The organism is Acinetobacter venetianus RAG-1 = CIP 110063, assembly GCF_000368585.1.
GTDB lineage: Bacteria > Pseudomonadota > Gammaproteobacteria > Pseudomonadales > Moraxellaceae > Acinetobacter > Acinetobacter venetianus.
The window spans coordinates 57,672-115,342 of the sequence record NZ_KB849558.1 but is presented as its reverse complement, the minus strand read 5'-3'; the positions used below and the strand labels follow the sequence as shown (position 1 = coordinate 115,342).

Here is a 57,671-nt window from a genome sequence, read left to right as displayed (position 1 = left end):
GGTTGAGGATAGCCTCGAAACCAAAGATCAGACGAAAGGAGAATAAGGATGGATATTTCTCTCATTTGGGCCATGATCATCGCGCTAGGCGTATTGATCTACGTCATTTTGGATGGCTTCGATCTTGGTATCGGCATCCTGTTCCCATTTATTAAGGGACAACAAGAACGTGATGTGATGATGAATACCGTTGCACCAGTCTGGGATGGTAATGAAACGTGGATGGTACTGGGCGGTGCTGGGCTATTTGCAGCCTTTCCAATTGTCTATGCAACTGTTTTATCTGCGCTATATATGCCGATTACCTTGATGGTAATTGCGCTAATTTTTAGGGGGGTTGCGTTCGAGTTTCGCTTTAAAGCAAATCGTTCAAAAGCATTATGGGATATGGCTTTTATTTGCGGTTCAACCTTAGCAAGTTTTCTACAAGGTGTGATTTTAGGTGCTTACATTCAAGGTTTAGAAACTGAAAATGGGATCTTTGTCGGTGGTAGTTTGGATTGGCTAACACCCTTTTCTCTCTTTACAGGTTTAGGCGTTGTGATCATGTATGCCGCATTGGGTTGCGGATGGTTAATTTTGAAAACTGATGATGGTTTACAAGATCGAATGTATCAATTGATGCCTAAATTAATCTTTGCACTGTTCGTTATTTTCGCAGCCGTCAGTTTATATACTCCTTACAGCCAACCTGCTATTGCTGAAAAATGGTTTGCAATTCCACAACTGATCTATTTCAGTCCTGTTCCTATTTTAGTGGTTATTTTTACGTTCTTGACATGGCAAGCTTGTCTAAAAAGGAGTGAATACAAACCTTTCATTTATACCTTGATGCTGATGTTCTTGGCTTACTCTGGCTTTGTCATTACTCTATGGCCAAACATTATTCCTCCATCTGTTACCATTTGGGAAGCTGCCGCACCGCGAGATAGTCAGGTCTTTGCATTAATTGGTGCATTGATCATGATCCCAATTATTTTGGTATACACCTTTTGGGGATATTGGATTTTTAGAGATAAAGTCCGTGTTGGCGATCAAGGCTACCACTGAGGTGAAATACAATGAAATCATCACAAATCAAATGGTTTATCGGCTTATGGATCTTGGGTTTTGTAGGTTTAGCGATTATTGCTGGCCTATTTAAAGCACTACTGGTTCTAGCCTATCAATAAGCAATAACATTGTCAGATGTTTGGTTAATTTATTAGCCAAACATCTTTTATTTTCAGATAGATAAACAATCCACGTATCTCCATTCTAAAAAGAAATAACCAGTATTATTTGCTATTTTTTTGATATTTAAGCTATGTTGAATCAAAACCAATTAGGTATATATGACATGACAATTTTAGAATTATTAGAAATTAAACATCCTATTTTTCTTGCACCAATGGCTGGTGTTTCTACACCTGAACTTGCTGCTGAAGTTTCTAATCAGGGAGCTTTAGGTTCATTGGGTTTAGGCGCGAATACATCTTCGGCAGCTAAGGAGCTGATTTTAAAAACTCAAGCGCTAACTGAAAAACCATTCCAAGTCAACTTTTTCTGTCATCAATCTGAATCACTCAATCCAGACATCGCACAGCAATGGATTGAATATATTGCGCCACATTTTGAAAAATTTGGCACAACACCACCGACACAACTGAACTGTATTTATCCAAGCTTTTTGGATAGTGATGATTTCTTAAATATTGTTTTAGAAACTCAACCAAAAGCAGTGAGTTTCCATTTTGGGATTCCCCATCCTCATCAAATTAAAGCATTAAAAGATGAAGGTATTATCACAATGGTATCTGCAACTAACTTGATCGAAGCACAGCAAATTGAAGCTGCTGGAATTGATCTGATTATTGCTCAAGGGATTGAAGCAGGTGGGCATCGAGGAATATTTAATCAACATTTTGATGCTGCAATCAAAACCTTAGATCTGGTGCAGCTAATTTCTAAACATTGCACAACACCTGTAATTGCTGCTGGTGGCATCATGAATGGCGAACAGGCAAAGCAGATGTTGAAAGCTGGTGCTTCAGCCGTTCAATTAGGCACAGCCTTTGTTCAATGTAAAAGCTCAAGTGCGAATGCTGCATATCGTAAAGCATTATTTAATCAAAATATTACCCAAATTAGTGCTAGCTTATCAGGTCGCCCTGCACGAGGTCTGATCGGGACTTGGCATACTGAAATTGATCGTCCTAACCGACCAAATGTACCTGCCTACCCATACACATATGATTTAGCCAAACAGTTGATGGCGATTGCCAATCAACAACATGATTTTAGTTATGGTGCATTTTGGGCAGGTAGTAATGTTGCTCAAATTCGGGAACTCGAAGCAGCCGATCTAGTAAACCAATTGGTTTTAGAAATCAAAAGTAACTAAACAGACAATAAAAAACCGATCTCAAATCGATCGGTTTTTGAAAGGTATCTTGTAAAAACGCTTATACAAGATGCCTAATTTTTTAATTACTTAATCGCATCTAACAAAGTCTGTTGAGCGTTATGCGGTTCCTCACCTTCCACAAGTTTAGCGCGTTCCCAAACGCCATCACCTTGCAACAACCACGCTTGTTGATTGTCTTTTAGATAGTTCAATAAACCTAGTTGATAGATACGTTTTTTCAAAACTGGATCTTCAATCGGAAAGCATGCTTCTACACGGTTGAATAAGTTACGATCCATCCAATCTGCACTTGAACCATAAATACGTGGATTACCATTATTACTAAAATAAAACACGCGTGTATGTTCTAGGAAACGTCCCACGATTGAGCGAACACGAATATTTTCAGATAAATTTGGCAAACCCGGGCGTAAACAACAAATCGAACGAATGATCAAATCAATTTGTACACCCGCTTGTGAAGCTTCATACAATTTATTAATGAGCTGAACTTCGGTGAGTGCATTCACCTTCACAATAATCTGTGCAGGTTTACCGGCTTTTACATTGGCAATTTCATCGTCAATGAAGTTAATCAGTTGAGCATGTAAAGTGAATGGTGCATGAAGCAGCTTTTTCGGCTTCGCCATTTTCCCCATACCAGTCAATTCTTGGAAAATACGGTGCACATCTTCGCAGACATCTTTATCTGTCGTCATCAAACCATAATCGGTATAAATACGCGCATTACCCGCATGATAGTTACCTGTTCCCAAATGAACATAGCGTACTAATTTATTATTTTCACGGCGTACCACTAAAATCATTTTGGCGTGAGTCTTATAGCCTACAATGCCATATACAACGACTGCACCTGCTTCTTGCAATACGTTAGCAACCTCGATATTTGACTCTTCATCAAAACGAGCACGCAACTCAATAACTGCGGTCACTTCCTTACCATTACGTGCAGCTTCGGCAAGTACTTGTACAATTTCAGAATCCACACCACTACGATAAAGTGTTTGCTTGATTGCAAGCACTTGTGGATCACGCGCTGCTTCACGTAACAATTGAATGACTGGTGCAAATGATTCAAATGGATGATGCAATAGAATATCTTGCTTTTGCATTGCAGCAAAAATGCTTTCCGATTTTTTGAATGCTTTTGGAATCACAGGTGTATGTGAGTCATAACGTAAATGCGGACGTTTAAAATTTGAAAGTAAACGCGCTAAATTTACCGGCCCATCAACACGATAAAGCTGCTCTTCGTTTAAGTCGAACTCGTCCAATAAATATTCATAAATATGTTTTGGACAATTATGCGTTACTTCTAAACGTACCGCTCGACCAAAACGACGTGAACTCAATTCACCTTTTAGTGCTTTAGCAAGATCTTCAACATCTTCATTCAATGCTAAATCAGCATTACGCGTCACACGGAATTGATAACAACCTGTTGCTGTCATGCCTGGGAATAGATCAGAAACATGCTCGTGAATAATCGCAGAAAGCATGACATGGTGTTCTTTACCATCAGTCAGCTCATCTGGTAAACGAACAACACGAGGCAGTGAACGCGGTGCAGGAACAACGGCTAAATCAATTTGACGACCAAAGGCATCTTTGCCTTCTAAGGTGACAATGAAGTTCAAGCTTTTATTGACTAAGCGAGGAAATGGATGCGCTGGATCAAGGCTGATTGGTGTCAATACTGGCGCAACTTGCTCTTGGAAATACTTCTTAATCCAAGCAGATTGCGCAGGTGTTAACTCGCCACGACGTAAGAAGCAAATATCTTCTTCACGTAACTTCGGTAAGATTTCTTCATTTAAAATACGATATTGGCGTTCGATTGCCGCATGTGCAGTTCTAGAAATTTCATCCAAAACTTGTTTAGGTGTCAAACCATCAGGAGTGCGACTTTCATTGCCTAAAGTCAGTTGCTCCATCATGCCAGCAACACGAATCTCGAAAAACTCGTCTAAATTACGCGAAAAGATGAGTAAGAAATTCATCCGCTCTAACAAGGGATGGAGTGGATCAACCGCCTGTTCTAGTACACGTAAATGGAAATCGAGAATCGAAAGTTCACGATTTATATAACGATCGTTGTAACTATATTCTATGGGCGCTGTTGTCGTCACTGCAGTATTCATACCGAACCTTATCGCTTTAATTTATCAAGTGATCGTTTAAGTATGCTGCAAAATTATGTCATTTTGGTAAAAAAGCCCAAAAATATTAGGCTTTTTTTAAATAAAATGAACTATTGAGGAATTTGTGTACCATTCATATATTTTAAAATGACACGTTTGCGATATTGCAACTTACGATCATTTCTATGGTCTTGGTAATATTTAGGATTCGGTAATAAAGCAGCTAAAAATGCAGCTTGTTCACGCGTTAAACTTTTTGCACTTTTTCCATAATAAAACTGAGTTGCCGCCTCAACGCCATAAATATTTTGTCCAAACTCCACAGAGTTCATATATACCTCTAGGATTCGACGCTTTGACCACATACGCTCCATCATCCAAGTGGCTACGGCTTCCTGACCTTTACGGATGAATGATCGTTGATTGTAGAGAAATAAGTTCTTAGCAAGTTGTTGTGAGATCGTAGAGCCGCCTGCGACCACTTCACCTTTTTCACTATTCCGTTCTAAAGCATGTTGGATACCCGCCCAATCAAAGCCATGATGATGAATAAACTTCGCATCTTCACCAGCTAAGATCGCATGCTTGAAGTTATCACTAATGTCATCGTAATCACGCCATTCTTGCTGAATAGGCTTGAAATCCGACCAATAATCTAGCCGCATGAACATTGTTGTTTGAACAGGATGTGTTCTCCACCACACCAAGCTAGAAAAAATCCATAGCTGGATGAGCAGAATTACCCCAATAATCAACATGCCTGTACGTGCTAAAAAGGCTTTCATTAAAGTGCTTCACTCCTTCGGACATCGGCGTTATGACATATGATCCATGTCTCGTCCCATCAATTCATGCTAAGCTATTTTTCATATTCATGGCTAGCTCAAACATATGACTGAAACGACTCCACCACAAATCAATCAAAAATTGCAAATACAAACATGGTGGTTTACTGCAATTTTAATTGCGGTCAATGTTGGATTATTTGGTTGGCAAATCCTTACAGGTGTGAATATTACCGACCCATCCCCTATGGATGCAATCGCTTGGGGTGCTGATTTTACACCACTCACCTTTTCGGGTGAGCCTGAACGCCTTTTTAGCAGCATGTTTTTCCATTTTGGATTGATCCATTTAATGTTAAATATGTGGGCACTCTATATATTTGGCAGTGTCGCTGAGCAGTTATTTGGTCGTTCCTATTATATCGGTATGTATTTTCTTGCGGGTTTGATGGGAAGTGTACTTTCTAGCTATCTGAGTATTCGTGACGGTTATCAACTCTTACAACATTTTGACCCAAGCTTGCTCCCTCATATCAGTGCAGGTGCATCAGGAGCAGTCATGGGGCTGGGCGCAGCACTGACCGCTGTTTCATTATTTCCAGCATTACCAAGACAACGTTTTTGGTTAGATAAAAAATCTCTAGTTATGGTGATGGCGATCAACCTAATCTTTGGTTTTACGGTTTCAGGAATTAACAATGCAGCCCATATCGGCGGCATGATCATGGGGGCATTGCTTGCAAGTCTTTGGTATTTCGCTCAAAAGACCCAACGTAAAGTTGCTATACAAATGATTGCACTGGTTCTGTGTAGCGTATTACTTGCTGGATTTTATTTTTATTGTACGCAGTTAAGTACAGGTCTCACCCCATTATGGGATGAGATTCTGCGTCAAAATCAACTGACTTTTTAAGATTGATTGATTTCTCTTAAACTTTGTAATGGCGGAATATCGCATAAATAACTCAGACGATATCGTCCAATTAAAGTACATACCAGCATCATAGCTAAAGGTAAAATAAACCAAATTTCTGGATGCAATTGGACTGCCATTTGCATCTTATAACTTGCAATTGCACTGATTACTTCTGCAAATAAACACGCCACAACACCCGCAAGTAAACCAATAAAACCAATCTCTAAGCTGAGCATCCGCTTTAATTTATTTTTAGCGACACCAAATGAACGCAATAATGCAACCTCTTTGCGGCGCTCATCCATTAATACATTTAAGCAGGCAATTAAAACCAACACACCTGACATGCCAACAAGCACAGCCAATACCGTCACGATCTGAACCAATACATTCATCAAGCGTTTAACTTCATCCAATATCCGCCCAACATCAATAAATACCGTATTGGAAAATTGCTGAATGAGCTGTACCATTTTTGGCTGATCGACTGTCGGAACATAAAAACTGCCTAAATAACTTCCTGCATTTTCATCCATGGTTTGAGGAGAGAAAATAAAGAAGAAATTGGGGCTAAAACTTTCCCATTCCACTGAGCGAAGATTAATTACTTTGGCTTCTAATATCCCCTCAGGCAAGCTAAAGCGTAATTGATCACCAATTTTGATGCCTAACTCAGTGGCTAGTTTTTCTTCAACAGAAACTTGCCCTACCGCACTGAAATTTGCTTTGCCTTGTGTAATGACATTGTCCGTCGGATATGCACTCGCTTGCGTCAGATTCAATTCACGTCGAAGTGAATTATTTTGCTTAATCAACTCAGGAGAAAATGCCTGATTATTCTTCGCAATTAATCGCCCTCGAATGTTTGGATATAGTGGTGTTGAAGACCAGTTATTCTGCTCAAGCTGTTGTTTAAATTGAGGCATATCAAATGGAGGTAAACCATATACAAATTGGTTTGGCGTTCCCTCTGGTAATTGTTGCTGCCAACGTTGCAATAAATCTGTTCTTAATACGCTCAGCACTGTAATTAAGCTTAAACCAAGTGCTAATGCCGTGATTTGTAAAGCTGTTTGATGCGGTATACGTACATAAGCTGACAAAGGATGCTTTAATCGTTTAATGGCTTTTAACAGCAACCAGATCATCGCAAAAAGCACAGTACATAGCACAAGAATCGCCACTAAAACCAAAAGGCTTAACTTTAAATTATCGCTTAACACCAAACTAAAAATGATAAGACTAGAAATCCCCACAGCGAACATCGCCACATAGGACTTACGAGAACGTTCTTGTTGACGAATGACTCGAATAGGCGGAGTGTTTAACAGCTCCCAAATACTTGGCAGAATAAAACCGATCAACACCATTACACTGGTAAAAATGGCGATAGGCAAAGCCATGAGTAAATCACTTAGCGCAAAGCTCAGCTGCAATTGAGGAATCAACTGTAGCATTAACTGCAACAATCCATATCCCAATCCAATCCCAATCAAACTACCAAGTGCAATCGAAATCAAACTCACAATCCCAAGCAAAATAATGTAAGCCGATAAAATCTGACTCTTACTCGCGCCTAAACAGCGCATCAGTGCAATATGATCTTGATTTTGTTGTACATAACGCTGGCTCGTTAAAGCAATCGCAATACCACATAGCAGGATCGTCAAAAGATTGGCAAGCTGTAGAAAAGTATCTAAATTCTCTATGGGCTTCATCAATCTTGTATTGGATTGACTTGCATCTCGTAACTTAAGTGATGTTTGTTCGGCTGCTTCTGCTTGTGACTCTACTTTTTGATTATCGGATTCAGGGTCAATTTGTTGCTTAAATATCTTCTTATAAACATCGACAGCATTTGGTTCTCCAGCCATCAATAAGCGATATTCGATACGACTACCAACTTGAATTGCATTAGTTTTAGAAATATCAGCTTGATGAATAATCACGGTTGGAGAAAAACCTGAGAACCCAAGCTCTTGATTTGAATCATGTTCAATGAGACCTGTGACTTTAAACTCGCCATCAGCAATTGCAACATTATCCTCCAATTTAACGCCGAGAAGATCCATCGCACGGGGACTCAGCCACACCTCTCCTTGTTTTATTTGCTGAGCTTTTGGTGCAATCTCAAGCTGCCCACGAAGCGGAAAAGCGCCATCAATGGCTTTGACATTCACCATGACAAATTGATCTTGAGTATGCGCCATTGAACCAAACAGCGTGACCGAAGCCTGTTTTAAATTGAGTTTTTTTGCCTGTTCATGCCAATTTTCTTGAATCGGTTGATTATCAGATAGAACGAGATCCGCACCCAGCATTTCAGCAGCTTGAAGCGTTACTGCATTCTGAACTTGAGTATTACTGAACTTTAAAGCGGTTGTCGCACTAATAGCCAATGACAGTGCAATGATCAGTAAATATAAACCACCTGTGCGAAAGCTTTGTAACAGTAAAGGTTTCAGGATCGAGTTCATATTCTCTCCTCAGCCTTTACAATTTCTTGAATCTGACCATCCACAAGTTTGACATGACGTTGACACAGCGCTGCTAAATTTTGATCATGTGTTACCAGCACTAAAGTCGTGCCCAACTCACGATTTAAATCAAATAATAGTTGTTCAATTTCTTCCGCTGTTTGCCCATCCAAGTTGCCTGTAGGTTCATCTGCAAAAATAATTTTTGGCTCAGCAATCAATGCTCGTGCAATGGCAACGCGTTGTTGCTCACCACCCGATAAGACTTTAGGTGTTTGTTGAGCCTGACGACTTAATCCAACTCGCTCTAACCAAGCCAAAGCCTTTTGCTCAGCTTGTTTAAAATGAAAATTAGGCTGTAGACGCAAAGGTAACATCACATTTTCCAATGCGCTAAGCTGGGGCAACAATTGAAATGATTGGAAAACAAAACCAATATTCTCCAAGCGAACCTGCGCTCGTTGCTCTTCAGTCAACGAATGCACAGCCTTTCCACACACCCATAATTCACCGTCACTCGGACGATCTAGTGTTGCTAAAATACCGAGTAAAGTCGATTTCCCTGAACCTGAACGTCCTGTAATGGCAATTTGCTCACCTGCATAAATCTCTAAATCAATCTCTTTTAAGATGGTTAGATTTTGCTGATTAATTTGAATATTTTGTGTAACTTTTTGGGCAGAAATAATCGCTTGTGGCATGATGTCACGTATCCTTTAGGACAAATTTGAAGTGCTATGCAAATATCTAAAGTTATCTTGTCGGTATCAAAAACGCTTGGAACAATCACTCTATGTTTAGTACCAACACTGGTTTCTGCAAAGACTATTTTAATTTTGGGTGATAGCCTGAGTGCAGGTTATGGTATTGATGCAAAACAAGGTTGGGTTCATTTACTCCAACAACGCTTAAACCAACAGTATCTGAAACAACATAAAGTGGTCAATGCAAGTGTCAGTGGAGAAACAACAAGTGGTGCGCTGGCGAGACTGCCAAAACTACTACAGACCTATAAACCAGAAATTGTTGTGATCGAACTAGGCGGTAATGATGGTTTACGCGGTCAGCCACCGCAAATGATTCAAAAAAACTTGGCACAATTGGTACAACTCAGTCAGAAACAAAAAGCCAAAGTTTTACTGTTTGGTATGAAGATACCACCAAACTATGGAACAGCGTATAGCACTGCCTTTGAAAATAATTATAAAGTTGTAAGTCAGCAATATAAGATCAAGCTCTTACCATTTTTTCTTGAAGGTGTAGCGGGAAATAAAAGTTTGATCCAAAACGATCAAATCCATCCGAATGCGAAAGCTCAACCGATTCTACTCAATCTCGCCTACCCATACATAAAAGGTGCTTTATAAGCACCTTTTATGACGAAATATATGAGTCGTTAGAAATCAAAAAAAATCACTTCACCAGTTTCTAAAGAATACTCAGCACCCACTACAATCAATTTGCCTTTTTCAATCAAGCTTTCAAGCACTGCTGAGCCGTGACGTAATTGATTCACAGATGCAAATACATTTGAACGAACAGCATGTGCAGACAATTTTTTCAAATCATCCTTTAATTCAGTCTGCATTAAAATTTCGACAGAAGGACGCACACGATTGACAATCGACATTAGATTTGACGATGGTGGTTGATCTGGATTTTTTAAGGTATCAATCGTTGCTTGAATCGCACCACAGTGGCTATGACCCAATACAACAACAACGGCGCAATCATAACGCTCAGCTGCGAACTCAACACTTCCGACTTGCGATGGCGCAACAACATTGCCCGCAACACGAATAACGAATAAATCCCCTAACCCTTGGTCAAATACCATTTCAGCTGGTACTCGAGAATCTGAACATCCTAAAACAATTGCAAAGGGATTTTGTTCACTGGCCATTTCGGCGCGCTCTTGGTGAGAGAGTAGTTTCTGTTGGGTTGCTTCCCCTTTCACAAAACGGGCATTACCTGCTTTTAATCGTTCTAGCGTTTCTTGGGCGGTGAGCATGCTTAAATCCATCTATGATTGACATGAAAAAATAGTTTAATGTGGACATGTTCGAAAGTCACTGACAAAAATAAAAACTCTCAAGTTAAAGGCTGTCGTTTTCATCAAGGAAATAGTGGAAATTTACTCATTTCATTGGCAAGAATTTCCAGACCCTTGTAGATTATGCAAATGACTCAGCTGGAAACTTCAACAATAATCAATTGGTTTAAAAATAAATCAAGGATAGAACAATGATGATGAATACTCTATTACCGATACCATTTCGTAAAACATTTACAGCTTTTTTACTCAGTTGTAGCCTTGGGGCGATGGCAATTCAAACCACACAAGCTGCTGAAATTGAAATGAGTTTTCAAAATTTATTACAACAAGAACGTGCTTGGGCAGGCTTACAAACCAAAACTTTAAAAGTTGGTGATATTACGTGGTCATATAGTGAAGGTGGACAAGCTGGTAAGCCAATTGTGATTCTAATTCACGGCTTAGCTGGAAGTCGTGATAACTGGAATCGTGTGGCACATGCTTTAACGGCAAATTATCATGTGATCATTCCTGATCTGCCTGCCAGTGGTGAAACAAAAGTCCCTAAAGAATTTGATTATTCCGTTCCAAACGTCACAGAAAAATTACGTCGTTTTATTGAAGCTGCAAATCTTACAGGCCCAGCTCATATCGCAGGACATTCTTTAGGTGGCTCAATTGCAATGCTCTACGCTGGTCAGTATCCATTCGAAACGAAAAGCCTGTTTTTAATCGATGCCGCAGGTGTTTATAAGTCAGCGACCACACCTTACCTAAAAGATCCAGCTCAAGTGAAAAATATGATCGTGAGCAAGAAAGGTGATTTTAATTACTTAATGCAACAAGCGATGTACTCACCACCATTCATTCCAAAAGAAATTGCGCAAGCACAAGAAAAAATGATGATTGGGCAAGTTGAAGAAACACAAAAGATGGTTGATCAAATTATTGCACTCAATAAGCTCTTTACACCTGACTCTTTTGCTTTACTTGCGAAATCAATTGATGCCCCAACGCTGATTTTATGGGGTAAACAAGATAAAATTATTAATGTTGAAGTAGCACCTGAGTTAAAATCCCTGCTGAAAAATGCACAGACCCCAGTGATTCTGGATAATGTTGGTCACATGCCAATCTTAGAAGCAGATCAATTGGTGGTTCAGCAATATTTACCATTTTTAAGCAAGATTCAGGCTCAAAAACCTGCAACTGCACCATCACCATAATTTAAATCATTATCTGAGCTTTTATGTCTAAACATCCAATGATAGAACAATTGATTGATGCACAACTTGATTTTTTAGATCATGAATTTGCACAAGCGGAAACCATTCAACATGAGTTTAAGCAGTTCTATCATTGGTTACGCTTACAACAACTTCAGCATATTTGGTCATTTGAACAGATTATTGATCTGATCGAAAAACAAATTTTAGCGACACCTGCGAGTTCTTTTTTAATCGAACAGATTTCGGAACATATCCGATTTGCTTTAATTCATCCTTTAAACGATCAAACTACAATCGAAGATGTGATTCCAGTACTGACCATTGATTCAATCGCGCAATACGTTGCGAGTAAAAGTGGTCATCGTCAACGGCTCATTAAAACCATTGTCAATAATCCTGCGTTCTCAGCATTAGTAACTCAACTGATCCAACACTCAATTCAGGATTATTTAGATAACTCTGTTATCTCTAAACGTGTACCTGGTGTGGGTCACTTTATGAAAATGGGAAAATCTGTTTTAGAAACAGTCACTGACTCAAACCTAAATGATACTATCGGGCATTATTTACAAAAGAACATTTTGAAGATTAGCCAAATGAGTGAAAATGTTTTAAATCAACACTTTAATGATGAAAAACTATATCATTTTCAGGCAAATCTTTGGCATAAAATTAAAGTCATGCCATTATCAGTTTTACGTAATTATTTAGAAGTTCAGGATTTACCCAAAACCGTAGGTATGGGACATGAAATTTGGGAGCATATTCGTCAAACACCGTATTTAAAACAGCAAGTCCATGACGGTGTTTATGCATGGTATGCACGCAATCAAGAGCGAAGCTTTGATCTGCTGTTACGTGATCTCAATATTGATGAAGACTTAATTCAAAATGAGCTAAGCAAATTATTAGCACCAGTTTTAAAGCAAGTGATTGAAACAGATTATTTAAGAGAACGAGCACGTTCTTATTTAGAAAAGTTTTATTATTCTGAACAAGTGATGAGTATTTTAAAACAAGAAAGATAAGGCAAATTCACCTTACCTTTCTTGCAATCAACTTAGAAGCTATAAGTCACACCGATATTATAACGACGACCATCTAAAACATAGTTATAGGTATCTTTATCAATCTCTTTGTCAAATAAATTATAAACACCTGCTGCAACTGCGATGTTTTGTGTTGGCTTATAGTTCAATCCAACATCAACCATCGTATAAGCAGGTTTACCTTTTGCCATTGCGGTACGACTCAAATAATCAGATGTTTTACTGCGATAGTTGACACGTCCCCAGCTTGAGAATTGATCATTAATTTCCCAGTCAGCAGTTGTATTGAACATATGCTTTGGCATTTCATTTAAAGGTTTTCCTTTATTGATACCACTTTTTTGCTCTGTATCCGTGAAGGTATAATTTGCAGATACATTTACATTTGGCAGAGCCTGCCAACCAAACGTTACTTCCGCACCACGCATGCTCGCTTTATCAACATTCTCACGTAAGCTGACAAAGTCAAATTTTTCACCTAACCAATCGCACTCTAACGCACCAACATTTTCACCCTGACAAGTTCTAACTTCAGTGATCTTATCTTTAAACTCACTATTAAATAATGTTAGCCCAGCATTTAAGTTATCTAAATTATCCCAATTAAATGACACTTCATAGTTCACACTTTTCTCTGGTTTTAGATCAGGATTACCGACAATAACTCCCTTACTTTGTCCGCCGCCTGTTGCTTGTCCCCATTCAGCAACAGTTGCACGCAATGCTGGTGTTTTATAACCTGTAGATACACCACCTTTGATCACCCAGTTATCATTTAAACCCCAAACGCCATAAACCTTTGGACTCCAATGATCACCAAATTTCTCGTCTTCATCTAGACGTAATGAAGTTGTCAAAGTGAAATCATCCACAATGTTCCATGCATTTTCAGCAAATAGAGCCCAGCTATAACGATCTAAGCTAGAAACAGGTGTAGAACCACCGATGCTTAATTGATTGCCCTTATCTTCTAATTCTTCTTTTAAATACATCCCACCAAAGCTGAGACTGTGACGATCAAAATTAATTTTATTGATTGTATTAAATGTCGTATTAATCGCTTCCATATTACGTGATGGATTTTCATTTTCCTCACGTTGAATATAAGAATGTGTTTCCACTGCACCAAGTGTACCACGGTGTGTCAAACTGTATTCTGTACGGTAATAATCTGTGAGTGAGTTTACTGGTGGATTTCTGCCTGTTTGAATTGGCGAAATACTGTTGCCAACCGTTGCATCACGATTTTGAATTGAACGTTGATATTCCAAATCAAAAGTATGTTGATCATTTGGCGTAAGTGTTAATGCTGCCCCACCTGCACGAATTTTTTGCTCACTATAACCCCCATAAATTTCATCTTCATCACGTTGCGAATATAAACCATTGGCCTTGAAAGATAAAAGATTTGCAATTAAAGGGCCTGCAATATATGCATTGGTTTGATAAATATTTCCTGATTTTGAGTTTTCTTGTAATGTCGTATCTAGCTTAATTGATCCAGTCCATTCATTGGTATTTTTCTTGGTAATAATGTTAATTACCCCGCCCATGGCATCAGAACCATATAAGCCTGACATTGGACCACGAATCACTTCAATTCGCTCAATCGCACCAATATTAGGTAACCATCCCTGTTCAATTCCAGAGTTATCACTATTTGGTCTTACAGAACGCGTGTTTACTTTTTTTCCATCAACCATGATGACTGTGTAAGCACTCCCCATACCACGGATACTAATATCACTTGAACTTCCACCGCCTGTTACCACAACCCCAGGTACATCTTTCAATGCATCAGTGACATCGCGATAAGCTTTTTTATTAATTTCTTCTTGTGTGAGAACTGAAATAGAAGCAGCAGCTTTTTTAATATCTTGCTCAAAGCCACTTGCTGTGATCACAATTTTTTCTAGTTGAGTAACTTCGTTTGTCTGAGTGTCGTTCGCATTTGCGATTGCAATCATATTACCAAGAACAGAAATGGCGAGTAGTGATTGACGAGCTAATTTATTGGACATATTCCCACCTAAACATGACAAATCTTAAGATTTGCTTAAAAAATTTAGGAGAATTCTAACAAAAAATAAATAAAACTCAATACAAATGATAATTATTATTATTTATATATTCATCTTTTTTGTTCTACATCTTGTTATGAAACAAAGAAAAATATTTACTGATGTTTTTCTGACATGAAAAAAGCCCTCGAAAGGGCCTTTTCCAATAGATGATATTTCAAGTTTTTTACTTAAAATATGCGCCTTCTGCTTGGCTATGGTCAGTTTGATCAACGACACGCTGTAACTCAGGAACGTGTTGCTTTAATGTGGTTTCAACACCTTGCTTTAAAGTTACATCAATCGCTGAACAGCCTTGGCAACCACCACCGAATTTTAATACAGCAGTTAGACCGTGTTCTGCATCATCCTGAACTTCAACAAGACTACAGTTACCACCATGCCCTTCTAAGCTCGGGTTAATTTCAGATTGAAGTACATAAGTAATGCGCTCTTCAATTGAAGCATCTGGACCAACACGTGGAACCTTCGAATTAGGTGCACGGAATGTTAATTGTCCACCAAAACGATCTTTATTGTAGTCAATTACAGCATCAAGCAAATATGGAATTGATGGTGCATCTACATAAGCTGGAAAGTCTGGATAATCCTGCTTATAGTCTGTTGGCACAACTTCTTCAGGTGCACTATAAGCCATACAACACTCTGCACGTGGTGTACCCGGATGCTCTACAAAAACACGAACGCCAATTCCTGGAGTATTTTGCTTTGCTAATAAATCACGTAAATACTCTTGTGCAGAGGGAGTAATCAAAAGGTTTGGAATTTCTTCTGCGACAGCAGTGTTGGTGTTCTCAGTCGACATAACAATAATCCTCAAGCTGATGTCGTTATATTAACCGAAGATGGAGGGTAATAAAAAAAAATCAACCATTTTTGTAGGAATTATATGCAAGATCATTGTTTATTAAGTTTTTAATGGCATTATTGCTTAGACACTGATCAATTTAAAACATTTATGTTACATCTACCCTTTAGCCATACTGTGACTCTTATCATTATCACAGTTGCAATTTCTTTATTGGCATTCTCCAATCAGGCTGTGATGAACCGTCTGATTTTTTGGCCTCCTGCAATGCAACGTGGTCAATTTGATCGTTTCATTACCCATGGTTTTGTCCATGCTGATGGTACACATTTACTTTTTAATATGATTACCCTGTTCTTTTTTGGGAATATCATTGAGAGTTTTTATCGTCAGTTTTTCTACGACATGGGCTTTGTGTTGTTTTATCTAGGTGGTTTGATTTTTGCGATACTACCAAGTTATTTGAAACATAAAAATGATGTACGTTGGGCAAGTCTTGGGGCTTCAGGAGCTGTATCTGCTGTTTTATTTGCCTATATTCTGTTTCAACCTTGGAACTTAATTTTTGTATTTTTCATTCCAGTACCCGCAATTATTTTTGCAATTTTATATGTCGCTTATAGCATCTGGTCAGGGAAACGCGGCAATAGCAATATCAATCACAGCGCTCACCTTTGGGGAGCTGCTTATGGTGTCGTCGTGACAATCTTATTAGAGCCTAGAGTCATTCCACACTTCCTTAATCAATTGACTAAATTACCTTTTTAAAATCTGAAAATAAATTCAATTGAAAATAAGCCTCATATTTGAGGCTTTTATATATCGTCATTGATACAAATATCAGTTAAAAATTTCATTTTTGATCTAGTAGAAAATCCAATATACCCTTAAAGTTTCTATGGAATAAACATAAAGATTGGGATGAAATCATGAAAAAAACTTTATTGTGCTTAAGCGCATTATTCTTTGTTGGATTATCAGGTTGTGCTGTACACACACCTCACGGCAGTGTCGTCGTTGATCCAGATCATAATCATGGTGGTTCAGGTAATTTCTGTCCCCCAGGTCAAGCAAAGAAAGGTCGCTGCTAATCAGTTTCTAACCTAAGCTCATTGCAATGGGCTTAGGTATTCTAAACCTTCTACAATAAGCATCTAAATTACGATTTACTCGATCAGATAATTGCAAAAAACATCACTTTTTTTCTTTTCTTGGATTTCATTCCCGCAAAACCCATATACTATATAGGGAAATGTATTTAATTCATTTTTATGGGATTTCTTAGATGAATCTAATCCAGCCCTGTGTCGTTACCGAAATATTGAATAAGGTTCAACATGCAGATGATTGGATTAATTTTCTAGAACAACTTAATTATCATTTTAATGTTCAAGCATCACAGCTTTTAGCCGTTGATCTGGAAGTACAAGCTCTCTCTTTCAGTGTCCATCACGGCGTAAATCTTGATGAGAATCAACTCGAACAAGCCGCTTTAAAACAAATCCGTCTAGCCATAGATGATGACCCTCGCTTAAAAAAAATGTTACTAGCGCCAATGAATGGTTGGATGCATTGTTCACAACATTTTCAAGAACATGAAATCACCCAAACTGAAGTCTATCAACAAGTATTACAACCACTAGATTTAAGATTTTGTTCAGCGATTCAAGTCATATATGATCAAAAAGTTTGTGTTATTTTAGCTTTCCTCAGTAGCCAAGATCGAGGTAGCTTAACTTGTTCAGAATTACAACCGATCTATGAAATTTTGCCAGTTTTACAACAAAAAATTCAGCAATATCGACATCATTTTGAATATTCAACAATGACGCTTCTCGGATCACAATTGATCCAAAAGATGAAGCAGCCGATTGCGATTATTAATCTAAATGGCGATATCTTAGAGATAAATGCTGAGGCAGAACAATTATTTGAAAATAATGAGCTGATTCAAATTAAACAGCGTCGTTTTTGCCTAAATGAACATCATCAGCAGCTGTTTGATCAAAACCTAATAGAATTAGAAAGAAAATATAAAAATCATAGGCAATTTGATTCTAAAGAACAGACGAAAATCATGATGCTCAGCGATGATTTATTTCTAACATTAGACTTACTTAGCCCAGAAAGGACGCATAAAATTTTTGGATTACGTCCCGTTTTACTTGCAACATTTTCTGGGCTTCAACACCGCCCTAAATATCAGAAAGAGCTTTATACACAACTATTTATGTTCACACCTGTAGAACATAAGATATGTGAGCAATTACTAGAAGGCAAAACGACCAAAGAAATTGCGCTCACCCACGAAATCCAGTTAGATACCGTCAAAAAACATCTAAAATCTATTTTTAAGAAGACCAAAACCAATCGGCAAGCTGGATTAATCCAGTTATTAATGCAGTTTCTATAAATAGTTTAAAGATTTTTTACTATGCAATCTCAGCTGGGAATGCAATCACTTGGTCAATTTTCATCTTATTCATTGAGACCATCAACAAACGATCTATTCCCAAGGCAATGCCAGAACATTCGGGCATATTAGGTAAAGCCGCTAATAAGTTCTGATCAGTCGGAATTGTTGGCAAACCTTGCTTTAAACGCTCAGTATTATCGGCTTCAAAACGAGCGGCTAAAACATCTGCATCTAACAATTCATCATATGCATTGGCAAGTTCTAAACCTTCGATATAAACCTCGAAACGCGCTGCAACAAGCTCCCCATCTTCATCTTGTTTTACCTTCGCTAAAGATGCCATTTCAGGAGGGAAATCAGTGAGAAAAACAGGCCCATCAAAACCTAAGCTCGGCTCAACAAAATGGGAAAATAATAAATCCATATAGACCAAACGATCATCACCTAGATCAAGATTCAATCCAACTCTATTTGCTACACTCTTCAACTGCTCTAAGCTTGCTTGTAAAGGATTAATCTCTAAACGATCTTGGAATGCATGCTTATAGCTTAAAAGATAAGGACGAACTTCACCAAAACGGTGTGATAGGCAAAGCTCCAGTAAATCAGCTGTTTCATGCATCAGCCCTTTTAAATCTAAAGCTGGTCGATACCATTCCAGCATAGTAAATTCACTATTGTGCTTACGACCATGTTCATCATCACGAAATACTTTACAGATTTGATAAATTGCCCCACTACCACTGGCCAATAATCGCTTCATTGGAAACTCTGGCGAGGTCTGCAAATATTGCGTGTTTAACTTGCCATAAATATGACGCTGCACTTGTACTGATGCTAAATGAACATCCGTCACGCCTGCCTGTGAGAGAATAGGAGTTTCCACTTCCAAAACACCACGCTCAGCAAAAAACTGACGGATTTTTTGATACATTGCTGCACGTGCTTTGAGTGCATCGATAGAACATGTCGGTTGATAACGATTCATTGCCTCACTCACGCTTTAGGCCCTCCATGTGCAGCCCATTCACGGCGCAATAGATAATTTTTACGTAATAGATCAAACGCTGTTTGTTCAACCTTGCCCGCTTCAACACAAGCACGAAGTTGTCGATCATCTTCAGCAATATTATAAATTTGAGTCAAATGCTGTTTGAGCGCAGTTTTTAAATCATGCTGCTCAAAATACTGGTCCACATGAGGCAATTGGCTTTCAAATCGTTTCGATGCCTTGTAACCAAAGGTATTACAAAATGCATCATAGATCATCTGTGTACCTCTCGCCTTACCTTCCAAGCTATAACCTGCGATATGTGGCGTTGCCAGAGCGAGCTGATCTAGTAATTGCTGTGAAATTTCTGGCTCAAACTCGAACACATCTAATACCACTTGGCGTTTTGTCTTCTCAATATTTTCAATTAATGCAGATTGCTGAATCACAGGTCCACGCGCACTATTAATTAAAATCGTCGAATCTTTCATTTGAGCAAAGGCAGCTTGATTAAATAAATGCTGCGTTGGATATTCACCTGAATTTGTTAACGGTACATGGATTGAAATCGCATCAGCCCTTTTTAAAAGCTGCTCAAAAGCGACATTTTCAATACCATCAAGTTGTACATATGGATCATAACCGATCACATGCCAACCAAGGAGTTGTGCCATTACAGCAAGACGGCTTCCAACATTGCCTAGGCCGACAATCGCTAAAGTAAAGGCTTTATTTTTTTCTAGTAGATCAATATTTAAATGCAATAAAGCAGTAATTACATATTCAGCTACGGCTTGAGCATTACAACCCGCTGCATTACTCCATCGAATATGTTTTTGCTCTAAAGCTTGAATATCTAAATGGTCAGTCCCAATCGTTGCGCTACCCACAAACTTAATTTTTGTTTGATCAATAAGATCACGATTTACTTTTGTGACTGATCGCACTAGCAATGCATCAGCATTTTCAACATCAGCATATGTAAGTGTTCGTCCAGCTTTATGCTGAATTTCTGCAAATTCCGCGAAGAAATAATCGGTAAATGCCAAATTTTCATCTGCGATAATTTTCATGCAGAATTGTCCTATAGAAAATCAGCACTTATTATCCTTAGCATAGGCAAATTTGACAATTCAAATCTGTTTAACTTGCATACAATATTGCAATAAGCACTAAAATTTTGATGCATTGTTGCGATGTATTGCCAATCCCGAATCCTTTTTCTAATTTTATAATAGGCATATCCCCCTTTCTTTCTCCTTTCACTATGTCTCTTTATTCTCCTTATAAAGGCAAAAATGGTCTCAAACGAATCTTTGACGCGACAGGCTATTCACTTGCTGGATTCAAGGCTGCTTTTAGTCATGAGGCCGCATTTAGACAAGTAATTTTGCTGAATCTAATTCTGATTCCATTGAGCTTCTTTGTTCATGTATCGGCGTTAGAACAAGCATTAATGGTTGCTGTTTGCCTATTAGCAATTATCGTTGAGTTATTTAATTCAGCTATCGAAGCTGTTGTAGATCGTATTTCTTTGGAAAAACATGAATTGTCTAAGAATGCGAAAGATATGGGGAGCGCAGCTCAATTTGTTTCTTTAGCCATTATTTTCTTTACTTGGGTAATTATTTTATTTAAATAAAAAGAGGTTGCCTCGTTGCTGGGTAGAGACAACCTTAAAAATGAACTGTTTTAAAAGAAAACCTGAATTTATTTATAAACTCAGGTTTTCTTAAGTATTTTTTACTATCACTTACCGCCAAAAACGTAAGCAACACCTACACGACCACCGAATTCATTACCACCTGCGAAACCCAAAGCCCCGCTAGCAGAAATACGATCAGTAAATGATGTTACTACACCAATAGAACCGGCAGTTTCACCTTCATAATGGCCTACACCACCAAATACAGCAACTTGACCTGGTTGAATACTAGGTACAGCTTGTTGAGCTGCCAATGCAATTGCAATACCACGGTAAGCTGTACGCTCTATATCATCAACTCTAGTATTTAACTGATTAACACGATTGTTTAATTGATTAATACTACGATCAAAAGTAGCTACACGAGTGTCAGTGTAGCCTTTAGCACTGGCCAGAGTTGCTTTATCACCATCAACAATAGCTTTGTTGACACGTGTGCTTTCTACTGCTGCCTCATGGCGCAATGTTGTTGCGGTATTATCCGTATGCATTTTTGCAGATACCAAAGTTGCCGTATCCGCCATATTCATTTGTTTAAGATTTACTGCATCTGAATCTGCCGTAGCGGCAGCTACATGAATAACCTGACGTTCACCACCAACAGAACCAACTGAAACCGTATTATCTCGATCAGATGTGGACGCATTTCCTAACACAACTGCATTGGTTGCATTAGTATTAATATCATTACCCAAAACGAAAGTATTATCTCCATTTACGGTATTGTTATTACCTACAGCATAACTAGCATTGCCACTGACGACGTTTGGATCACCAATTGCCCCCGAATGATTTCCAGTGACTTGATTTCCCACACCTATCGCAATTGACTGCTCACCTTGTGCAACAGCACCAACGCCAATTGCGATAGATTGCATCCCTTCTGCTTTAGCTAACTCATCACCATCATTACTTTGCAGTGCTACAAATGGCGAACCATTTGCGTTTGCATCCGTATATGCTTTCGCCTGTTCTAAAACAGATGAACTGCTTTGGTCTGTATATTGTTTAGCATTGTTTAAGGTTGTGGCTGCTATACTATTTGTATGAGCCTTGGCATCTGCTAATGTTTTTGCGTTGGTATCCTTCACTTCATTGCGAATCGCTGTAGCCATATCTGCCGTCGTTTTATTCGCAGATGCTAATGTTGACGCATTTCCATCTGCAATTGCTTTATCTAAACGTGCGGATTCAGTTGCCGCTTCAGAACGTAATGTTGTTGCTATATTATCTGTATAAGTTTTTGCGTTTGCTAAAGTTGATGTATTTCCATCCACAATTGCTTTATCTAAACGAGCAGACTCTGTTGCAGCTTCAGATCGTAATGTTGTAGCCGTATTATCTGTATATGCTTTTGCATCGGCTAATGTCTGAACATCACCATTTGTCACCTTTGCAATTTCCTGATCTAAACGCTCGGTTTCGGCTGTAACTTCTGCTCTTAATGCCGTCGTCGTATCATCAATATATGTTTTGGCATCAGCTAATGTTTGAGCATCCTGCTCTTTAAGTTGTTTGAAATTGACAGCTTGATCATCTCTTACAGCATCAATAACATGATTAATATTTGTGGAGCCAGCATCAATATTTTTTAAAAAAGCACCTGATGCTGTTAATTTTTCTGTAACAAATAAACTCTTGGTTGTTAGACCATCAGTCGCAATTAAAGTACCAGCTTGAATTTCATCTGCTTTTATATATCCCGTTTGTATATAACCCTCTTTTTCTGTAGTAGAAAAGCGTTTGTTTTTCATCCCAATTTGCGTATATGTCAGACCATCCACTTTGACAGTAAAAGAGGTATCTTCTAAAGCAAAAGCTGTATTACCTGCGATAAATGCTACCAAAGCAACAGTTAATCTATTGAGTTTAAATATAACTCCGAAACTATCAATATTTCTGAAATTTATGATTTTATTAACTTGATTCATAGAATATCCCTACCTTTTCCTTAATTACTCCATTAATAACTTCTGATATATAAATATTAGCAATTATTAAGGGAATGTATTAAACATTGTCAGTAGGTAATACATTACTGAATCATAATTTTGTGATCCATTCCCCAATTGGGGTATAAAAATACTTGATATAAGCTTAAATAAATTTATTTTTTAATTATTTTTACAGGTTAATTTTTCGTAACATTCAGCATATATCTAACATATTGTTAAATATATGCAGATATAAAAATGATCTAAAATGCGAAACCAATCCCTACTACAGGACCTTTCTGCTCAGTATCCCATTTAAAACTACCACTTTTATAATCCTGAGATACGTAACGATATCCAACTCTAAAGTTGATAGGTGCTGAGAATATTTTCTGGCGATATCCTACATATGCTTGAGCAATTTGTGTTTGTTCAGTGCCATAAGTATATTGAGCAGCAATGTTCCAAGGAGAGTCAGTGTTGTAACGAAAACGCGCACCACCAAAGTATTCAAACCAATCTTTCTCTACTGCAACCACTTTCCCCAAAGCGCCTAAATTCCCCTCTAGATCCGTATAGATAAATCCCAAAGTAGGTTCAATCACCAAACCTTTTCCCTGCGGATACTGCTCATAGGCTCGATAATAAATTCCAAAATTACTTAAATTTACTTTTGTTGATAATGCTATCGGATATGAATAAACCTGTTTTTCTTCTTCAGTCTTCACGTATTGAATATCTGAATAAACGCCCCATTTACCTTTAGCAACTTCAAAATGTCCCATTAATGCTTTATCTAATGAATCTAGCGTATCTTTGAATGATTGATCTAAATGATAATTCATTCCCTGATAACCAATTTTTCCATCAATATCAGCAGCAAATCCATAAATATTTACAAACGCTTTGGTATCACCAATGAAAGAGTCTTTGAGACTTTCTGCTTGCGCATGGTGAATGAATAATCCACAACTCAGAATATACAGGCAATATTTATACATTTATTTCTCCAAAAACCGTTTATAAAAATTTAAGTATGATTCATGTATTTTTAATATGAATTAATTTATTAGTAACGTTTTCTCAAAATATTTTCTATGTTAGAAACGTAAAAAATCCCTGCATTTGCAGGGATTTTTTACGACTTAGACGATGATGTGATTACATCATGCCGCCCATACCACCCATACCGCCCATATCTGGAGCAGCTGGTTTATCTTCTGGAATGTCAGTAATCATACATTCTGTAGTCAACATTAAACCAGCAACAGAAGCTGCATGTTCAAGTGCAGAACGCGTTACTTTAGCAGGGTCAAGAATACCCATTTCTAACATATCGCCATATTCACCAGTTGCAGCATTATAACCGAAGTTACCTTCACCCGCTTTAACTGCATTGATTACAACTGAAGGCTCATCACCTGCATTTGAAACGATTTGACGAAGTGGCGCTTCGATTGCACGACGTAAAATGTTGATACCAGCTGTTTGATCTTCGTTAGCACCTTTTAGGCCATCTAACACATTTACAGCGCGTACTAATGCAACACCACCACCAGCAACAACACCTTCTTCTACCGCTGCACGAGTAGCGTGAAGCGCATCATCTACACGGTCTTTCTTCTCTTTCATTTCAACTTCAGTTGCTGCGCCGATTTTGATCACTGCAACACCGCCAGCTAATTTAGCCACACGTTCCTGAAGTTTTTCTTTGTCGTATTCAGAAGTAGACTCTTCGATTTGAGCGCGGATTTGCTGTACACGCTCAGCGATTTGCTCAGCATTACCAGCACCATCAACGATTACAGTATTTTCTTTAGATACAGTAATTTTGTGTGCAGTACCTAGATCTTGTAGAGAAGCTTGCTCTAAAGACATGCCCACTTCTTCAGAAATTACAGTCGCACCAGTCAAAATCGCGATATCTTGAAGCATTGCTTTACGACGGTCACCAAAACCAGGTGCTTTAACCGCACATACTTTGATAATACCGCGCATGTTGTTTACAACAAGTGTAGCAAGCGCTTCACCTTCAACATCTTCAGCGATGATAAGAAGTGGTTTACCTGTTTTAGCAACAGCTTCTAATACGGTAATCAATTCACGGATATTGCTGATTTTTTTATCAACAAGAAGAATGAATGGGTTTTCAAGTTCAGCAGTTAAAGTATCTTGCTTGTTCGCGAAGTATGGAGAGATATAACCACGATCAAACTGCATACCTTCCACAACGTCTAAAGCGTCTTCGAAGCCAGAACCTTCTTCTACAGTGATAACACCTTCTTTACCAACTTTTTCCATTGCTTGCGCAATAAGTTTACCAACAGTTGTGTCAGAGTTTGCAGAGATTGAACCCACTTGTTCAATTGCTTTGAAGTCATCAGCTGGTTTAGCGTTAGTACGGATATTTTCAACAACAGTTTTTACTGCGATATCGATACCACGTTTCAAATCCATTGGGTTCATACCAGCAGTTACTGATTTGATCCCTTCATTTAAGATTGCTTGTGCAAGTACAGTTGCAGTTGTTGTACCGTCACCTGCGATGTCATTTGTTTTAGAAGAAACTTCACGAACAAGTTGAGCACCCATATTTTCAAACTTGTCTTTTAAAGAAATTTCTTTAGCAACAGTTACACCATCTTTAGTGATGTGTGGTGCACCGAAAGAACGATCAATAACAACGTTACGACCTTTCGGGCCTAAAGTTACTTTTACTGCATCTGCAAGTACGTTTACGCCTGCAATCATTTTTGAGCGAGCTGAATCACCAAATTTTACGTCTTTAGCTGACATATTAAACTCCGAATCTTTTAAATACTGTATCTGATAATTTTTGAGTTATGCGTCGATTAGCCTTCAAGCACAGCTAAGATGTCTGACTCTTTCATGATTAAGAGTTCTTCACCGCTTACTTTAACCGTTGTACCCGCATAAGTACCAAACAATACTTTGTCGCCAACTTTAACGTCTAAAGCACGAACGCCGTTGTCAGTGATCTGACCATTACCTACTGCAATTACTTCACCTTGAGAAGGTTTTTCAGCAGCAGAACCTGGAAGTAAAATACCACCAGCCGTTTTAGTTTCTTCTTCTACGCGACGAATCACAACACGATCATGTAATGGGCGGATGTTGCTCATAATTAACTCCATCAGACTTAGTCTTATTGATTAATGTGCATTGCCAGTTCATGGCAACGCATAAAATTTTGATATGCCACTTTTTTGGGGATGAAAAAAAAGGCTTCAAGGGGAAAAGTGAAAAAAAATCTATTTTTTGATGCTTTTTCAAACACTGATTTCAATCACATTGCATTTAGCTGGAAATCAGTGCTTTTCGAAGCTGTTTTTATCCTCATCAAACCAATAATGTTCAATCACACCATTATCCAATATCACGTTAAAACTATTAGAAAATCCAAAACGTAATCGATTTGATGTTGCCGTCCCAGCATGGATATCACAAATAGGATATTCAAAACCCAATTGAAAAATTTGATTTAAATCGTGGACAGCAACTTTATGCAAGTGCCCATGCAATAAACCAAAAAGATGAGTTTTTCCCCACTGCTCTAAAGCCATTTTCCCAAGCACTGGACAATCTTTATCACCATGATCGTTTGGAAATGTATAAAATGGTTGATGAAATACAACTAGTTTTAATTTGTGAGCAGGAGCATGTTTGAGTTTTTCATAAGTTTCATGAATTTGCTCTAAAGAAATATGTCCACGCGTATGGTAACGACGACGAATGCTGTTCATTCCAACAATATAAAAATGCTCTGTTTCCATAGTCGTTTCTAAACGACCAAAAAAAGCTTGATAACGAACAAATGGTGAGAAAAAACGATTCCAGACATGATAGAGCGGAATGTCATGATTACCAGGCACGACTAAATACGGAATCGACAACGAGTCTAAAAACTGTCGACATGCATAAAACTGATTAAATCGAGCACGTTGTGTTAAATCACCACTCACTACAATCGCTTCTGGACGATATTGTTTACAAAACTTTCGTATTGCTTCCAGACAAACATCTCGCTCAGTTCCAAAATGCAAATCAGAGAGGTGTAATAACATTTGGAACCATAACTTTTAAAGATGATTTTTGAACTGAGAAATTTAGTGGTGTCTCCAACTCCATAAGTTCTCCATCAATCGCAACCGTAACTTTGTCTTTTTTGCAGCCAACAGTAATATTTTCTGCACAAAAAGTATAAACATCAGGCGTTTGCTCTATTTTCCCTTGAATTAATTTTAATAACATTTTCAATAAACTAAATCGATCACTTTTGGCTACAACTACACCAGCTAGTTTGCCATTGGCTGCGCATTCAGCAATTCTTAATTTCATATCACACAGTTGCAATTGATTATTTCCAAAGAAAATCAAGGGCGTCGCGACTGGATATTTCTGCCCATCAACATTAATAGACAGTTTCAAAGACTTATGTTCACGCAACAACACATCAAGTCCTGAAGTGTATGCATTTAAGGGAAAACGCCCGAAGTGCTGATTATATAGTTCTCGTTTTTTGATAAATAAAGGATAAAGTCCAAGGCTAGCATTATTTAAATAAATCTGATCATTAATTGTAGCAACATGAACTTCACGAAATTTACCCGTTGCAATCACTTCTGCTGCCGAAAAGACATCAATTGGAATATCTAAAACACGGGCAACATAATTAAAAGTTCCTAATGGAATAACCCCCATCGGAATATTGGTATGCATTAATCTTTTCGCAACTGCGTTTAATGTTCCATCTCCACCCGCAGCTACCACAACACCACGTAAATCAGCCTGTTGATGACGTGAAAGCACAGATTTCATCATCTCGTCAAAATCAACCTTTTGATTTAGCTCAAAAACCTGTATTTCAAAACCATGCTGCGTCCAAAACGTCATTAAGCGTTCATAGACTTCATCTTGTTGCGCAGCATGAAATCCAGATTTTTGATTGTAGATAATCGATAAGGGGCGCAAATTTTGATTCACTCATTTCACCCTTTGAAATTGTGCCTCCATATTTTTGTGCATAAAATCAACAAATAAAAGCCCGTTTATGTAAATTTTGGATGATGATTATTCAATTTATCAATAATAATTCTCAAAAAAATAAAATTAAATAAATAATTGTTTTTAAATAAAATTTTTAATAAAAATAACATGCATAAAAAAAACATATAAGCCTAAAAAAAACTGACAAAAAACTTAAAAACAATAACTTAAGAAAAAATATACAGCTTTTCATTAACCTGCCATATGATCCGATAGTCTTATTTTTTTTATGATTTTGTGCTTTAATACAGCCACTTTTTTTACTTCATCTATTTTCATTGTAAACCAATGAATAGAATTGTACGTCGTACACACTTTAAAAAGGCATGACCATGACCCAAGTGAACGCACCAGAATTCGTTCGTCACCCTAAGCTTATTGCATGGGTGGAAGAAATTGCAAAATTAACCAAACCAGCAAAAATCGAATGGTGTGACGGAAGCGAAGAAGAATATCAACGTCTGATCGACTTGATGATCGCTAACGGCACCATGCAACAACTTAACCAAGAAAAACATCCTGGTTCTTATCTTGCAAATTCTGACCCTTCTGACGTTGCTCGTGTTGAAGATCGCACTTACATCTGCTCTGAAAACCAAGATGATGCTGGCGCAACAAATAACTGGGTTGCTCCTGCTGAAATGCGTACTAAATTAAATGGTTTATTTGATGGTGCAATGGAAGGTCGTACAATGTACGTGGTTCCATTCTCTATGGGTCCTTTAGGTAGCCACATTGCTCACATCGGTATCGAATTAACTGATTCTCCTTACGTTGCTGTTAGCATGACAAAAATGGCACGTATGGGTAAAGCAGTTTATGACGTGTTAGGTACAGATGGTGAGTTTATCCCATGTGTACACACTGTTGCTGCTCCACTTAAAGATGGTCAGAAAGATGTTGCTTGGCCTTGCAACAACGAAAAATACATCGTTCATTACCCAGAAACTCGTGAAATCTGGTCTTACGGTTCTGGTTACGGCGGTAATGCTTTACTTGGTAAAAAATGCTTAGCACTTCGTATTGCATCAGCAATGGGTCGTGAACAAGGTTGGTTAGCTGAGCACATGCTTATTTTAGGCGTGACAAATCCACAAGGCGAAAAACACTACATCGCAGCAGCATTCCCTTCTGCTTGTGGTAAAACAAACTTCGCAATGTTAATTCCACCAGCAGGCTATGAAGGCTGGAAGATTGAAACTGTAGGTGACGATATTGCATGGATCAAACCAGGTGAAGATGGTCGCTTATATGCAATCAACCCAGAAGCTGGTTTCTTCGGTGTAGCACCTGGTACAAATACCAAGACTAACCCAAACTGTATGGCGACACTTCATAAAGATGTAATCTATACAAACGTCGCTGTTACAGACAATGGCGAAATTTGGTGGGAAGGTCTTTCTAAAGAAGTTCCTACTAACTTAACCAACTGGAAAGGTCAACCTCACGTTGATGGTGAAAAAGCTGCACATCCAAACGCACGCTTCACAGTTTCAGCTGGTCAATGCCCTTCTATCGATGCTGACTGGGAAAATCCAGCTGGTGTACCAATTTCTGCGTTCATCTTCGGTGGTCGTCGCGCAGACACAGTACCTTTAGTATCAGAAGCTTTTGACTGGGTTGATGGCGTTTATAAAGCTGCAACGATGGGTTCTGAAACAACTGCTGCTGCTGTTGGTCAACAAGGTATCGTTCGTCGTGACCCATTTGCAATGCTTCCATTTGCTGGTTACAACATGGCTGATTATTTTGGTCACTGGTTACAACTTGGTCAAGAAGTTGGTGCTAAAGCAGAAGCTGCTGGTAATAAATTACCAAAAATCTTCAATGTAAACTGGTTCCGTCGTGATGCAGAAGGCAACTTCGTATGGCCTGGTTTTGGTCAAAACATGCGTGTTCTTGAGTGGATTATTGATCGTTGTGAAGGTCGTGCAGAAGCAACAGAAACTCCAATCGGTTTAGTTCCTACATATGAACAGTTGAACTGGGCTGGTATTGACTTCTCTAAAGAACAGTTTGATACAGTAACTTCTCAAGACAAAGATCAATGGATCAAAGAGATTGAAAGCCACACTGAGCTGTTCACTAAACTTGGTGCTCGCTTACCTCAAGCGCTTAAAGATCGTCAAAATGAATTATTAGCAGCTGTTAAATCTGCTTAATCATAATTGACTTAAAAAGGTCGCTTCGGCGGCCTTTTTTGTCATCTTACATTGCAAAACTATAATAAACTAACAGCCTCAAAAGTAATTTTCATCCATCGAAGATGAACAAATTAAGACGTTAATGTGCCAGCAAAAGTCAGTTAAAAAATATAAAGAGATCCGTATTTTATCGATTTAAACAGGAAAAGTTATGCAACAAGAGATTACAACCGCACAAGATTTTTTAAAATTACTCCCAGACTCAGACACCGTCTTTACAAGCAAGGACGCCTTTCTCGCAAAGCATTTACTCCCCCTCATTTCGATTGACCTTGCCCAGATCAATCCTGAATGGCAAGGCTGGATTCATTTAGTCAATCCAATTGAACCTTATGAGTGTTATATCGGCTCAGAGACTGCTGAGTTCCATAATGAATTTGCGCATGAAAATTGGTTTATTTTACAGCTGGATGAACAGTCACAATACCATTGGCTGGCTGATCAACACTATTTTATTTTAGAGAATAAAAGTCATCCTTCATATGCTGAGGTTTTGATGCATAGCCAAGCAATGCATGAAGATTTTCAACAGGTCAAACAACGCTTCTTAGAACAAAAAAGAGTGATTAGTACATCTGATGTCAATTATCAAAACAATAAACCCACCATTTTACTCAATCAACTGGGTGGTGATGCTGAATATGGCAACTGGTGCTATCCGATTGAAGAACAACTTAAACTGGAAAATATTGAACAAGATGACAACTGTTTTGTACACATCTTTGATCAACAGCAACGACGTTATTATTTCATTGCCTCAGCATCAGGTTGGGAGTATTGCAATCATGGTGCCGACAATATCTTGATGTTTTACCAACCCGAAACTCGACGTGTTCTATTTACATTTGACTGGACATAACTGATCACAGGTCGCTACGGCGGCCTTTTTTAATGCCCAATTTTCGAAAATTCCTATCAATCCTCCACCCCACACTAGGTATTCCCATTAAGCTTTAGAGAAAATAAATTGCAAAATTAACAAATATTAACAATAATGATAATAATAGTATTTCTCATTAATATGGTTGTCGGTATGAGTTCTTCCCCCCTGTTCAAACGCACTCCGCTCTTTGTAGCTGTCTCAACATTAATCAGTATTAGCACATATAGTTATGCACTTGATGATCAGACACAACAACTTCCGACAATTAAAGTTCAAGCTACTCAAAATGATGAAAGTAGTGAAAAAACCAAAGCTTACAACATTAAAAATAGTTCGAGTGCGACTAAACTGAATATTGAAGCCAAAGAAATTCCACAAACGGTGAATGTGGTAACACGTCAACAGATTGATGATTTCGGACTGACTAGCTCAAGAGATATTTTAAACAACACCCCAGGCGTAACCGTTAATTCACTTGAAACCGAACGCTCAGTGTATATGGCACGAGGATTTGAAATCTCCAACATTCTCGTTGATGGCGTAGGCTTCCCTTCAAGTGTATGGAATTATAATGACACCAATCCAGATAGCTTCTTTTATGATCGTATTGAAGTGATTAAAGGAGCAGATGCGCTGACCAATGCTTTCGGTGATCCAAGTGCGACTATTAACTATATTCGTAAGCGCCCAACCAAAGAGTTTCAAGCAAACGCTGGATTGAGCTATGGTTCATGGGATACCCAACGCTATGAAGCCGATGTATCAGGTAGCTTAACATCTAATGGTAATATTCGAGGTCGCCTCAGTGCTTTTGAACAAACAGGCGACTCACATTTAGATCGCTACTCTTCTGAGAAAAATGGTCTTGCAGGGATATTGGAAGCCGATCTTACAGATAGTACGCTATTGACCGTTGGTGCTAGCCAAGAAAAAAATAAGCCCAATGCCAATAACTGGGGTGCTTTACCTCTGATGGATTCTTCAGGCAAACAAATTAGTTATGATCGCTCATACAACCCAAACCCTGACTGGGCTTACTGGGACAATACATCTCGAAATGCATTCATCGAGTTAAAGCAAAAGTTCTTGGAAACTTGGTCTGCTAACCTAAGTTACAACTACAATGAAAAAGAACGCCAAAGCCAGCTACTTTACTACTATGGCTATCCAAATGCGGATGGTTCAAATGTAGATCTTACAGCTTGGGGTGGAAAAGAAAATAACAAGCTACAAACTGCTGATTTTAACCTACAAGGCAAGTTCGATCTTTTAGAGCGTGAGCATGAAGCAATTTTAGGCTATACATTCTCTCAAAGTGAACAAAATGATAAGCAAAAATCTGGGACTATCCTCGATAGTAATGTTGGAACATGTACCCGTGGTATAGCGCCAAATACCTATGAAGCACAATGTACAACAGGCTGGGCAAGCTGGACACCAAACAATGTTTCATGGAGTGCTTTTTCAGATGCAGCAGATTACACGCAACGCAATCAATCTGTTTATGCAGCAACACGCTTACATTTAACGAAAGACCTCAAACTCACATTAGGTGCGAACTATGTTCAGGCCAAAAGTGAAGGGACAAGTTATAGTGCACCAATGAATTATGATGAAAGCAAAGTTTCACCATATGCTGGTATTACCTATAACTTCACGCCTGAGTATACAGGCTATATGAGTTATACCTCTATTTTCCGTCCACAAACCTCAATTGATGAGGCAACTGGTAAAGTAGCGGATCCAATTGAAGGCAAAAGCTATGAAATTGGAGTAAAGAGTGCATGGTTAGACAACAAACTTACAGGTACACTTGCTATCTTTAGAACTGAAGAAAATAATTACCCACTTAGACCAACTGATAGCCATCCGCTTAATCGTACCTCTGCAATTAGTGACTTACGTTCACAAGGTGTAGAAGTTGGTTTAGCAGGACAATTAACTGATCAAGTGAATGTATCTCTGGGTTACACTCAATTTAGTCTCCAAGACTTAAAAAATGGTGGTGCGGCTCGAACCTACAATCCGACCCAAAGTTTCAACTTACTAACAACCTACTCCCCTACCCAATTACCAAAATTAAAAGTTGGTGCAGGCGTAAAATGGCAGAGCAAAATTACACGCTTTGATCCAACTTACTCGACTTATCTTAAACAAAGCGATTATGCCTTGCTGAATTTAATGGCGAGCTATGAGGTTAGTCCGAACTTTACCATTCAAGCTAATGCAGATAATGTCACCGATAAAAAATACCTCAATAGCTTCACTGATGGGCAGGCATTCTACGGAGAACCAGCAAATTATACAGTAGCTCTTAAATTTAAATACTGATAAAAAAAGCCCTCTTATCTAAGAGGGCTTTTTTAGATGCTTAAGCGGCTACTGTGGTATTTGGTTTATTTGCTAGATAAGCTTCTAAACTTTCAACCTCGCTCGGTACAAAATTCAAACCTAACTTAGAACGTCTCCACAAGACATCCTGACTGTTCGTCACCCACTCAAAACGGCATAAATAATCTACTTCACGAGCATACAAACCTTGTCCAAAGTGCTGTCCAAGTTGCTCAACTGAACTTGCCTCGCCCAGAATATTCCAAATGCGTGAACCATAAGCTGAAGCCCAACGTTTAGCAAGCGCTTCTGATGCATCAGTAACCTGAGCACGAATTTCAAGGATTAACTGCTCTACTGACTCCATGTTTTCGCCACCAGGTAAAGCTTCTGTTGCAGTCCAACTTCCTTTCATTTCAGGGAAAAATGCTTTCAACTGCTGCATAGCCGACTCAGCCAGCTTACGATAAGTCGTTAATTTTCCACCAAATACTGAAAGCAATGGCGCTTGATTATCTGACTCTTTTGATAGAGCCAAAGTATAATCACGAGTGATCGCAGATGGATTATCCGACTCATCATCACATAATGGGCGTACACCAGCAAAAGTCGAAATAATATCCGCTTGAGTCAATTGTGTTTTGAAATGCTCATTACTGACCTTAATCAAATAATCCGTTTCTTCCTGCGTAATTTTTACTTGTGCTGGATCACCTTGATACTCACGATCCGTAGTACCGATCATCGTGTATTGGTCTAAATATGGAATTGCGAATACGATCCGACGATCATCATTCTGCATGATAAATGCTTTATCACCTTCATATAGCTTCGGCACAATGATATGACTACCTTGAATTAGACGGATGCCATAAGGTGATTTCAGCTGTAAGTCTTGTTTAATGAATTGTGCAACCCAAGGTCCAGCAGCATTCACTAATGCTTTGGCTTTAATTTGGAATTGACCTTTTTCATTCTCCAAATCAACAACCCAGTATTGACCTTCACGTTGGGCAGATAAACAACGTGTACGCGTCACAACATCAGCGCCTTTTTCATGTGCGTGCATTGCATTTAGCACAACAAGTCTAGAATCATCTACAGCACAGTCTGAATACTCAAAACCACGGGTAATAGCTGCTTTTAATGGACTATCTTCTTTGAAATAAACGTTATTTGAACCTAATAGTTTCTCACGCTTACCTAAATGATCGTAAAAGAACAAACCAGTACGAATCAGCCATGCAGGACGTAAATGAGGACGATGCGGCATGATAAAACGCATTGGGCGAATAATATGAGGCGCTTTTGCCAGTAGCACTTCCCGCTCAGCTAATGCCTCACGCACCAAACGAAATTCTTTATGCTCAAGGTAACGTAAACCACCATGAATGAGCTTACTACTTGCAGATGATGTATGGCTTGCCAAATCGTCTTTTTCACATAAGAACACAGATAAACCACGCCCAGAAGCATCCGCTGCAATACCAACACCATTGATACCACCACCGATAACCGCGAGGTCATAAACTTTGTCATTTGACTGAGGAGAAGTTTGCATAAATCACCGCAAATTTTCATTATTGTTCAATATTGAAAATTAAAACATATCAAATGAAAATAAACAATTAAAATTAGCCAAAAAAATGCCAATTAATAGACATTTTTAGATGAATGGTAAAAAATGAAAATAATTTAATGAAATTATGAAAATTAACTGTATGACTGACTGATAAAGCGTTGTGTTGTATTAATCTATAAAAAAATTGAGCCAAACTTTCGCTGGCTCAATAAAAGTAACAATTTTTCGAAAATGAATATTTATTTGGCGATAATTAACCCGATTCCTAAATCTCGGATGATTTTAGTGTATTGTTCGTTGGGTTGCTGATCAGTAAAAATACAGTCCACTTGCTTAAGCGAACCCAAACGAATCATTGCATTACGGCCAAACTTGGTACTGTCAGCTGCAAGAAAAACTTGTCTCGCACTTGAAACGATTTCCTGAGATACACAGACTTCCTGAAAATCAAAATCTAGTAAAGTCCCATCTTCATCAATGCCACTAATTCCAACCAAAGCATAATCCGCTTTAAATTGTTTGAAGAAATCAGCTGTTGCCTGTCCAATTACACCACCATCAGGACGAACACGACCGCTAGCAATCAAGACTTCAAAGTCTTCTTTGGTACTTAGAATTTTCGCAACATTTAAGTTATTGGTGATGATTTTTAACCCCGTATGATTCAGCAATGCATGAGCAATCGCTTCTGTCGTGGTCCCAATATTAATAAACAGAGAAGCATGATCTGGTACAGCCGCTGCAACAGCTGCTGCAATGATCCTTTTTTCCTCAAGCATGTGACCTACGCGCATAGTATATTCAGTATTTTCAACACTTGAATCATGCGCCGCACCACCATGATAACGACGTAACAAACCTTCATCCGCCAATTGATTAATATCACGGCGGATAGTTTGAGGCGTAACATCGAAATACTGAGCAAGTTCTTCAATACTTATATAGCCACGTTCTCTCACTAATTCGAGGGTTTTTTGTTGGCGTAGTATCAAGCTCATGCTCATTCGTCCTATGTTATTTTACGTCATAAAATTTGGGGTATTTTAACTTAATCCTCTGCCCAATCTCGAGTACGTCCAACTGCTTTTAACCAACCCTTATAGAGTTTTTCAGTTTCAGCTTGTGAACACTCAGGAGTGAAAGTATTTTCGATGGTCATTCTACTCTTTAATTCATTGAGATCCGACCAGAAACCGACAGCCAAACCAGCAAGGAAAGCAGCACCCATGCCTGTTGTTTCTTTCATTGCAGGACGCTCAACAGATGTTCCCATGATATCCGCTTGGAATTGCATCAAGAAATTATTGGCTGTTACACCACCATCTACACGTAAGGTCCGTAACTTCTCACCCGAATCTTGCTGCATCGCATCCAAAACATCACGCGTTTGGTAGGCAATCGATTCTAAAGTCGCACGAATAATATGTTCGATACTAACTCCACGAGTAATACCTAAAATTGCACCGCGCGCTGTTGGATCCCAATAAGGTGCACCTAGACCTGTAAATGCAGGTACCACATAGACGCCATTGCTATCTTTGACTTTAGTTGCATAGTATTCAGAATCATGCGAATCATTGATCGCTTTCAGTTCATCACGCAACCACTGCACGCATGAACCACCATTAAATACTGCACCTTCTAGCGCATAATTCACTTCACCACGTGGGCCACATGCAATCGTTGTTAATAGACCATGCTCTGATTGAACAATACGTTTTCCAGTATTCATCAATAGGAAGCAGCCAGTCCCGTAGGTATTTTTCGCCTGTCCAACTTCAACACACATTTGACCAAATAAAGCAGCTTGTTGATCACCAGCAATACCAGCGATAGGAATACCAACTTCTTGACCGCTAATGGTATGTGTATAACCGTAGACTTCTGAAGAGCTTCGAACTTCAGGCAGCATTGCTTTTGGAATATTTAAGGCTTGAAGTAACTTATCATCCCACTCAAGCGTTTCAATGTTAAACAACATCGTGCGTGAAGCATTGGTATAGTCAGTTACATGAACTTGGCCATTGGTCAATTTCCAAAGCAACCAAGTATCGATCGTACCAAATAAAAGCTCGCCACGTTCTGCACGTTCACGGCTGCCTTCAACGCGATCAAGAATCCACTTAATTTTAGTCGCAGAGAAATATGGATCAAGAACCAAACCCGTTACTTTATGAACGTAATCTTGCCAACCCTCTTGACGAAGTTGATTACAAATCTCATTGCTTTGGCGGCTTTGCCATACAATTGCATTGTAAATAGGTTTACCTGTCTTTTTATCCCAGATGACGGTAGTTTCACGTTGGTTGGTAATACCAATCGCTGCAATTTGGTCACTTGAAATACTCGCTTGCGCTAAGGCTTCAACCCATACTGCGCTTTGAGTTGCCCAGATTTCCATAGGATCGTGCTCAACCCAACCTGGTTGTGGGTAAATTTGCGTGAATTCACGCTGAGCAATACTGATGACATTCGCATCGTGATCCAATACGATCGCACGTGAACTCGTTGTACCTTGATCAAATGCAACCACATATTTTTTTTGACTATCTGTAGAGATCATGACATACCTATCCAGACTTGCTTTCGTATAGTGCAATAAATTAAACGCCCGTTAAAAAACGGGCTCCAATACTGCAAAAAAGCAATGACTTCTGTATTAAATAAAAAACTTGGCAGATTATATGCAAAATTGTTCGAAAACGAAAATTCTTTTCTATAACTTTGAACCTAAATTCGATGAATAGCCTTTGTTTTAAAGAATCCTCACAATTCAAAATCTATTTTATGCGATACTTGAACCAGAAATAACAGGACCATTGATATGAAAAAAACGAATTTATTTTTTATTATGAGCGGAACCCTTTTGATCACGGCATGTCAAAGCAGTCCACACCAATACAACGGCGTGACCGGTTATCAAATTGAAAGTAAAACAGCAACTTCTGCAACACTGGCCTATACTTTGGCTGGTCGAAGCAATCGTGATATTGATGAGAAAAAGCTCCAACATGCCTGCAAACAAGTGCTGGGTGTAGAAAAAAATTATAAACTTTCTGTGCTGAGTGTGAATGAAATTGTGAATCCAACACAAGAAGAGCAATACGGTGTAAAAATTGGAAACAGTCGAGCAACTTTTGGTCTATCCAACTCTCCTGATTTAAACAATAGCGAAGGTTATGCAACTCGTCAGGCACTTGAAGCTCGACCTTCAACGCTGAAAGTCGTTCGTTATACTTGCTCTTAATAAAATAAATTCAATAATAAAGGATGTGTGAGCCGTTCTTGACTCACACATCACATCATTTTTATATTTTTAAAACATCGTGAATTGAAGCGTCTTTATCAAAAACAGATTTCGCAAATGGACATAAAGGAATAACTTTTACTTGACGCTCCCTTACAAAAGCAATCAATTCATCTAAAAGTTGTCGCCCCACGCCTTGACCTCGAAAGCTTTCGTTCACATCTGTATGATCAATGATCAGCATTGAATCACCCGCCCATGTATAAGCCATTTCCCCTGCGACTAAATCACCTTGAATCAGTTTAAATACACCATGCTTCCCATCATCTACTTGCTCAAAACTCATAAATCACCTTTATTCGCTAAATGCGTCATCAAATCAAATTTGATTTCACATTGATGTTTTAGCATGAGGTTGAACGAGCTTGTGTTGAGTTTTTATATCGTAGTTGAAAAATGATTCAGGCAGTAAATTACTATTTCGTGCGATAAAAACTCACATTGCGAAACTCTTTTGCCTCATCTAAATCTGGCCAAGTCGTCGCACTCCGCTCATCTATTTTTAAATATTGAGGATGACTAAAATTTTTAACTCGACTATCTGCAACCCAAACTTCTGGTGCGAATTTTAAAAACTCGTCTAAAAAGAAACGATTACATTGATCATAAAGCACATCAGCAGCAAGCAGTACATCGACTTGTTCTGACTTGTACAAATCATCAAGGTATTCAAGTTCAACATTATTCAATAATGCATTTTCGCGACATGATTCCAAACTGATCGGATCAATATCACAGCAAATTACGCGCTTTGCTCCTGCCATTTTTGCAGCAATCGCAACCACACCTGAGCCAGCCCCAAAATCAAGCACAACTTTATCTTTTACATGATGTGGTTCAGCAAGTAACCATTGCGCCATTGCCAGCCCTGATGCCCAACAAAAGATCCAATACGGTGTTTCATTCCAAATACGGCGAATGACTTCATCATCCAAACGATCTGTAGGAAATACAGGTGGAATCAACCACAATGAAATAGGTGTTTCAGGTAGCTGCTGTGCCAATAAATCAGTGTTTGGAATAACGTCATGCAAAGCTTTAAGCAATTGCTCAGGTGCTTTTGCAAATTGAAAAGTACAACTCATATTTCTTTCATTCTTGAAAAAAGCCCCTCTATTCAGAGGGGCCAAAATATTAACCTAAAGCTTTTTCTGCGGCTTCCACCGTTTGACGAATCAAAGTGGTAATTGTCATTGGGCCAACACCGCCGGGTACAGGTGTATATGCAGAAGCAATTTCTTCAATGCCTACCAGTTGAATATCACCAACACCACCGCCATCACGTGGATGGAAACCAGCATCAACGACAACTGCACCTTGTTTAATCCAATCTTTTTGGATCAATTCTGCTTTACCTACAGCACCCACAATAATATCGGCTTGTTTGACAAACTCAGCAAGGTTCTGTGTACGTGAATGGCAAATCGTTACCGTTGCGTTCGCTTCCAATAACATAGCAGCCATTGGTTTACCTAAAATAGCTGAACGACCAACAACAACAGCATGTTTACCCGCGATTTCGATATTGTTTTCTTTTAAAATCGTCATGATACCTGCTGGTGTAGCAGAACCATAGGCTGCCTCACCCATTGCCATGCGACCATAACCAAGGCAAGTTACACCATCTACATCTTTTTCTAAAGAAATCGCATCGAAACACGCTCTTTCATCAATTTGTTCAGGTACTGGATGTTGAAGCAAAATGCCATGAACATCTGGATTGGCATTTAATTTTTCAATTTCAGCAAGTAATTGTTCAGTTGTGGTTTCTTTTGGAAGTTCTACTTTCAAAGAATCCATGCCCACACGACGGCAAGCATTCCCCTTCATACGCACATAAGTTGCAGATGCGCCATCATCACCAACTAAGATTGTTGCTAAAATTGGGGTACGACCCGATTTTGCTTTTAATGCTTCTACACGTACCAACAAATCCGTTTCAATTTGTTTTGCCAATGCACGACCGTCTAAAACCAATGCCACAGCGCATCTCCAAAGTGGGTATGAATCAATTGTGTAAATAATACATGATAATTTCGCCAATATTCTTTTAGATGTTGTTTTTATGTGCATATTCGCTATAAACACTATTGTTTTTTTTCTAAAGATTGCTAATATGTGCATCACCAAGAGATGGCGGGGTGGCAGAGTGGTCATGCAGCGGACTGCAACTCCGTGTACGCCGGTTCGATTCCGACCTCCGCCTCCATTGGTAAAGCCCGAGTGGTGAAATCGGTAGACACAGGGGATTTAAAATCCCCCGCCCACAAAGCGTGCCAGTTCGAGTCTGGCCTCGGGCACCATCTTTCAACTAATGTTTGATGGTGCAAATAAAAATCCAGCGTAAGCTGGTTTTTTTATGTCTAAAATTTAAAGAAATAAAAAGCCAAGTATTGAAACTTGGCTTTTTGCATTACATAACTAAGCGACTTGCTGTGCTGTATTCACTGGCATAAGATTCGCATCTAGACTAAGTTGATGCTGTCTACTTTCATCAATCATATAAGTTGCTTGCTTAATAGAATCTACAAAATTCCATTGAGATTGTACTTGTGCATTATCAAATTGTACGACCAAGTAACCTCTTTGATTTAAATTACAATAATTTAGTTCATCAATTAATGTTTTAAATGCAAATTCAAACTGCTGCAATTGCGCCAAAGGAATATTGAGGTATTTTTCAAGTCCCGGTGAAGACACCGAACTCGTTGCCAACTCGACACCAACATATGCCCCATCTTTACTATATAAATTTGAAGACCAAGCATTGTGCGTATCTCCTGCCAAAACAACAATTTTCTTTTTCAACTGCGCTAATGTACCGTACAAAATTTCACGTTCAGTGAAATAGCCATCCCAAGCATCTAAATTATAAGGTGCAGTGGTAAGGACTCGTGCTTTTTCTTGTTCTGTAAGTGTTGGATCATTATTTTGCAAACGAACTTTTAGTGTTACCAGCTCAGTAATTTGCGTATTCATTTTTGCAAGTGTGTCAGCACTTGGATTACCAGATGTAATTTCAGCCAAAGAAAGCAATAATTCAGCAGGAATAAACATTTTCGCCATTAAAATCTGCTGACCTAGCACATTCCATGTTGCAGTTGACTGTTGTAATTTTCCAAGCAACCAATCACGTTGTTCGAACCCCATTAAAGTACGCGCTGGGTTGGTGAGATCCGCTTGGAATTTAGTAACATCTAAGCCTGTAGCTGTTAAATAATTTGCATAATCCAACTGTTCATCACGTGCAATAATACGTGTATCCAACATAGTAAGTTGAACAAGATTACCGAAATCGAATTGGCGATAGATTTTTACATGTTGATCATCAACAGGACGAATTGGCATCCACTCAAAATAGGCTTGTAGAGCTGCTAGTTTACGATCCAAGAAAGAACCTTCATTTTCTTGATGATTCTCCGCCCCATCTTTCCACGTATCATTCGCTAACTCATGGTCATCCCAAATCACAATAAATGGATGACGTTGATGAGCAGCTTGTAAGTCTTTATCTTTACGATACAGTGCATAACGTTTGCGGTAGTCATCTAATTTAATAATTTCTTTATTGTTATCCACTGGCAAAGTACGACCAAGTTTTTCGGCGTCTTCAGTTGCATAACCATCAGCGCCATATTCATATATGTAGTCACCCAAATGAATAACCACATCTACATTTTGCTTTGCCATTTCACGATAAACGTAAAAATAACCCGCAGGATAATTGGAACATGAGCAAACAGCAAAACTCACTTTAGTTGTTGTTGTTGGCAAAGTTTTAGTCTGTCCTACTGGAGAAATCTTATCTCCAAAAATAAAACGGTAAAAATAACTTTGATCAGGAATAAGGCCTGTTGCATCCACCTTTACGGTAAAATCTTGTGATGCTGATGTTGTCACTTTATCTGTTTTAATGATTTGTTTAAATTCTTGATCTTTTGCGATTTGCCATGTCACTTGCAAACGTGCACTCGCCTCATTCGGGGTTAAACGAGTCCATAAAATTACGCGATCTTGCAGTGGATCACCACTTGCTACTCCATGTTCAAAATTCACCTGTAATGTCGATGATTCCTTGTCAGAACTATCATTACATCCTGTAATCCCAACCGATAAAGATAATGCCCCAAAGCCAAATAAGCTGTTTTGAATGAGTGCCCGTCTCGAAATTTTTGCTGTCATTTGATAGCTACCTTCGTTTTATAACTATAAATGATTGAAATTACGCTGCTTAGATGAACTTTTGATCTCAGTTTGATGAAAGAATCATGAAAACACCCTCATATCGTTCACTTTTCATCAGATAAATGCATGAATTGATTGAAAAGAAAGCAAATAACAAGTTTAACTCTTGCCAAGTTTTAAAGTGTCCTCTATTATTGCGCACATGCCCGAGTGGTGAAATCGGTAGACACAGGGGATTTAAAATCCCCCGCCCACAAAGCGTGCCAGTTCGAGTCTGGCCTCGGGCACCATCTTTCAACTAATGTTTGATGGTGCAAATAAAAATCCAGCGTAAGCTGGTTTTTTTTATGCCTAAAATTCAAGAGAATAAAAAACACCTTAATTCAAAATAAACTAAGGTGCTGTATATTTATCAATAGACTACATCATTCAATACCAATAATTTTACCATTCGCATCATGATGAATGACTGTTACCTTCTGTTGGCGACCACTCTGAATCTGTTGCTCTGGCATTTCAAAATAACGTGCGTAATCGGCCAGTCCTTTTTGAACGACATGCGTTTTATGAACACGCTTGGCTGGTAAAAAGCCCCACAACAGCAATGCTACTGCACATGCAAATAAAGCAGTTGCACCATGCTCTACACCATTACTAAAAGCTACCATTAGACGCTGCGCCAAATGCGTTTTCTGAAACTCAACTAACAACCAAATTAAAATAAATGGGCGCCATAATAATAACCATCCACCCCACATCATTGCAGTCGTCGTGGTAGAAGCATAACGCTTATGCCAAGGAAGCTGACGACGTAAATCAATAATCAAACTATTTGCTTTCATTGCTCTTTACTCAGCAAAATAAGTCTTTCGACTCAACGAATTCCACGATCTGGGCTAATCCAACGCGCTCGCTTCTCTTCACCACGTACTAACACCTTAGGAAAGGCGACAATCGTTGCCGTTATCGTAATTAACCAAAATACAAAGGGATACCAGATCATCCAATAGTAGTTTTTCCCCAAGTTCGGTTCATAACGACTATCCATCCATTTGCTTAAGGCAAACTGAATTAAACAGGTCGCCCCTAACAAAATGCCGCTACCGTATGGTAAAAAAGGTGAACTCACAACAGCTAATTCAGGTATTGCCAATACAAAATGCAGCATCCAAATTACAGCCATAATAAGCATCAAATATGACCAAATGAGTGTCAAACAAAGTTCAAACATCAAAGGCCATAAAAAATTTAATTTAGGAATAAAAAATACATCAATGTTTTTAACGAGGACTTGTGCTCCCCCCATTGCCCAGCGTAGACGCTGTTTCCATAAGCCATTTAAGGTTTCTGGCATGAGTATCCAAACTAATGCATTCGGTTCAAATCGTACGTCCCAGCCTGCACGCTGTAATTTCCATGTGATATCAATATCTTCCGTCAACATATTGGGAGACCAATAATCGACTTGATGTACTGCACTTTTACGGAATGCTGTTATCACACCTGATACCGTAAATAAACGCCCAAAAGTTCGTTGTGCACGCTTAATCATACCGACAATCGAAGAAAACTCCCCAACCTGAATCCGTCCTAATAAAGTTGATCGGGTACGTATACGTGGATTACCAGTGACTGCAGCAACCGTTGGATCTTCTAAGAAATGACGGATCATCCATTTAGCAGCATGCGAATCCAATAAAGCATCACCATCAATCCCAATTAGAAACTCAGCATCCGTCATCAAACTACCCGCCTGTAAGCCCATCGCCTTGCCTTGGTTTTGTGCTAAATGAACAACTCGTAGTTTTTCATATCGTGCTGCAAGCCGATCTAGTACCTCACCAGTATTGTCAGAACTACCATCATTGATCGCAATGACCTCGAAGTTAGGATAATCCAATTGCAAAGCATGACTGATGGTTTCTTCTGCATTGTCGCCTTCATTAAAGCAAGGAACTAATACGGCAACTTTTGGATACTCAGCCAAGGCCGCAGGTTGCTGATATGGTGGTTCCTGACGCTCCTTCCAATAAAAAATAATTGCCCCCATCATCCATAGATAAGACATGAATAATGGGTAATAAAATACGAACTTGATGGCATGCGCCCACAATGATGCAATAATAGTCATTAAGTTGACTCCATTAAGGCACAAGCTGTGGTGATTTTAATGCGAAAGCCTTATGCATAATCTCTACATCAGGATGTCCTTTAATTGGATCATCTGGATAATAAGCAACATGCATAGCCCCTTGCTGATAAAGGGACTTGATGGTTTCAGCCATTTCTTCAGAAGGAACTTTTTGATCGTTACGCCAATTAATGGCTTGTAACTCCATCACCGTTTTCTTAATCCCATTAGGATATTTTTTGACGCGATTTAAAATATCGGTATAGAACTGATTTGAATTTTTTGACTGCTCCATATAAGGCATTGCCATAATCGCAGTAAAATCATAACGATTTAATGACTGTTCCAACGATTGTGCATACCAGTTTTCTGCATAAGGATTAAGTGCAACTTGTGCATATAGATTACGAGCAGTCAATAAATAAGGTTGATATTGACGAACTTCAGCGGCTAACTGCATCGCAAAATCATCTAAGTAATTTGTTTTATAGGCAGTCCATTTTTGCAATTCTGCATCATTACTTCGTATTTCTGCTAAGTCGGTTGGTAAACCCTGCTTTGCGTAGGCAGCCAAAGCATTAGGACTTGCATCTTCATAATCTGACAAAGTCACATCATCATGAAACAACAGACCATCAAACGGTGTTGATTTAGCTAAATCTTGGTAAATCTCTTTGATCGTTTGACGCGCGTCAGGAGAGAATGGACTAAGACGGATATATCCCATATTTAAATGTTCGCCAGTTTTGGCTTGTTGGGTTTCCACTAAATCCTTTGAGACAGGATCTGTTTTCGGTAATTCCCAAGCCAATAATGGCATCCACGCATATAAACGTTGCACTGGTGTACGAGTCTGAATTTGCCATGCAACACGATTGAACAAATCAGCACGCATTGGAATATGTCGATTTGGGAAATACACCATATCCGCAGAACCATTGGCATCAGGATCAGAAAAAGCTTGTAAATAAACAGTATTTACACCCATCGCGTTAATTCGATCGAGCAAATTTCCTAGATTACGTTCTTGTTGTTGAGGATCTGGATCATAAATGTAATCCAAATCGACATGCATAATCTTCTGCGGACGATTATTGTCATTTAAATTGAGTTCACGGTTTTTAATTTCTTGTGCCAATGCACTCGTCGACATATTTCCTTGTACAAGAATACGACTCATATTCTGCAACGGTTGTTTTGCATGATCCGCACCGTCATCCAGCGTAATGGTTATCGGCATTCCCAACTGTTTGGCAGTTTGTACCAGTTGCATATTATAGCGACCATAAGGCCAAACCATGACACGCGGAGAACGAAGTCCATGTGATTTCAATAAATCATTGTTCTTTTTTAAATCTTGGAATATACGAGACTGATAGTGCTCGTCACTTTCATAGCTTTTGCTAGCAGAATCATAAATACGTGTAATCGCGGCAGGTTCTAAATTACCTTGAGGATTTCCAACAATCCCTTGATGTAAGTGATAACTATGGCTAGCGATTTCAACTAGACCACTACTTTGCATCTCTTTAAGCTCTTTCCAACTTAAAATTTTATCTCGTGAAATTGCTTCACCACCAAAGTCAACTTTCTGACTTTCTTTAGGCTCCAACCAAGAACCAACAACAGCAAGAACAACAGGAACTTTTTTTGCGCGGATAATAGGATATGCATTTTGATAAAATGATTGATAACCATCATCTACAGTCAGTAAAACAGGTTTATTCGGCAAGCTATATTTACCTTCATGCGCCTTTATAAGTTGATCAACATTGATAAAGTGATAGCCATTATTTTTTAACCAATCAAGATGTTCACTAAACTGTTGAGATGTGACCGCATAACTTGGAATCAAAGCATCTTTTCGATCAGTAATTTCATGGTATCCAATAATAGTTAATGCTGTCGCATCAATTTTAGGTGTTGCTGCTAAGAGAGTTGTATTTGCAGCAACACCGACGACTAGACCTATAATCAATTTATAGGTCGACGATACGATACCTGTTAGCATAGGGATATTTTCTCAAAATTAGAAAATGATTGACTGCAAAACATGCCTTTGAATTTTACATTTTATTGGCAGGTAAAATTTATAGTACGTTAGCTGTCATTTAGGAAGGTATTTATAATTTTGAAAGCTGAAAACAATCTTAAAATTTAATGTGAAATTTTATATATTGATATGATTTTTTATTATAAAAAATACCCCCAATATTCAAAATATTAGGGGTATTTTAAATTAGTATTCAATGAGCTGAAAATTGGGGTCTTCTGCGCGATCTTGTAGATAACAACGCTCTTTACGATAGAAATAACGATACAAACGATTTACCCAATCTCCTCGACGAAAAGTTTGGATACGTTTGTTTACTCCATCATATTCGAGTAGCAAAACATTACCATCTTCTGGTGAAAGCAATGTAATTTTATAACTATACTCAGCGTGCGGATGCGAAGGACTTAATTCTTTTATAATTTCTACTTTGTTATCACCATCCATCCAATAGTGCTTATCTGTCAGAGCTTTTGAGTTGACCCAGAACCCTGTTTCTGCACCATCATAAGTATCGATCATAAAAAAATTATTTAGCTCTTTCAAAAGCTCTGACGCGGTAATATCCAAATAATCATTCATATCTACCTCTACTCACTCAATTTTTATCATTTGCTTTGATAAAGCATCATATTTTTGTAATTTACCTTATGAGATCAATAGATTAACCCCTCTATCAACCATCACTTTAAAGCAATTTTTTCCAAAAGGTAAATTTAAATCACATTTTTCAAGAAAAGTTTGATTCAGAAAACATTGCTCTTTTACTCAAAGATATACAGAACTGTCTATAGAATCAACAATTTTGTGCAGAATGTTGCAAATTTTTAAAATAAAAAAATCTTTATAATTCAAAACGATAGATTTTGTTAGAAAAAATGGTTTGTATATTTTTTGTACCCAACTAAAACACTCGTAATTAAACCGAAAAAACAGGCTTTTTTACGAGTGTTTGATCTTAAATTTTTATTATTGATCTCGGGTTTTTACATCAAATAATTCAATTTCAAAAATTAGATTTGAGTTGGCTGGAATAATTTTACCCATCTTACGTTCACCATAAGCCAAATGCGCTGGAACAATGAGTTTACGTTTTCCACCTACACGCATTCCCATGATTCCCTGATCCCAACCTTTAATAACTCGTCCAGTTCCAATCACAGTTTCAAAATAGTTGCCGCGATCAAGCGAGGAATCAAACTTTGTGCCATCCTCTAACCATCCTGTATAGTGAGTCGTAATCAAAGCACCTTTAACTGCTTCTTTTCCTTCACCGACTTTTAAATCAATAATTTCTAGTTCTGCACTCATTTCTCTCTCCAACTAACCTTAATGGATTACTGTAACTTTTGCCACTGTATATCAACTTGGCCTTTATCACTAAGCAGCGTCCACTCACCATCCATAATATTGAGTTGGAGTTGCATCGTTCGCTCACATAATTGTTCAAGTGCTTCTGTTGTTTCAGGTGTAAGCTGCCAAACTTCAACATTACTTAACGTCTTGATCTTGGTATTTTTCTGCCACCAATCATTTGCCTGTGATCCATAGGTGACAATAGCGACTTGCTTACAACGTGCACTGGCTTTTTTAACTTTATCTTCAGATGGACACCCTACCTCAATCCATTTCTCAAGCAAGCCCGTTAAATCTTTTTGCCAAAGTGCTGGTTCATCAGTCTCGAATAAGTCCTTAGTGAATTCTAGACCTTCATCAGCATAACGTGCATAAGCAAGAATACGCACCATCAAACGCTCAATTGTTTCAGATGGATGCAAGGCAAGTGTTAACTGGTAATCTGCATAGATATGATCATCCATATTGGCGATGTTAATATCTGCTTTATATATCGTTGCTTTTAATGCCATTACAACTTTCCAAATTAAGGGAACATAAAATTTGGCGCTAAGCATACTCTATTTTTAGCAGAAGAATGAGATGATTCGATCTGGTTGTTTTATTCCGCTTCATTTAAACGACAAGCCAATAATTCCGTTTCAAACAACAACCAATCTTGATTTGATTGGCAAATAATCTCTACTCGATTATCTATGCTCTCTTCTACAGATTTATAATTGAACTGCTGCGGATTGAAGTTAAAACTTTTCCAACCTTGATCTGTATTAAAAATCCCTTTGATACGCACCCAATCTTGCTGCGCACAAAGCAAATCTAATAAATCATAAAACTTGAATTGCCAACGTTTGGGTAATTTCCAACCTGCCACCGTATAACCCTGTGACGTTTCAACATAATGGTATGGAAGTTGTTTTATGGCAGGTACATCTTCACTATTTGCCTGCATACTTTGTTGTTTTAATAAAGGTTGTATTTTCCGCTGTAAAGGTTGCTGAATCATATCGAGCTGCTGAATATTTACAATACCATGATCAGCCTCAATCCAATGCCGCACATAGGCTTTATATTCTTGTTTCAACTCTAAATAGGCTTCTCTATCCTCATCACTCATACAATCTATATGAGAAATCACGACAATTTGTGCTGCTTTGAGCTGGTCGGTATATAAATTTTGTTCAACCCACGCTTGATCATGTAAACGACTACCGTCAACAACGATGACTAAAGCACGCATATCCAGTGTCTTTTGCCAATGCGGCTCAGTTAACTGTTCTAACAATTGTGCTGGATGCCCCAATCCCGTCGGCTCTATAAATAAGCGATCGGGTTTACTTTCACTTAATAATCGAGACAGTGCAATTTGCATTGGAAGTTGACTACTACAACAAAGACAGCCACCTAATAGTTCTTTGACTGCATAGCCTTGCTGTTGAGAAATTAACTGTTGATCTACCCCTATTTGACCAAACTCATTCATTAATACTGCCCAAACTTCATTTTCTGGCTTTTGACTTAATAAATGTTGGAGCAGCGTTGTTTTTCCTGCACCAAGAAAACCAGAAATAATATGTGTAGGCACAGCACGAGAAGCAATCAGTTTCACATAGTTCTCAAAATGAATTTTTTAAATATTTTATAGATAAAGTTTATAAAAATGCAGCTAATTTAACTTTCCAGCATGATAAAACACAAAACTCATTTTTATCACATTACGATAAATAGTTATCACTTATAATCTGATATTATTATCAATATTGATAAAATAATAGTTTTATACAATTCAGAAAAAGCGGATATTAATCATCGAATGTTCTAAACACGTAAAATTAGAGCCTATTTTTTAATCTAAATTACATATTTTCATACATTTTATCATGCTTAATCTGGTCATTTACTTACAATGCAGCAACATAAAGTTAATTATTATTTCATATTGTTAAGCTAGTCGTAAAAGATTGTTAAGGATATTGATGTAAAAAATATTGGCACTTAGCATTGACCTCATGCCGAAATGCGAGATTTTGCATACCGCAAATGAATCAAACTTCAGCTGTTATTTCAAATGAAATTAAGGATGCCAAACATGAAACTTATTAAATCATTATTAGCTGCTTCATTAACTCTTGCTGCTGCATCAACTTTTGCTGCACCTCAACAAGCTCCAGAAACTGAAGACAAAGTTGTAGTGTCTACTCAAGAGCAACCAGAAACTCAAGGTCAAGCTGCTACTGATGCGACTGCAAGCGAAGCACCTGCTTCAGCACCAACTGCAACAAACTAAATTAGACTAAAAGGTTCCTCCAGAACTTTTGAGCGCCATTAATTATGTTTATCACATGATTAATGTTAAAGATCGAACCATGCTGCGGTTCGATCTTTTTATTTGCAAGTGAGGAGGTTCTTGAATCAACACTGAGTCGATTTTTTGAAAATACTACATGAAGGCTGCTGTACTTCTTCTAAACGATGAACTTTACGCTGCTCTGCCGCTTCAAAGCGACAACGCTTCCAATCCGTATCTAAATTTAATGCTGGAACTTGTTTAGGTTGACGCTCCTCATCAACAGCAACCATAGTGAAATAGCACGTGTTGGTATGACGAATCGTTCGCTTTTGAATATTCTGCGCTTCAACTCGAATTCCGACTTCCATAGAAGTACGACCAACATGATTGACGCTCGCTAAAAAAGTGACCAATTCACCAACATAAATTGGCTCTTTAAAATTTACTTTATCGACGGATAAAGTTACTACATAACTACCTGAATAACGACTCGCACAAGCATATGCAACTTGATCGAGTAATTTTAAAATTGCTCCACCATGAACATTACCTGAGAAATTTGCCATATCTGGTGTCATTAAAACTGACATGGTCAATTCCGACTGATCATCAGGTGCTTGATTTAATTGGTCTAAAGGAGACATGAGTAAAACTCGTAAAATACGCAACCCCATTATTATGATGTATTAATTCATGTAAACATATGCAAAAATGATCAAATTACCATCAATTATTTTTATACTCTTCTTATTTAGTATTTCAAAATGATTACATCAAGGTCATTTTTATCTGATTTGTCATTCATTATAAAAATCACATTTCAGATAAAAATACCTATTATACAGAAACTTGAACATTAATTCGTTGTCTGTATCAAGCCAGTTATACCATTCACAATCATATCAATCGCAATCGTACCAATTAGCAAAGCAGATAAACGCCCAACAATATCAAAATAACGGTCGATATATTTGGCATGTTTATAACGTAAATGGTCATGAGCAAATTTCATTAAAATAAGAATGCTACACGTTAGTATCAAAGTCACTGCGATCACAGCCATTGCCCCAGTAAAGGGTACACTTATACCTGTTACAACAGCAGCACTGATTGTGCCTGGTCCAATCATAAATGGCATGGCAATTGTCCCAGCTAAATGTTCGGGAGCACCGCGCATTTCACCAATCGTTTCTGCGCCCTGAAAAACATAACGATAGCCAATCACCAAGAAAATCAACCCACCAAAAATTTGAAAAGACTCAAATCTAACATTTAGATAGCGACTAAAAATACTTTCCCCACCCCATGCAAATAAGACGAATACTGCAAAGGCAATGAAACAGCCTTGTATTAAGGCTTTACTAAATACCTTCGCGTCAGTATTTCGAATCATCCCAATCATGTAAACACTCATTAGAAAGGGATTCAGTAATGAGAAAAATAGTGCAAATGCATGAATATATGTAGAAAACATAAACATCCTATTATTTGTTCAACTTTTTGATCATCTCGATTGAAATGATGCCCAACGATTCACCTTTAAGATTTTATCAATTGTCTGCATTTATTAGTTGCATTCTGAAGCTGATCATCTTTATCTAAACTTAAAGTCGCTCCTACGCCTAACAAGCTCATATATAGGTTTGCTTGCTGATAGTTAAGCTCTTTGACTTTAAACTTAATACCTTGATCCGTATAAAGTACATCATCCACAAGCTTTACCTTATATGAAATCAGATCTTTGCGATCATCCATACATAATAAGCCTTTACCTTGTTGGTCGAGCATTAGTACAGACCAACTCTCACCAACTTTTCCAAACCAACTCCCTGAAAATGGCAATTGGGTCGTAGCGAGATTATTAAATTGTGTAGGTGTCATTGTAGTTATAGAAGTACATCCAGATAAAGTCATTAATAAAACACTGGATAAAAACAATTTCCGCACAAGCAACTTCTAACAACATCTAAACAAATAATTTTTACATATTCGTTATGTTCAAATTTACATAGGATGTATTTAAGTAGTATTTGAAATGTAAACTGGCTTTGTTGCACAAAGGCTTGAAATGCACAGCTGCCCCTAAGTGATCCAAATTTAAGTGGCAACTTGGGTATGAGGTTGACCTAATTCTGTAAATTTATTTAAGACTGCCACACGTGCATGAATCTCGTTGACTTGATTGTTAAAATTTTTAGCGCTGAGTTTATCCCCTAATAATTTGATGCAATGCATCTTGGTTTCCACCAAACTTCGCCGATGATAGCCTGACCATTTTTTCCATAGTGTTCTGCCTAAACGTTTAACTGTTCGAAGTAATTCATTTCGCTCCTGAGAATGTGATTTTGTATCTTTCCAAGGTCTTGCATTTTTTCTAGGAGGAATCACTGCATGCGCTTGTCGATCTGCAATGACTTGACGGCATCTTTTTGTGTCATAAGCTCCATCGGTATAAACAGAGTCTATTTGCTCATCCAATGGAATCTGATCAAGTAAATCACTAAGTACCTGTGAATCGCTGACATTATTTGTGGTGAGTTGTACTGCACGTATTTGAAGGGTTTCAGCATCTATAGCAATATGAAGCTTATGCCATTGGCGACGATATTCAGATCCATGTTTCTTGCGTTTCCATTCACCTTCACCTAGAAACTTTAAACCAGTAGAGTCCACGAGCAGATGTAGTTCATCGCTGCTTTTTTGATAGCTAATCACAATATCAATATGCTTTTGTCTTCTGCATATGGTCGAATAATCTGGTGCTGTCCAATCTAATCCACAAAGTTTAATCAGGCTCTGAACAAAACCTGTAACCATGCGTAAAGAGAGTCTAAATAGAGATTTGATCATTAAACAGCATTGAATAGCTATGTCTGAGTAAGTTTGATTTCGACCTTGCTTGCCTTGTGGTTGTGCATACCACTGAGTCTTTGGATCAAACCAAATGGAAATATTACCTCGGTTAATGAGGGCTCGATTATAGGAAGGCCAATTGGTTGTGCGATAGGTTCTAGGGGCAGGTTTATTCATTTTGAAATTATATGGCTGAATAAATCTTCGTGGCTAGGTTTATGCAACAAAGCCGTTATGAATAGAAATCTTTAATTTATAAATAGATGATTATTTTTACTTAAATCTAGTTGCTTTAATGTACCACCTAGAAATTCAACTACAGAACAAGCATTTGCAGAGGCTGAAACCACTTTAAAAGGTTTAACATCATAGTAAATATCAGTAATATAACCAAAGGCATCTATAAATATAATATCAATACTATAATGCATACCAATGGTATGAATTGATCGACAAGGTGTTATTAATAAACATTGTCTAGACATCAATTTTTTTCTAAATAAAAGACCACCAGCTCTAGCAAGAAAACTTTTAGCAACTAGAATTTCAAATTTTTCACCACTCTGATTTAAATACATATTAGCCAAAAGCATCCTTCATCATGATATAAAGTGGGAAACCAATAACAATAAATGTGCATGGGAAAATAAAAGCGACTAACGGAAAAAGCATTTTCACAGGAGCTTCTAATGCCAACTTCTCGGCACGTAGAAAACGTTCAACTCGCCTCTGCTCTGCTTGACCGCGTAAGATTGGTCCAAGGTTCATCCCCATATTTTCGGCTTGAATAATAGCCGATACCAAGTTTTGTACAGAGGGTTGATCTACACGCTGTGTCATATTTCTTAGCGCATCATTTTTTGGAATACCCTTACGTATATCGGCAAGTACTCTTGAAAACTCATTACGTGTTGGACTTTTAACTGCCTTAGTAACAGCTTGATCCAAAGCATTAACGAGAGTAAGACCTGCTTCTACACATAAAACGATGATGTCTAAAAAGAATGGTATTTCTTTAAGAATAAGATTTTCTCTTTTCTTCTTTTGGCTTTTTAACCAAAGTACAGGATAAATCAATCCATAAAGCCCAAATGCAGCGCTATATATGAGTTCTACACCAGACAAATATAATATAACTAATGAGAGTAGTGTAAATACAAAACTAAAAACAATCTGTGAAGCTATAATCTCACTTGGTTTAAAGACATACTCATAACCAGCATAAATAATTTTTTTGCTAAGACTGTCTTCCATTTTTTTTGATATAAATGGCTTAATATAGAATGAGACTGCTTTTATCAAACTCCATAGAATATAAAAAAGAAATGGAGGCTTATCCAAATATTCCCTATTTTCATCGGGTACTGCATAAATAAAACTAAAAACTTGCCAACAGAGGAAAGAAATAACTCCACCTAAGCCAAGAAAACAAGCATATAAAATTAGATCATTCATGTTATACGTCTATATCTACAATTTTTCGAATAAAAATCATGCCAAACACCTCAAATATTAGGATTCCTGTTAAAGCAATCCATCCTGCAGGTGTGGACCATAATTTATCCATTGCCTCAGGTTCCATTTGACACAACACAAAAATCAAGGCAATAGGCATTAATCCAACTACCCAAGCCTGCATTTTTCCTTGTGCGGTTAGGGCTTTGATTTTTCCTTCTGATTGGTTAATTTGGCGCAAGGTTTCTGCTGCCTTAGTCAGAGTCTCAGCTAGCTCTCCACCTGTTTCGAGTGCGATTCGAATACTTGTGGTCATTAATACTACTGCGTTTATTGGCATACGTTTTTGAAAATTTAGCAGCGCATCACTCAAAGGTAGCCCAACCTTCTGCTCTTTAATAATGAATGCAATTTCATTTTTTAATGGCGGTAAACATTCATTTGTAAGCTGGAGTAATGCCGTACTCAAGCTTGCGCCTGAGCGAAGTCCACCTGCTATCAACATAAGTGCATCAGGTAACTGTTGCTCAATTTTTTCAAGCTGTTGTTTTTTAAATTTTTTGATGATTATAAAAGGTAAAATTGCTAAAAAAATTGCAGCAAAAATATAGAGTACACTGAACTTAAAAAGGAAAAAAATTGCAGCAAAAATGATAATTAACAACAAGAAATAAAGAAAAAGAATCTTCTTTAAATTTAAGAATACATAACTTAAGTTCAGTTGTTCTTCTAGCTTAGAGGTTTTTCTCAGGAAAACAGAAGTGATACCATCTGAAACAATCAGATAGTAGGTCAAAAAAACAATAACGGCAGCGATTAAGATTAAATAAATATACATTTATAACCCATTGCTTTGAAATTTAGAGATATCGATTTTGTATCCAGACTCTCTTAATTCTTGTAAAAAAGTTGGGATCAGTCCTGTTGCTCCAAACTGCCCCTTGGTTTTTTGCGATTCAGCATCTAGCCCAGTTTTCTCAAATTTATAAATGTCTTGAAGTTGTATTTTTCCACTCTCAATTCCAGTAACTTCAGTGATATAAGTGATTTTTCGGGAACCGCATGAAAACCGAGACTGTTGAATCAAAATATCTACAGCAGATGCAATTTGTTCACGAATCGCATTCAAGGGTAAATCCATCCCTGCCATCATAATCATTGTTTCTAAACGAGCAATTGCATCACGAGGTGTATTGGCATGTAATGTCGAAAGTGAACCTTCATGCCCAGTATTCATTGCTTGTAACATGTCTAAGGCTTCTGGACCACGACACTCACCAATCACAATTCGGTCAGGTCGCATACGTAATGAGTTTTTGACTAGATCTCGAATATGAATCGTTCCTTTGCCTTCATTATTGCCAGGACGAGCTTCTAATGAAATAAGATGATCATGGTCAAGTTTTAACTCGGCTGCATCCTCAATGGTAATCACACGTTCACCATGAGGAATGAAACTGGCAAGGACATTTAATAATGTCGTTTTTCCTGAGCCAGTTCCTCCAGAAATAAGGATATTCTTTTTCGCAGCCACACATAGCTTTAAAAAATCAGCCATGTCATCGTCAAGACTAAAATAGCCAACCAAGTCCTCAATCAAAATACGCTTTTCAGGGAATTTACGAATCGTAATTGTAGGCCCTTTAATGGCAAGTGGAGGGATAATCGCATTTACACGAGACCCATCCTTAAGTCTTGCATCAACCATCGGCGAGCTTTCATCAATTCGTCGTCCTAAAGGAGTTACAATTCTTTCAATGACATCTAAAATCGCCTTATTACTGGTAAACTCCAAATCACTTTTTACAATTTTTCCAGACTGTTCTATAAAGATTTCGTCCTTGGCATTCACCATGATTTCCGTTACTTGTGGATTACTCAATAGTTCCTCAAGTGGGCCTAGTCCAATTGCTTCATTGATAATCTTCTGTTTCAATCTATCAATATTCAATATCTGTGGTAAATCCCCATCAATATCAAATAAAACCTGATCCAAACTGGTCAAAGTCTCTTGCTTAAGCTCTTCTGGGGTCATGGCATTAATATCCTTACGCCGAAGATCCATTTGCTTAACTAATTTTTCCCGAAGAATCTGAATCCATTCTACTTCAAGATTTTTATAGGTTTTGGAGTTATATGGAATATTGGTAATTTGAGTGCTATAAACAGCCTCATCTTCTGGAACATCCTTTAAATTATCCAATACTCGGTGATCTATGGATTCAAGATTAACAACTTTTATATCGCTTTTTTCGACATCATCTTCCAATAAATGAATGGTATAGCTACCAACAACAATACTATCCTCTTGGAGATTGATTGGCCCATAGAAATCAACCTTGCGATTGTTAACCACAGTGCCATTCACACCACGATTTAAATCTTCTACGACATAGCCACCACTCAATTTTTTAATTGAGCAATGCTGGTCAGCAATAAACCATCCTTTTAATTGCAAATCACAATTCTTGGATTTCCCAATGAGAATTTCTGATTTTTCAAATGCCAGTATCGACTCTTGATTCTTATTTTTTATTTTCAGTTTCATCAGTCTGCTCATTTTTTAATTTATAGTCATTTGGTATTATTAAGCCTGAACCTAATTCAGATTTCACAACACCATCCGCATCACGACCAACTCCACCCAACTTCATTTCAAATTCATTTTCATACACATAAGGTGTTACGAAAAAGACCAACTCATTTTGCTTAATTCGATTAGATTTACTTTTAAATAAATTACCTAATAGTGGAATTTTTCCTAATCCTGGGACTGCACTTTCCCCCCCATTTTTCTCCGCCCCAACTAATCCACTGAGGACTAATGTTTGCCCTTGCCCCACAACAAATTCAGTTTCAGTTCTTCTTGTCAAAAAACCCGGTACTCCAGAAACCTGTACAGACTGATCAATCGTACTCACTTCGGCTAGAATTTTGGCAACGATCCCATCATTTGAAATGGTTGGATTGATATCTAATTTAATACCATAGTCTTTAAACTCT

Annotated in this window: 54 protein-coding genes and 3 tRNA genes (2 of these 57 cut by a window edge); 19 read left to right on the top strand and 38 right to left on the bottom strand. The window is 38.1% G+C overall.

All coding sequences use genetic code 11. The features are described 5' to 3' along the window. The 3 genes from F959_RS06010 to F959_RS06000 all read left to right on the top strand — a co-directional run. Window positions 1-46 carry the final stretch of a cytochrome ubiquinol oxidase subunit I gene (locus tag F959_RS06010; protein ID WP_004878378.1) on the top strand. It extends 1,388 nt beyond the left edge of the window, so the window shows 46 of its 1,434 coding nt (coding positions 1,389-1,434); the start codon falls outside the window, past its left edge; its stop codon occupies window positions 44-46. 2 nt (window positions 47-48) lie between these two features. Continuing rightward, the gene (cydB, locus tag F959_RS06005) at window positions 49-1,050 is read left to right on the top strand and encodes a cytochrome d ubiquinol oxidase subunit II (RefSeq protein ID WP_004878377.1); all 1,002 of its coding nucleotides are present in this window, start codon (window positions 49-51) and stop codon (window positions 1,048-1,050) included. 289 nt (window positions 1,051-1,339) lie between these two features. Beyond that, window positions 1,340-2,383, top strand: coding sequence for an NAD(P)H-dependent flavin oxidoreductase (locus F959_RS06000; protein ID WP_004878375.1), 1,044 nt, complete (start codon window positions 1,340-1,342; stop codon window positions 2,381-2,383). An 86-nt stretch (window positions 2,384-2,469) separates the two neighbouring features. Here F959_RS06000 and ppk1 read toward each other — a convergent pair whose 3' ends face one another. Next, window positions 2,470-4,548, bottom strand: coding sequence for a polyphosphate kinase 1 (gene ppk1, locus F959_RS05995; RefSeq protein ID WP_004878374.1), 2,079 nt, complete (start codon window positions 4,546-4,548; stop codon window positions 2,470-2,472). A 110-nt stretch (window positions 4,549-4,658) separates the two neighbouring features. Beyond that, window positions 4,659-5,333, bottom strand: coding sequence for a monofunctional biosynthetic peptidoglycan transglycosylase (mtgA, locus tag F959_RS05990; RefSeq protein WP_004878373.1), 675 nt, complete (start codon window positions 5,331-5,333; stop codon window positions 4,659-4,661). Window positions 5,334-5,439: 106 nt separating this feature from the next. Here mtgA and F959_RS05985 point away from each other — a divergent pair, with 106 nt between their 5' ends. Beyond that, complete coding sequence (locus tag F959_RS05985; RefSeq protein WP_004878372.1) at window positions 5,440-6,246, top strand: rhomboid family intramembrane serine protease; 807 nt, start codon at window positions 5,440-5,442, stop codon at window positions 6,244-6,246. Here F959_RS05985 and F959_RS05980 read toward each other — a convergent pair. Then, window positions 6,243-8,726 (bottom strand): ABC transporter permease, encoded by a 2,484-nt coding sequence (locus tag F959_RS05980; RefSeq protein WP_004878371.1) that lies wholly within the window; start codon window positions 8,724-8,726, stop codon window positions 6,243-6,245. The genes F959_RS05985 and F959_RS05980 overlap by 4 nt on opposite strands. After that, window positions 8,723-9,427: an ABC transporter ATP-binding protein gene (locus F959_RS05975; protein WP_004878370.1), complete on the bottom strand. Its 705-nt coding sequence runs from the start codon at window positions 9,425-9,427 to the stop codon at window positions 8,723-8,725. Before F959_RS05975 ends, F959_RS05980 begins: the two co-directional genes overlap by 4 nt. Before the next feature lie 42 nt (window positions 9,428-9,469). On the opposite strand from F959_RS05975, the gene F959_RS05970 reads away from it, so the two are divergent. Further along, entirely contained in the window at window positions 9,470-10,093 is a 624-nt protein-coding gene (locus tag F959_RS05970) for an arylesterase (protein ID WP_171056573.1), read from the top strand. A 29-nt stretch (window positions 10,094-10,122) separates the two neighbouring features. Here the strand turns inward: F959_RS05970 and F959_RS05965 are convergent, their stop codons facing one another. Continuing rightward, window positions 10,123-10,737: a carbonic anhydrase gene (locus F959_RS05965; RefSeq protein ID WP_004878368.1), complete on the bottom strand. Its 615-nt coding sequence runs from the start codon at window positions 10,735-10,737 to the stop codon at window positions 10,123-10,125. Between the two features lie 236 nt (window positions 10,738-10,973). Between F959_RS05965 and F959_RS05960 the strand changes: the two genes are divergently transcribed. Together F959_RS05960 and F959_RS05955 are read left to right on the top strand one after the other, a co-directional pair. Continuing rightward, window positions 10,974-11,987 (top strand): alpha/beta fold hydrolase, encoded by a 1,014-nt coding sequence (locus tag F959_RS05960; RefSeq protein ID WP_029424850.1) that lies wholly within the window; start codon window positions 10,974-10,976, stop codon window positions 11,985-11,987. 23 nt (window positions 11,988-12,010) lie between these two features. Then, window positions 12,011-13,018, top strand: a complete 1,008-nt coding sequence (locus tag F959_RS05955) for a hypothetical protein (protein ID WP_004878365.1) — start codon at window positions 12,011-12,013, stop codon at window positions 13,016-13,018. A gap of 32 nt (window positions 13,019-13,050) precedes the next feature. Here the strand turns inward: F959_RS05955 and F959_RS05950 are convergent, their stop codons facing one another. Both F959_RS05950 and nfuA read right to left on the bottom strand, forming a co-directional pair. Further along, entirely contained in the window at window positions 13,051-15,060 is a 2,010-nt protein-coding gene (locus F959_RS05950) for a ligand-gated channel protein (protein ID WP_004878364.1), read from the bottom strand. Window positions 15,061-15,286: 226 nt separating this feature from the next. Then, window positions 15,287-15,925, bottom strand: coding sequence for a Fe-S biogenesis protein NfuA (nfuA, locus tag F959_RS05945; RefSeq protein ID WP_004878363.1), 639 nt, complete (start codon window positions 15,923-15,925; stop codon window positions 15,287-15,289). Window positions 15,926-16,078: 153 nt separating this feature from the next. Between nfuA and F959_RS05940 the strand changes: the two genes are divergently transcribed. The 3 genes from F959_RS05940 (at window position 16,079) to F959_RS05930 (ending at window position 18,341) form a co-directional block, all read left to right on the top strand. Next, window positions 16,079-16,696 (top strand): rhomboid family intramembrane serine protease, encoded by a 618-nt coding sequence (locus tag F959_RS05940; protein WP_004878362.1) that lies wholly within the window; start codon window positions 16,079-16,081, stop codon window positions 16,694-16,696. Between the two features lie 161 nt (window positions 16,697-16,857). Then, entirely contained in the window at window positions 16,858-17,019 is a 162-nt protein-coding gene (locus tag F959_RS16705; RefSeq protein ID WP_004878361.1) for a hypothetical protein, read from the top strand. 194 nt (window positions 17,020-17,213) lie between these two features. Then, window positions 17,214-18,341: a helix-turn-helix transcriptional regulator gene (locus F959_RS05930; protein WP_004878360.1), complete on the top strand. Its 1,128-nt coding sequence runs from the start codon at window positions 17,214-17,216 to the stop codon at window positions 18,339-18,341. 19 nt (window positions 18,342-18,360) lie between these two features. On the opposite strand, the gene epmA is transcribed toward F959_RS05930, so the two are convergent. After that, on the bottom strand, window positions 18,361-19,332 hold the full coding sequence (gene epmA / locus F959_RS05925; protein WP_162098223.1) for an EF-P lysine aminoacylase EpmA: 972 nt from the start codon (window positions 19,330-19,332) through the stop codon (window positions 18,361-18,363). Between the two features lie 8 nt (window positions 19,333-19,340). Beyond that, window positions 19,341-20,408: a 4-phosphoerythronate dehydrogenase gene (locus F959_RS05920; protein ID WP_004878358.1), complete on the bottom strand. Its 1,068-nt coding sequence runs from the start codon at window positions 20,406-20,408 to the stop codon at window positions 19,341-19,343. 194 nt (window positions 20,409-20,602) lie between these two features. Here F959_RS05920 and F959_RS05915 point away from each other — a divergent pair, with 194 nt between their 5' ends. Then, window positions 20,603-20,977 (top strand): diacylglycerol kinase, encoded by a 375-nt coding sequence (locus F959_RS05915; protein WP_004878357.1) that lies wholly within the window; start codon window positions 20,603-20,605, stop codon window positions 20,975-20,977. Window positions 20,978-21,084: 107 nt separating this feature from the next. Here F959_RS05915 and F959_RS16970 read toward each other — a convergent pair whose 3' ends face one another. The 6 genes from F959_RS16970 to F959_RS05885 all read right to left on the bottom strand — a co-directional run bounded on the left by F959_RS16970 (window position 21,085) and on the right by F959_RS05885 (window position 27,978). Beyond that, window positions 21,085-22,971 carry a YadA-like family protein gene (locus F959_RS16970; RefSeq protein ID WP_004878356.1) on the bottom strand — a complete coding sequence of 629 codons (1,887 nt, stop codon included), beginning with the start codon at window positions 22,969-22,971 and terminating at the stop codon, window positions 21,085-21,087. 266 nt (window positions 22,972-23,237) lie between these two features. Continuing rightward, a complete protein-coding gene (locus F959_RS05905) occupies window positions 23,238-23,975 on the bottom strand; it encodes a hypothetical protein (RefSeq protein WP_004878355.1) in 738 nt (245 codons plus the stop codon). A 160-nt stretch (window positions 23,976-24,135) separates the two neighbouring features. Then, a complete protein-coding gene (groL, locus tag F959_RS05900) occupies window positions 24,136-25,770 on the bottom strand; it encodes a chaperonin GroEL (RefSeq protein WP_004878354.1) in 1,635 nt (544 codons plus the stop codon). A 56-nt stretch (window positions 25,771-25,826) separates the two neighbouring features. Further along, window positions 25,827-26,117 carry a co-chaperone GroES gene (locus F959_RS05895; RefSeq protein WP_004652030.1) on the bottom strand — a complete coding sequence of 97 codons (291 nt, stop codon included), beginning with the start codon at window positions 26,115-26,117 and terminating at the stop codon, window positions 25,827-25,829. 186 nt (window positions 26,118-26,303) lie between these two features. Beyond that, window positions 26,304-27,059: a metallophosphoesterase family protein gene (locus F959_RS05890; protein ID WP_004878353.1), complete on the bottom strand. Its 756-nt coding sequence runs from the start codon at window positions 27,057-27,059 to the stop codon at window positions 26,304-26,306. Then, window positions 27,040-27,978, bottom strand: a complete 939-nt coding sequence (locus F959_RS05885; protein WP_004878351.1) for a diacylglycerol/lipid kinase family protein — start codon at window positions 27,976-27,978, stop codon at window positions 27,040-27,042. Before F959_RS05885 ends, F959_RS05890 begins: the two co-directional genes overlap by 20 nt. 395 nt (window positions 27,979-28,373) lie before the next feature. On the opposite strand from F959_RS05885, the gene F959_RS05880 reads away from it, so the two are divergent. The 3 genes from F959_RS05880 (at window position 28,374) to F959_RS05870 (ending at window position 33,459) form a co-directional block, all read left to right on the top strand. Then, window positions 28,374-30,203 carry a phosphoenolpyruvate carboxykinase (GTP) gene (locus tag F959_RS05880; RefSeq protein WP_004878350.1) on the top strand — a complete coding sequence of 610 codons (1,830 nt, stop codon included), beginning with the start codon at window positions 28,374-28,376 and terminating at the stop codon, window positions 30,201-30,203. A gap of 193 nt (window positions 30,204-30,396) precedes the next feature. Beyond that, window positions 30,397-31,104, top strand: a complete 708-nt coding sequence (locus F959_RS05875; protein WP_004878349.1) for a hypothetical protein — start codon at window positions 30,397-30,399, stop codon at window positions 31,102-31,104. Between the two features lie 162 nt (window positions 31,105-31,266). Beyond that, on the top strand, window positions 31,267-33,459 hold the full coding sequence (locus tag F959_RS05870; protein ID WP_004878348.1) for a TonB-dependent siderophore receptor: 2,193 nt from the start codon (window positions 31,267-31,269) through the stop codon (window positions 33,457-33,459). Window positions 33,460-33,499: 40 nt separating this feature from the next. Here F959_RS05870 and glpD read toward each other — a convergent pair whose 3' ends face one another. The 3 genes from glpD to glpK all read right to left on the bottom strand — a co-directional run bounded on the left by glpD (window position 33,500) and on the right by glpK (window position 37,604). Further along, on the bottom strand, window positions 33,500-35,020 hold the full coding sequence (gene glpD / locus F959_RS05865) for a glycerol-3-phosphate dehydrogenase (RefSeq protein ID WP_004878347.1): 1,521 nt from the start codon (window positions 35,018-35,020) through the stop codon (window positions 33,500-33,502). Between the two features lie 260 nt (window positions 35,021-35,280). Next, window positions 35,281-36,039: a DeoR/GlpR family DNA-binding transcription regulator gene (locus F959_RS05860; protein WP_004878346.1), complete on the bottom strand. Its 759-nt coding sequence runs from the start codon at window positions 36,037-36,039 to the stop codon at window positions 35,281-35,283. A 50-nt stretch (window positions 36,040-36,089) separates the two neighbouring features. Beyond that, a complete protein-coding gene (gene glpK / locus F959_RS05855; RefSeq protein ID WP_004878344.1) occupies window positions 36,090-37,604 on the bottom strand; it encodes a glycerol kinase GlpK in 1,515 nt (504 codons plus the stop codon). Window positions 37,605-37,865: 261 nt separating this feature from the next. Here glpK and F959_RS05850 point away from each other — a divergent pair, with 261 nt between their 5' ends. After that, window positions 37,866-38,288, top strand: coding sequence for a hypothetical protein (locus F959_RS05850; protein ID WP_004878343.1), 423 nt, complete (start codon window positions 37,866-37,868; stop codon window positions 38,286-38,288). A gap of 61 nt (window positions 38,289-38,349) precedes the next feature. Here the strand turns inward: F959_RS05850 and F959_RS05845 are convergent, their stop codons facing one another. From F959_RS05845 to folD, 3 genes are all read right to left on the bottom strand, one after another. Then, a complete protein-coding gene (locus F959_RS05845) occupies window positions 38,350-38,634 on the bottom strand; it encodes a GNAT family N-acetyltransferase (RefSeq protein WP_004878342.1) in 285 nt (94 codons plus the stop codon). Between the two features lie 130 nt (window positions 38,635-38,764). Further along, window positions 38,765-39,433, bottom strand: a complete 669-nt coding sequence (locus F959_RS05840; RefSeq protein ID WP_004878341.1) for a class I SAM-dependent methyltransferase — start codon at window positions 39,431-39,433, stop codon at window positions 38,765-38,767. A 49-nt stretch (window positions 39,434-39,482) separates the two neighbouring features. Next, complete coding sequence (gene folD / locus F959_RS05835; RefSeq protein ID WP_004878340.1) at window positions 39,483-40,331, bottom strand: bifunctional methylenetetrahydrofolate dehydrogenase/methenyltetrahydrofolate cyclohydrolase FolD; 849 nt, start codon at window positions 40,329-40,331, stop codon at window positions 39,483-39,485. A 152-nt stretch (window positions 40,332-40,483) separates the two neighbouring features. Here folD and F959_RS05830 point away from each other — a divergent pair. Together F959_RS05830 and F959_RS05825 are read left to right on the top strand one after the other, a co-directional pair. Next, a tRNA-Cys gene (locus F959_RS05830) sits at window positions 40,484-40,557 on the top strand. Window positions 40,558-40,565: 8 nt separating this feature from the next. Next, window positions 40,566-40,651: transfer RNA gene (locus tag F959_RS05825), tRNA-Leu, on the top strand. A gap of 118 nt (window positions 40,652-40,769) precedes the next feature. Here the strand turns inward: F959_RS05825 and F959_RS05820 are convergent. After that, window positions 40,770-42,530: an alkaline phosphatase D family protein gene (locus tag F959_RS05820; RefSeq protein ID WP_004878339.1), complete on the bottom strand. Its 1,761-nt coding sequence runs from the start codon at window positions 42,528-42,530 to the stop codon at window positions 40,770-40,772. A 207-nt stretch (window positions 42,531-42,737) separates the two neighbouring features. Here F959_RS05820 and F959_RS05815 point away from each other — a divergent pair. Continuing rightward, window positions 42,738-42,823 (top strand) — tRNA-Leu (locus F959_RS05815). A gap of 135 nt (window positions 42,824-42,958) precedes the next feature. Here the strand turns inward: F959_RS05815 and pgaD are convergent. The 7 genes from pgaD to F959_RS05780 form a co-directional block, all read right to left on the bottom strand. After that, window positions 42,959-43,375 (bottom strand): poly-beta-1,6-N-acetyl-D-glucosamine biosynthesis protein PgaD, encoded by a 417-nt coding sequence (gene pgaD / locus F959_RS05810; protein WP_004878338.1) that lies wholly within the window; start codon window positions 43,373-43,375, stop codon window positions 42,959-42,961. Between the two features lie 32 nt (window positions 43,376-43,407). Then, the gene (gene pgaC / locus F959_RS05805) at window positions 43,408-44,664 is read right to left on the bottom strand and encodes a poly-beta-1,6-N-acetyl-D-glucosamine synthase (protein WP_004878337.1); all 1,257 of its coding nucleotides are present in this window, start codon (window positions 44,662-44,664) and stop codon (window positions 43,408-43,410) included. A gap of 13 nt (window positions 44,665-44,677) precedes the next feature. Then, window positions 44,678-46,675 carry a poly-beta-1,6-N-acetyl-D-glucosamine N-deacetylase PgaB gene (pgaB, locus tag F959_RS05800; RefSeq protein WP_004878336.1) on the bottom strand — a complete coding sequence of 666 codons (1,998 nt, stop codon included), beginning with the start codon at window positions 46,673-46,675 and terminating at the stop codon, window positions 44,678-44,680. Between the two features lie 228 nt (window positions 46,676-46,903). After that, window positions 46,904-47,299: a hypothetical protein gene (locus F959_RS05795; RefSeq protein WP_004878335.1), complete on the bottom strand. Its 396-nt coding sequence runs from the start codon at window positions 47,297-47,299 to the stop codon at window positions 46,904-46,906. Window positions 47,300-47,686: 387 nt separating this feature from the next. Then, window positions 47,687-48,028, bottom strand: coding sequence for an FKBP-type peptidyl-prolyl cis-trans isomerase (locus F959_RS05790; RefSeq protein ID WP_004878334.1), 342 nt, complete (start codon window positions 48,026-48,028; stop codon window positions 47,687-47,689). 26 nt (window positions 48,029-48,054) lie between these two features. Beyond that, window positions 48,055-48,585 (bottom strand): YaeQ family protein, encoded by a 531-nt coding sequence (locus tag F959_RS05785; RefSeq protein ID WP_004878333.1) that lies wholly within the window; start codon window positions 48,583-48,585, stop codon window positions 48,055-48,057. A gap of 89 nt (window positions 48,586-48,674) precedes the next feature. Then, window positions 48,675-49,679: a CobW family GTP-binding protein gene (locus F959_RS05780; protein WP_004878332.1), complete on the bottom strand. Its 1,005-nt coding sequence runs from the start codon at window positions 49,677-49,679 to the stop codon at window positions 48,675-48,677. A gap of 480 nt (window positions 49,680-50,159) precedes the next feature. Here F959_RS05780 and F959_RS05775 point away from each other — a divergent pair, with 480 nt between their 5' ends. Beyond that, on the top strand, window positions 50,160-50,357 hold the full coding sequence (locus tag F959_RS05775; protein WP_004878331.1) for a hypothetical protein: 198 nt from the start codon (window positions 50,160-50,162) through the stop codon (window positions 50,355-50,357). Between the two features lie 125 nt (window positions 50,358-50,482). On the opposite strand, the gene F959_RS05770 is transcribed toward F959_RS05775, so the two are convergent. From F959_RS05770 to F959_RS05730, 9 genes are all read right to left on the bottom strand, one after another. Continuing rightward, a complete protein-coding gene (locus tag F959_RS05770) occupies window positions 50,483-51,004 on the bottom strand; it encodes an acyl-CoA thioesterase (RefSeq protein ID WP_004878330.1) in 522 nt (173 codons plus the stop codon). 212 nt (window positions 51,005-51,216) lie between these two features. Beyond that, window positions 51,217-51,834 (bottom strand): MarC family protein, encoded by a 618-nt coding sequence (locus F959_RS05765; protein ID WP_004878328.1) that lies wholly within the window; start codon window positions 51,832-51,834, stop codon window positions 51,217-51,219. Window positions 51,835-51,899: 65 nt separating this feature from the next. Continuing rightward, window positions 51,900-52,307, bottom strand: coding sequence for a J517_1871 family lipoprotein (locus tag F959_RS05760; protein WP_373278709.1), 408 nt, complete (start codon window positions 52,305-52,307; stop codon window positions 51,900-51,902). Between the two features lie 150 nt (window positions 52,308-52,457). Continuing rightward, window positions 52,458-53,390 carry an IS5 family transposase gene (locus F959_RS05755; RefSeq protein WP_004878326.1) on the bottom strand — a complete coding sequence of 311 codons (933 nt, stop codon included), beginning with the start codon at window positions 53,388-53,390 and terminating at the stop codon, window positions 52,458-52,460. Window positions 53,391-53,461: 71 nt separating this feature from the next. After that, entirely contained in the window at window positions 53,462-53,791 is a 330-nt protein-coding gene (locus F959_RS05750) for a DUF192 domain-containing protein (protein WP_004878325.1), read from the bottom strand. A gap of 1 nt (window position 53,792) precedes the next feature. Further along, complete coding sequence (locus F959_RS05745; protein WP_004878324.1) at window positions 53,793-54,668, bottom strand: type II secretion system F family protein; 876 nt, start codon at window positions 54,666-54,668, stop codon at window positions 53,793-53,795. A 1-nt stretch (window position 54,669) separates the two neighbouring features. Then, window positions 54,670-55,506, bottom strand: a complete 837-nt coding sequence (locus F959_RS05740) for a type II secretion system F family protein (RefSeq protein WP_004878323.1) — start codon at window positions 55,504-55,506, stop codon at window positions 54,670-54,672. After that, window positions 55,507-57,216: a TadA family conjugal transfer-associated ATPase gene (locus tag F959_RS05735; protein WP_004878322.1), complete on the bottom strand. Its 1,710-nt coding sequence runs from the start codon at window positions 57,214-57,216 to the stop codon at window positions 55,507-55,509. Beyond that, window positions 57,194-57,671 carry the end of a type II and III secretion system protein family protein gene (locus F959_RS05730; protein ID WP_004878321.1) on the bottom strand. Its footprint extends 872 nt past the window's final position, so the window shows 478 of its 1,350 coding nt (coding positions 873-1,350); its start codon lies off the right edge, out of view; it ends in the stop codon at window positions 57,194-57,196. The genes F959_RS05735 and F959_RS05730 overlap by 23 nt, the downstream gene beginning before the upstream one ends.

Bases quoted from the DNA above. Each gene is read 5' to 3' on its own strand.
- F959_RS05940 (WP_004878362.1), top strand. From the start codon at position 16,079: ATGTTACATCTACCCTTTAGCCATACTGTGACTCTTATCATTATCACA.
- F959_RS05840 (WP_004878341.1), bottom strand. From the start codon at position 39,433: ATGAGTTGTACTTTTCAATTTGCAAAAGCACCTGAGCAATTGCTTAAA.
- F959_RS05950 (WP_004878364.1), bottom strand. From the start codon at position 15,060: ATGTCCAATAAATTAGCTCGTCAATCACTACTCGCCATTTCTGTTCTT.
- F959_RS05985 (WP_004878372.1), top strand. From the start codon at position 5,440: ATGACTGAAACGACTCCACCACAAATCAATCAAAAATTGCAAATACAA.
- F959_RS05750 (WP_004878325.1), bottom strand. From the start codon at position 53,791: ATGTATTTAAATCAGAGTGGTGAAAAATTTGAAATTCTAGTTGCTAAA.
- F959_RS05790 (WP_004878334.1), bottom strand. From the start codon at position 48,028: ATGAGTGCAGAACTAGAAATTATTGATTTAAAAGTCGGTGAAGGAAAA.
- F959_RS16970 (WP_004878356.1), bottom strand. From the start codon at position 22,971: ATGAATCAAGTTAATAAAATCATAAATTTCAGAAATATTGATAGTTTC.
- epmA (WP_162098223.1), bottom strand. From the start codon at position 19,332: ATGAATCGTTATCAACCGACATGTTCTATCGATGCACTCAAAGCACGT.
- pgaB (WP_004878336.1), bottom strand. From the start codon at position 46,675: ATGCTAACAGGTATCGTATCGTCGACCTATAAATTGATTATAGGTCTA.
- nfuA (WP_004878363.1), bottom strand. From the start codon at position 15,925: ATGTCGACTGAGAACACCAACACTGCTGTCGCAGAAGAAATTCCAAAC.
- F959_RS05795 (WP_004878335.1), bottom strand. From the start codon at position 47,299: ATGAATGATTATTTGGATATTACCGCGTCAGAGCTTTTGAAAGAGCTA.
- F959_RS05955 (WP_004878365.1), top strand. From the start codon at position 12,011: ATGTCTAAACATCCAATGATAGAACAATTGATTGATGCACAACTTGAT.
- F959_RS05960 (WP_029424850.1), top strand. From the start codon at position 10,974: ATGATGAATACTCTATTACCGATACCATTTCGTAAAACATTTACAGCT.
- F959_RS05880 (WP_004878350.1), top strand. From the start codon at position 28,374: ATGACCCAAGTGAACGCACCAGAATTCGTTCGTCACCCTAAGCTTATT.
- F959_RS05770 (WP_004878330.1), bottom strand. From the start codon at position 51,004: ATGTCTCCTTTAGACCAATTAAATCAAGCACCTGATGATCAGTCGGAA.
- F959_RS05890 (WP_004878353.1), bottom strand. From the start codon at position 27,059: ATGTTATTACACCTCTCTGATTTGCATTTTGGAACTGAGCGAGATGTT.
- ppk1 (WP_004878374.1), bottom strand. From the start codon at position 4,548: ATGAATACTGCAGTGACGACAACAGCGCCCATAGAATATAGTTACAAC.
- cydB (WP_004878377.1), top strand. From the start codon at position 49: ATGGATATTTCTCTCATTTGGGCCATGATCATCGCGCTAGGCGTATTG.
- groL (WP_004878354.1), bottom strand. From the start codon at position 25,770: ATGTCAGCTAAAGACGTAAAATTTGGTGATTCAGCTCGCTCAAAAATG.
- mtgA (WP_004878373.1), bottom strand. From the start codon at position 5,333: ATGAAAGCCTTTTTAGCACGTACAGGCATGTTGATTATTGGGGTAATT.
- F959_RS05820 (WP_004878339.1), bottom strand. From the start codon at position 42,530: ATGACAGCAAAAATTTCGAGACGGGCACTCATTCAAAACAGCTTATTT.
- F959_RS05775 (WP_004878331.1), top strand. From the start codon at position 50,160: ATGAAACTTATTAAATCATTATTAGCTGCTTCATTAACTCTTGCTGCT.
- F959_RS05850 (WP_004878343.1), top strand. From the start codon at position 37,866: ATGAAAAAAACGAATTTATTTTTTATTATGAGCGGAACCCTTTTGATC.
- pgaC (WP_004878337.1), bottom strand. From the start codon at position 44,664: ATGACTATTATTGCATCATTGTGGGCGCATGCCATCAAGTTCGTATTT.
- F959_RS05895 (WP_004652030.1), bottom strand. From the start codon at position 26,117: ATGAGCAACATCCGCCCATTACATGATCGTGTTGTGATTCGTCGCGTA.
- glpK (WP_004878344.1), bottom strand. From the start codon at position 37,604: ATGATCTCTACAGATAGTCAAAAAAAATATGTGGTTGCATTTGATCAA.
- F959_RS05845 (WP_004878342.1), bottom strand. From the start codon at position 38,634: ATGAGTTTTGAGCAAGTAGATGATGGGAAGCATGGTGTATTTAAACTG.
- F959_RS05860 (WP_004878346.1), bottom strand. From the start codon at position 36,039: ATGAGCTTGATACTACGCCAACAAAAAACCCTCGAATTAGTGAGAGAA.
- F959_RS05965 (WP_004878368.1), bottom strand. From the start codon at position 10,737: ATGCTCACCGCCCAAGAAACGCTAGAACGATTAAAAGCAGGTAATGCC.
- F959_RS05755 (WP_004878326.1), bottom strand. From the start codon at position 53,390: ATGAATAAACCTGCCCCTAGAACCTATCGCACAACCAATTGGCCTTCC.
- F959_RS05930 (WP_004878360.1), top strand. From the start codon at position 17,214: ATGAATCTAATCCAGCCCTGTGTCGTTACCGAAATATTGAATAAGGTT.
- F959_RS05740 (WP_004878323.1), bottom strand. From the start codon at position 55,506: ATGTATATTTATTTAATCTTAATCGCTGCCGTTATTGTTTTTTTGACC.
- F959_RS05980 (WP_004878371.1), bottom strand. From the start codon at position 8,726: ATGAACTCGATCCTGAAACCTTTACTGTTACAAAGCTTTCGCACAGGT.
- F959_RS05735 (WP_004878322.1), bottom strand. From the start codon at position 57,216: ATGAAACTGAAAATAAAAAATAAGAATCAAGAGTCGATACTGGCATTT.
- F959_RS05745 (WP_004878324.1), bottom strand. From the start codon at position 54,668: ATGAATGATCTAATTTTATATGCTTGTTTTCTTGGCTTAGGTGGAGTT.
- F959_RS16705 (WP_004878361.1), top strand. From the start codon at position 16,858: ATGAAAAAAACTTTATTGTGCTTAAGCGCATTATTCTTTGTTGGATTA.
- F959_RS05785 (WP_004878333.1), bottom strand. From the start codon at position 48,585: ATGGCATTAAAAGCAACGATATATAAAGCAGATATTAACATCGCCAAT.
- F959_RS05920 (WP_004878358.1), bottom strand. From the start codon at position 20,408: ATGAAAATTATCGCAGATGAAAATTTGGCATTTACCGATTATTTCTTC.
- F959_RS05905 (WP_004878355.1), bottom strand. From the start codon at position 23,975: ATGTATAAATATTGCCTGTATATTCTGAGTTGTGGATTATTCATTCAC.
- F959_RS05915 (WP_004878357.1), top strand. From the start codon at position 20,603: ATGTCTCTTTATTCTCCTTATAAAGGCAAAAATGGTCTCAAACGAATC.
- F959_RS06000 (WP_004878375.1), top strand. From the start codon at position 1,340: ATGACAATTTTAGAATTATTAGAAATTAAACATCCTATTTTTCTTGCA.
- F959_RS05765 (WP_004878328.1), bottom strand. From the start codon at position 51,834: ATGTTTTCTACATATATTCATGCATTTGCACTATTTTTCTCATTACTG.
- F959_RS05870 (WP_004878348.1), top strand. From the start codon at position 31,267: ATGGTTGTCGGTATGAGTTCTTCCCCCCTGTTCAAACGCACTCCGCTC.
- glpD (WP_004878347.1), bottom strand. From the start codon at position 35,020: ATGCAAACTTCTCCTCAGTCAAATGACAAAGTTTATGACCTCGCGGTT.
- F959_RS05875 (WP_004878349.1), top strand. From the start codon at position 30,397: ATGCAACAAGAGATTACAACCGCACAAGATTTTTTAAAATTACTCCCA.
- pgaD (WP_004878338.1), bottom strand. From the start codon at position 43,375: ATGAAAGCAAATAGTTTGATTATTGATTTACGTCGTCAGCTTCCTTGG.
- F959_RS05975 (WP_004878370.1), bottom strand. From the start codon at position 9,427: ATGCCACAAGCGATTATTTCTGCCCAAAAAGTTACACAAAATATTCAA.